The sequence below is a fragment of the Alistipes sp. genome (assembly GCF_020026455.1).
Taxonomy (GTDB): Bacteria; Bacteroidota; Bacteroidia; order Bacteroidales; family Rikenellaceae; genus Alistipes.
Window position 1 is genome coordinate 1 of record NZ_JAHHQJ010000001.1, and the last position, 57671, is coordinate 57671.

The window sequence follows — 57671 nt, forward strand, 5'->3', positions numbered from 1 at the left end:
TCAAACCTGTAACCTTCTGATCCGTAGTCAGATGCTCTATTCAATTAAGCTACGGTGCCGAATTGCGAATGCAAATGTAGGGCAAAAATCCGAAACTCGCAAATAATTGATTAAAAAATTTAGAAAAAAAATAATCCGGACGAGGTGTGTCTTTGCATCGTCCGGATTATCAGTGGATTGTGAAATGCTGTTATTTTATCAATTCTTCCAGTCGGATTTGGAGTTGTTCGCCGGAAAGGTTGCGGGCGACGATCACGCCGTCGGGCGAGATCAGGAAATTCGACGGAATGAAGCGGATGCCATACAGCTCTGCGGCCGGGTTTTGCGTGCCTTCGTTGAGGGACAGCACGTTCGTCCACGGCAGGTCGTTTTCGGCGAGGAACTCTTGCCAGCGTGCCGCCTTGCGGTCGATCGACACCGCGTAGATCGTAAATCCGCGTTTGTTGAATGCGACATAGGCCTCTTTCAGGTGGGGAATTTCCCGGCAGCAGGGGCCGCACCACGTGGCCCAGAAGTCGAGCAGCACCCAGCGGCCGGGGCCTGTGAGCGACGAGAGAGCGACACGCTCTCCGGCGGCGTTGTTCAGCGCGAGGTCCATGTAGGGCCGGCCGACGGACGTGCGTTCGACGGTCTCGATCTGACGCCGCGCACTCTCCAGCACGGGGTGCTTCTGCAGTTGGGCGGGGAACTGTTCGAGCCGCTCGCGGGCCTTCGCCGGGTCGGCGTCGAGGCGGCGGGCGTAGAGGAATGCGCCCAGCAGGTTGTCGCGGTTGGCTTCCAGCACATCGCCCGGAATCTGGCGGTAGAGCCGTCCCAGCGAGTCGAGTTGCCGGTTGCGCTCGGGGGTGTCGGCCTCGTTTTCCAGGGCCTGCAGGACGTTGCCGAGCGCGACTTGCGCGGCATTCATGGCGTTGAACGCATCGTTGAGGGGCGTTCCGGTGACCTGGAAGCCGCGGATGTCTCCCGTGGGTTCCAGCCGGAGGTCGGCCGCTTCGAGCAGGATCGGCGCCCCGATGCGGCGGCCGTTGTGCATCAGGTTGGCGATCGTCGGTACCGAGACGTGGCCGCGGATGCGGAAGGTGCTGTCACGGCGTATGACCGTTGCGGCCAGCACCGAGTCGTTCTCGTAGGGCGAGCAGAGGCGGAGCGTGTCGCCCGGGGCGAGGTTGGTCTTGCCCGAAAGGGTGTAGTTGGGGCCCCCGCAGCTGCACAGCAGGGCGGCGGCAAAAGCGATGGTCAGGCTCTTTTTCATAAGGGTCGGTTGTCGGGTGGTGGTTTTTATTTGATCTCCCGGTCGGGATTTTTTTTCAGGAACTGCTCCCAGCTCTGCGAGCCGCCTTTCGAGGCTGCTTTTTTGCCGCCTCCGAGCCCCTTCACGCGTTCGCTGCCCAGCGCGGCATTGAGCGGGCTGGCCGAGGCGAAGTAGTGGCACAGGGCGACGGCCATGCCGTCCGTGGCGTCGAGCCGCCTGGGCGGCTGGTCGATGGCAAGCGTGCGGCAGACGATCGAGGCCACCTGTTCCTTGGTGGCCGATCCGCGGCCCGTGATGGACTGTTTGATGCGCATCGGGGCGTATTCGAAAACGTCGATGCCGCGGCTCAACGCTGCGGCCATGGCCACGCCCTGTGCCCGTCCCAGCTTGAGCATCGACTGTACGTTCTCGCCGAAGAACGGCGACTCCAGCGCCACTTCGCGCGGGGCGTACTCGTCGACCAGCGCCCCCACGCGTTCGAAAATGTAGCGCAGTTTGGCGTAGGGGTCGGGGAACTTATGCAGGTCGATGTCGCCCAGCACCACCGAGCGCACCGAGCGCACCGAGCGTCCCTCGATCTCCAGCACGCCGTAACCCATGTAGTTCGTGCCGGGGTCGATGCCCATGATTCTGTATTTCTCGACGGATTTCATCTGCATTTAATGGAAAAAGCCCCTCCTTCCGGCGCTGCGGAACGGAGGGGCCGGGATTCATCGGGCGATTACCGGGCCAGCAGCTCCGAGATCTTCTCGTAGAGCGCCTCGCCGCGCAGGTTCGTGGCGACGATCCTGCCCTGGCTGTCGATCAGGAAGTTCGACGGGATGCCCTGGATGGCGTAGTCCCTGGCTGCCTGGTTGTCGAAGCCTTTCAGCTCGCTGACGTGCAGCCAGTTCATGTCGTTCTGCTTGATGGCGTTGAGCCAGTCCTCGCGCACCTTGTCGAACGATACGCCGTAGATTTCAAAGCCTTTCTTGTGGAACTCGGCATAGGTCTTCTTCAGGTGGGGAACTTCGCCCATGCAAGGACCGCACCACGAAGCCCAGAAGTCGAGCAGGACGTATTTGTTCTCTGGATTCTTGACCACCGATCCGAGCGATACCTGCTCGCCGTCGGCATCGGGCTGTGCGACGTCGGTGAACGGCTGGCCGATGTCGGTTTTCATCTTCTGCTCGGCGTTCTTCCTGAGCTGCACCAGCGCGTTGGTCTGCTGTATGGCGGCCGGGAATTTGGCGATCTCGTCGAGCAGCTCCTGGCCCGAAAGTTCGTGGACGAACTGCTGGCTCAGCAGCATTGCGCCGAAGAGGTTGTCGCGGTTCTGCTCCAGGGTCGTGCGGGCCAGTTGATCGTACTCCTGCTCGATGGCCTCGCGGCGCTCGGCGGTGGTTTCCGCATTGCCGAACTCCTGGATCAGGGCGTTTCCGGCCGTGGTGTAGGCGTCGCTGGCATCGTTGGCCGGTGTACCCGTCACCTTCTTGCGGTGGGGGGTCTGTGCATCGTCGGTCACGTTGATCGTGCCCGGTTCGAGGATCAGCATGGTGGCGAACGTCGCTCCGTTGTCGTCGGCGTCGCGCAGAATGGCCACCTGCGGATTCTCGGCCACGCCCTTGAAGCGGAATTCTCCGTTGGTCACGGATGCGGAGTCGAGGATGTTGTTCTTCTCGTCGAAGAGGTAGACCGTGCTGTTGGCTCCTTCGACCTTGCCGTAGACGGTGTACTTGTTTTTATTGGCGCAGCTGCACAGCACGGCTGTCGTGGCTGCGAGGATCAGGATCTTTTTCATCGAATTTATTTTTTGGTGAGTTCTTCAAGCTGTTTTTCCAGCGCGCGGACCTGCTGCGCCAGTTCGGGAAGACGTTTGAACACGGCAGCCGAACGGTGGTACTGCATGCCCGGGAGGGCAGGGTATCCGAAGCGGATCTCGTCGTCGGGGACATTCTTGTCGAGGCCGCTCTTCGAGCCGACCTTCACGCGGTCGCCGATGGTGACGTGGTCGGCGATGCCCACCTGACCCGCAAGGAAGCAGTTGCGCCCGACCTTCGAGGTCCCCGCAATGCCGGTCTGGGCCGATGATACGGTGTTCTCGCCGATCTGCACGTTGTGGCCGATCTGGATCAGGTTGTCGAGTTTCACGCCCCGGCGGATGACGGTCGAGTCGGTTTTGGCGCGGTCGATGCAGGTGTTGGCGCCGATCTCCACGTCGTCCTCGATCACCACGTTGCCCAACTGGGGGATCTTGTCGAATCCGCCCGCGGCGTTGGGCATGAACCCGAATCCGTCGGCTCCGATCACCGCTCCCGCGTGGAGGATGCAGTTGGCACCCACGATGCAGCCCTCGTAAATCCGGACACCGGGGTAGAGCGTGGTGTTGGCGCCGATCCGGACACCGCGGCCCACGTAGACCTGGGGGTAGATCTGGCAACCTTCGCCGATGGAGGCCTCCTCCTCGACGACCGCAAAGTCGCCGATGTAGCACTCCGGGCCGACCTGCACCTGCTCCGAGACCGAGGCGCGGTCGCTGATCCCCTTGCGGCGGGGTTTGGCGGCGTTGTACATTTCGAGCAGTTTGAGGACACAGGCGCCGGCGTCATCCACCTTGACGAGGGTCGCAGTCACCGGTTGCGAAGGCGCAAAGGCGCGGTCGACCAGCACGATCGAGGCGCCCGTGGTGTAGAGAAACGGTTCGTATTTGGGGTTTGTGAGGTAGGCCAGCGATCCGGCCTTGCCTTCTTCGATCGACGAGACGGTGTGTACCTTGGCGTCCTTGTTGCCGACGATGTCGCCACCGAGGAAGCCGGCGATCATTTCAGCTGTAAATTCCATCATAATGTCACAGGTATTTGTTGATATCTATTCCTATGGGCATGAACTCTTCCACGGTGCGCCCGAACGAAAGCACTTCGCGCACGGTCGACGACGAGATGTCGGCCACGGGCGAGGGCGTGAACAGCATCACGGTCGTGATGTCGGGATAGATGCGGTGGTTGGTGGCCTCCATCGTGCGTTCGTACTCGAAGTCGGTGGTGTTCCGCACGCCGCGGATGATGGCGCAGGCTCCGGCTGCTTCGGCGAATTCGCCCGTCAGTCCGGTGTAGATGCGTGCCTCGACGCGCTCATCGCCGCGGTAGATGTCGTCGATGAGCCGCTTGCGGTTTTCGACCGTCAGCAACCCCTGTTTGGAGGTGTTGTTGCCGATGCCGATGATCACGCGGTCGAAGAGGTTCAAAGCCTCGTCGACCAAAGCCGCATGGCCGCGCGTGAAGGGGTCGAACGACCCGGGGAAGATTGCAGTGCGTTCCATTTTGGACAAAGGTAGAAAAAAAACGGAAAAACAGCACGTTTTCCCTTTTTTATTCGTCGCGGCCGCGGCGTTTCACTCCTTGTGCAACAGGTCGCGCAGGCGTCGCAGCGCCTTGCTCATCTGCGCTTCGACGGTCTTGACGGAAATCTTCATTTCGGCAGCTATTTCGGCATTCGAGAGTTGTTCGCAGCGGCTTTTGAGGAAGATGTCGCGGCAGCGGACGGGCAGCTGCGAGACCGCTTCGGCAACGAGTTGTGCAATTTCGTCGGTCTCGATCTGCAGCGATTCGGGACAGGCGAAGACCTCGCCCAACTCTTCGAACGGAATGTAGGAAAAACGATTGTCGCGCAGGCGGTTGAGTGCCCTGTTGCGCACGGCGCGGAACAGATAGGCGCGTACCGAGACGCTGATCCGCAACGTGGAGGCCTGCTGCCAGAGGTGGGTGTAGACGTCGAGTACGACCTCTTCGGCCGCAGAGGGGTCGCGGAGCCAGAACTCGGCGAAGCGGCACAACGGAGCATAGTAGCGGTCGAACAACTCCCGAAAGGCGGTGATTTCCTCCTCCCGTCCGATTTTCGACCACAGGAGAGCGTCGTATTCGTTATCAGACATGTACGGGTCTTTAGTGCATCTATCAGCACATAAAGGTAGTGAATCCTGGCGAGATAAAATGCTTTTTGGCTGGCCTGGCCGTTGCGCGACGGCGGTTTTTTCGGTTTTCGTCCGTTTTCTCGGGGGCCGGAGGCTTTTTTCCGGACCGGAGGTTGCCGTCATTCCGGGGGCTGCCGCCATTTCGGGGCTCTCTGCCATTTCGGGGGCTTTCGTGTCTGCCGCCGTCGTCGTTTCGGCCTCCGTCGGGGTTTGGCTTTGCGGTTCGTTTCGGAGTTCGCCCGGAGCCGGCTGGGGCGGAAATGACAAAAGCCTGCGGGAGCATCCCCGCAGGCTTTTGTCAAGCGATTGATTATTCGAGCAGTTCATTGTTGCCCCATAGGTTCAGTTCGGCGATGCACCAGCCTCGGAAAGTCGGATTGTAGGTCTTGTTCGTGTAGCAGGTATGGATGCGGAAGCGGATATAGCGGGCGTGCTGGTATTCGGCGAGCATCGGGTTGATAACCACGGCCAGCGGATCCAGCGGCGTTTCGGGATCGCTCTTGTAGTCGCGATACTCCTGCCGGTAGGTCCAGTTCTGCTCGTTGTCGGGACTCAGGCCGTCGCCGGTGATCGTTTTGGCGGTCCAGACCTCGAGCTGCGCGATTCCGTAGCGGGCGCCGGCTTCGGGATTGCCCTTGGTCGAGTAGCGTTGTGAGAACTGAAGGCCGCGCACGGTCACCTCGCGTCCCAGGTCGAGAACAAAATCGTAGGGCGGATCGGCGTGTTCTTCATCGGCATTGCAGTAACCGAACGTGTTGATGTCCCCGTCGAACATCTTCTCGATCCCGTAGTTGGGTTTCGTCTTGGGTGAGGCCAGCAGCTTCCAGCCGTCGCGTTCGAGCAGCATGGGAGCCGGCGGTCCGGGCTTGATCCGCTTGTTGAAGAGGATGTAATGGACGCGGGCACTCTCCGAGATCGTGGCTCGCGGATCGCCTTTGATCGAATCGATGGCAATCGGTAGCAGATAGGCCTCCTCGTCGGGCATGGGCAGGCTCTGCAACTCCACCTGGATCGTCGACGAAAGCGTGTTGTAGCGAGGCAGCATCACCTCGTCGGTCGAGAACGTATAGGCCTCGGCCGGGCAGAGCCCGTAGGAGGTGCCGTGGGCCTGGTTGTAGACCTCGACCAGCTCGGGGGCGGTCCTGAGCACTACGGTGACGTAGTTGCCGCTGATCCGCTCGGCGGCGACACGGATGTTGACGGTTTGCTTCCTGGGACTTTCCAGCGAAATCACCTGCGCATCGGTCGAATAGGCGTTTTGGATACCCAGGATGGCTGCCTCCCTGACCACCGGTCCGACGTCGTCCTTGCAGCCGGCCAGTGCGACGAGCAGGGTGGTTGCAAGGCCGAGGAGTTGTGTGTGTCGTGTCATGATCGGTTGGGTTTAACGTTTGTCTTCGTGTAGGAACTTGACGTCGACCATCACGGGAATGTGGTCCGATGCCTGCCTGATGTCGCCCTTGCGGAACGAATTCATGATCTTGGACCCGATTACCTCGCACTTGGCGCCGTTGCCCTTCCACAGCAGGATGTAGTCGATGCAGCTGTTCGGTTTCTGCGACGAGTAGGTGAAGTCGTTCGGCCCGTGGGGTGTCAGCACCGTCCATTTCTCCTTCAGGGCGATCAACGTAGCGGTTTCGGGGCGGGCGTTGAAGTCGCCGCCCAGGAAGACCGGTTTTTTCGAGGCGGCGAACTCCCGCTCGATGGCCTGGTTGATCAGGGCCACCTGTTCCAGTTGCGAGCGCGACGATACGTGGTCGAGGTGGGTCGTGGCGAAGATATATTGCTCAAACTCGGCGACTACCATCACGCGCGGTTCGGCTCCGTTGCCCTTCGGCAGCGCAACGGAGAACGTGCGGATGGGTTTCTCGCGGCAGGCGATGCCGTCGCCGTAGGCCCCGCCCTGGTAGGCCATGGCGCGGAAGAAGCTGTGATGCCACTGCGCTCCCATCAGTTCGGTGAACTTCTGGAGCTGGAAGACGCGCATCGTGCGCACCGTGCAGCTGTCCAGTTCGCTGATGCCGATAAGGTCGGCCCTGGCTTCGGTCATCATGTCGGCGATCATTTGGTAGCTGTCGGTGTATTTGGAGAAGATGCCGACGTTGTAGCTCACAAGGCGTGTCGTACCCTCGTCTTTCGGATAGTAGTCCACGTCCGGGGTTTCGCCGGCTCCGGGTTTCAGGTGGGGCGGGATTTCGGAGTCGTAGAACGGCGTTTCGTTGCTGCATGCCGTTACTTTGCAGCCGAGGCCGAGCAGCAGCAGGATGGTCAGGTATTTTTTGATCGTGTGTTTCATTTTTTCGGGGATTTAAAGTTGTCTGTTTCGAAATCAGAGGTCCAGGCCGTCGTTCCAGCCCGGGTTTTGTGTCAGGGCGCCGCCCGTCAGCGAGCGGTCGTTGGTCGGGATCGGGTAGAGGTAGTCGCGCTCCTCGTTCCATTCGCCCGGATTGTTCTTGTGGGGCATGATATAGCCGTGGTCGCCCTCCGAAAGGAAGATGTCCTGGTCGAGCTCCAGTACCAGCGGAGCCTTGGTCGAGTGGCTCTCGCCTCTGGAGGCGAAATAGACGTCGGGCGTTCCGTCGCCGTCGATGTCGTACTCGCCCTTGGACGGGATGTAGAGACCCAACAGCGGCTGCTCGAAGCTCTTGCCCTCCTTCCAGCGGATGATGTCGTAATAGCGGTGTCCCTCCTGCAGCAGCTCGATGGTGCGTTCGCGGCGGATTTCGAGAATGACGCCCCGGTTGTCGCCGCGGACATTCGGATAGCCGGTCTTCGCATCCGACAGATAGGGGTCGGGATTGGCGTTGGCCTTGGCCATGTCGAGGTTGGGCATGCCTGCCCGGTCGCGCAACTTCTTTACGGATCTGTCGATGTCCTCCTGCGTCAGGGTCCCGGCCTCGGCCTTCGCCTCGGCGTAGTTGAGGTAGATCTCGGCTGTGCGGAAGATCGGCAGGTCGGTGTAGGAGAGGTTGTAGCCGTCGGACTCGAAGTGGATCGGGGCGACGAACTTGATGGGCTGGTATCCCGTCATGCAGGTCGACAGGCTCGGCACCTCCGTTTTCGTGGAACCGATACGCGTGTATCCCGGTGTGCGGATCGACTGCCCGAGGCGCGGATCGCGGTCGGCGCACTGATCCTTGAACTCCATTGTCTGCCAGTCCGGACGGTCGGTGAAGCGCGAACCGTCGCCCATCAGGTAGCTGTCGACGATCTTGCGGGTTATGCCCGGGCGGCCGTAGGAGGTGTTCTGCGAGTAGAACGTACTGTTGTGGAATACGCCGAGGCTTTTGCTGTAATCGCGGGCGAGCACGATCTCGATGCCTTGCGCCTCTTCCGATACGAACAGATCGCGGTAGGCTGTCCTGGTGCCGCCTTCGGTGTAGAGACCGTAGCCGCTGTGGGTGATGAACTCCCCGGCGGCATCGGCGGCCTGCTGCAGATACCATTTCCAGTCGTGCTCGTGGCCGTCGATGCCGTGGTATTTGCGGAACGTGCCCTCGAAGAGGCAGAAGCGCGACTTGAGAGCCAGAGCCGTCCATTTGGTCACACGGTAGAGATCGTGTTCGGTCGGCAGGTGGCGGATGGCGAAGTCGATGTCTTCGATCATGCGCTGCATGACGAACTCACGCGAGTCGCGCGGGCGTTTGAGCTCGGGATCGTCCGACCCGATGGGCTTGGCATACCAGGGTACATCGCCGAAGCGTTTCACCTTCTCGAAGTAGAAGTAGGCGCGGAAGAAGCGGGCCACGGCGTCGTAGTGCGTCCGGACCCCGGTATCCTTGCAGTTGACCGAATATTCGAGCAGCGTGTTGATGTCGCGCAGGTCGGTCCATGTCCAGCCCCCGCCCGATGCCGGGATCGTGCGGCCGCCGCGCATCTCCTGAGGCAGGTCGCTGTGGACGAGGTTGTCCCAATACTCGTTGTAGAGTTCGTCGTCCGGAAAGGCCGTGTAGAATTTGTTGCTGAAGGCCTGCAACTCGTTTTCATTCGAGAAGAAGGTCTCGGGCGACATCTTCGACAGCGGGTATTTGTCGAGCCATTCCTCGCACGAGGAAAGCATCAGGACGCAGCTTAGGGTCAGTATCGATAGAATCTTTTTCATAACACTTCACGTTTAAGCGGTTAGAAGGTGATGTCCACGCCGAACATATAGGTTTTCTGCCAGGGGTAGGTGCGCATCTCGTCGTTCATGGCGGCCATTTCGGGGTCTATGTAGTCCGAGTGGATGGGGGACCAGGTGACGAGGTTCTCGCCCGTGAAATAGATGCGCAGGCTCTCGATCAGCGCCTTGCGGGTCCATTTCCTGGGCAGGGTGTATCCCACCGTGAGGTTTTTCAGACGGCAGTAGCGGATATTCTGCAGGTAGCGGTCATTGGTGGCCGTCAGCTCGCGGTTGCTGCCCGACAGGGCCACATAGCCGCGCGGGCGGGGGAAGTAGGCATCGGGATTCTCCTCGGTCCAGTACTGAGTGTGGAAGTTGCGGGGCATCCAGCTTGCATAGGGGCGGGCATAGGGCCCCCAGAAGGCGATCGTGTTGGCTTTCGGATACCAGTGGCGACGGCCGATGCCCTGGAAGAAGATCGAGAAGTCGATGCCGGCCCACGACATGGAGAGCGTCGATCCGTATTGGAACCGGGGCTGGCTGTTGCCGATGATCTCGCGGTCGCCCGGATCGTCGACGGTGTTTTTGCCGATGGAGATCACGTTGTCGTTGTTCAGATCGAGGAATTTCAGGTCGCCGGCATGCAGTCCGCGCTCCGATCCGGCCGCGGCGTTGATGCGGTTGTTGACGTTCGTCTGGTCGACGGGGTAGTTGGCGGCCTCTTCATCCGAAGCGAACAGACCGCCGATGCGGTAGCCCCAGATTTCGCCCCAGCGCATGCCTTCGTAATACTTTTTGGCGAAGGTGCGGTCGGGGTTGTCGTATCGGGTGATGTTGGTGACATAGTCGTTGAAGGTCACCGTCACGCTGTAGGAGAATGGGCGGCGCAGCAGCTGGAACTCGTCGCGCCAGTTGAGCGTGAGTTCGTATCCCTTGGTGCGCAGATCGGCGCTGTTCATTTTCGGTGAGGCGGCGCCGTAGGTGGCCGGCAGGGCCACGCCTTCGGTGAGCATGTCTTTCGTGTCGCGGATGTAGAAATCGGCGGAGAAGGCCAGACGGTTGTTCAGGAAACTCATGTCCACGCCTAGGTTGTTGTGGATGCTCCGCTCCCACGAGAGGTTCGAGGCCACGGGTGCCGAGATGGTCGCCGTGGCGGGCCTGTTGCCGCCGAACAGGTAGCTCTGGGTGCCGATCGAGATCTGGCGGATGTAGTCGTAGTAGCCGACATTCTGGTTGCCCAGCTGTCCGTAGGAATAGCGCAACTTGAGATTGTTGAACCGGTCGCGGATGCCGTCGAAGAAGGCCTCCTCCGAGATGCGCCATCCCAGCGAGAACGAGGGGAAGAAACCCCAGCGATGCCCGCGCTTGAAGCGTGACGTGCCGTCGTAGCGGCCGCTCACCTCGACGAGGTATTTGCCTTTGTAGTCGTAGTTCAGACGGCCGAAGAAGCCCATCAGGGCGTATTCGTTCTGACCGCCGCCTACCTCCATGCGCATGTCGCCGTCGGCGTCCTGGCCTACGAGGTCGAGGTCTGTCAGAGTCTCGGAGAGCAGGTTGTAGCCCGTTGCGGAGACGTCCTTGAGGAACTTGGTCTCCCAGTTGAAGCCGACCATCGCCTTGAAGTTATGGTCCCGGGCGAAGGTGCGGTCGAACGTGCCGTAGATGTTGGCTTGGTAGTAGTTGTGCATCAGGGTCTTTTCGTAGAGCTTGTCCTCGAAGCGTTTGCCCGACGAAAGGGTTTTCACTTCGCCCGGATACTGCGAATATTCGGTGTTGACCTGGCGGTTGACATTGTGCTGGGTGTTGAACATGTAGGTGAAGTTACCCTTGATCTCCAGCCCCTTGACCGGGGTCCAGGTCAGTTCCGTGGTGGTCGACATGTTGTCGGTCTTGTCCTTGTTGTAGTGTCCGCCCTTGTTCATGATCGTGGGCAGACCGTCCATGATCGCATATTTCGACAGCGAGGTGTAGTAGACGCTTGTGCCGTCGGGGTTTCGGGGCATCATCGACGCCAGACCGTGGACCGTACCCAGCGAGAAGGCTGTGTTGACGCCCGAGGGACCGGGATAGTAGTACTGGTAGTTGTAGTAGCTTGTGTTGTTGCTGATCTTCAGCCATTTGTTGATGTCAAACGAGATTTTCGAGCGGAAGTTGATGCGCTGCAAGCGGTCGGGATCCTGGCGGAAGAGGCCCTCCTCGCTGTAGTAGTTGCCCGAAAGCATGTATTTGACCTTCGAGTTGCCGCCCGAAAGCGAAATGCTGTGGCTTGTGTTCGGATGCTCGTCCTTGAACAGGTAGTGATACCAGTCGAAGTTGGCGTAATAGACATAAGTGTCGCGGCCGTCGCGTTGGTCGATCTTGACCCACGGACGGTCGGGATGTTCCACCCTGTCGTTGCGGCGGGCCCACAATTCCATCATGTCGTCGTCGGTGTAGTTCGTGTAGTTGGTTCCCGCATCCGCATGCCAGAACAGGTCGTTGACGTAGACCGAGTAGTAGCCGCGGGTTTCGTAATCGGTCGAGGTGGTGGGTTCGTTCCAGCCCCAGCGGCCGCTGTACGTAATGCGGGTCTGGCCCGATGTATCGCCGCTCTTGGTCGTAACGAGCACCACGCCGAATGCCGCACGGGCGCCGTAGATGGCCGCTGCCGAAGCGTCCTTGATCACCGAGATCGAACCTACGTCGTTGGGGTTGATTTTCATCAGGTCGCCTTCGGCGCCGTCGATCAGCACCAGCGGCGAACCGCCGTTGATCGAGGTGATGCCGCGGATGTTGAGGCTGGCCGTGTTGCCCGGACGTCCCGACGAAGTCGAGACCGTGAGTCCCGGGACGGCGCCTTGCAGCATGTGGGCCACCGAGGGCGCCGACCGGTTTTGCAGTTGTTTTTCGTCCACCGTGGCGATGGCTCCCGTGAGGTTCACCTTTTTCTGGGTTCCGTAGCCCACGACTACCACGTCCTCCATATTCACGGCGTCCTCCGTGAGGAGGATCTCCACGCTGTTCTGCGTGGCGGGAACGGTGACTTTTTTACTCAGGTAGCCCAGGCAGGTGAAGTTGAGTGCGATGTCGGTGTTGGGAACGGCGAGCGAGAAGCGGCCGTTGGCCTCCGTGACCGTGCCGCGGGTGTTGTCGCCGTCGAGTGTGACGGCCACGCCCGCCAGCGGCGTTTCCGACAGGTCGTTGACGACGCCCTCGATCGTGCGTTCCCGGGTCGGGGACGTGCGGGCCGGGATCAGGGCGATTTGGCGGTCGGTGATGGTGAAGTCCAGGCCTGTCGGGGCGAGCATCTCCTTCAAGGCGGCCGAAATCGGCATTCGCTTCGCCCTGAGGCTCACGCGTTGGGAGAGGTCGGTCTGCTTGGCGTCGTAGAAGAATGTGTAGCGGGAGTTCTTTTCGATGCGGGATATGGCCTCCGAGAGCGGGATGTCCGTGAATTCCATGTCGAGCGCCGGTTCCTGCTGCCTCTGGCCGATGGCCGGCATACTGCCTGCGACCAGCAGCAGGAGGATTGCAAATAGTCTGAAGTGCATCATGGTTTCGTGTTTGAGTTTGTGGAATGTTTGCGGCGGCATCGGCCATGAGCCGTTGCGGGAAACTGGTAGAGGTCGGGTTGTCGCTCCATAGGCAATCTTTTTTTGATGGGCGTAATGTGTTGTTTTTATTCGAGTTCGGAAATCGTAACGGCGTTGTTTTCGGTGAATGTGTAGGCGATGGGGTTGATGCGGCTCATGATGCGCAGGATCTCTTCGAGCGGCTCGTCGGTGATGGTGAACGTGTAGGCGTAGTTGTGCGCGAGGGATGGGGTGATTCTGATTTCGGTGTCGTACCAGCGGGCCATGTAGCGGCAGATTTCGCCCAGAGACTGCTGTTCGAACACGAGTTTTCCCGCAGCCCAGCAGGATTCCATCGCCACGTTGCCGCGCCCGATAACCATCTTGTGCGTGCCGGGGTTGTAGCGGGCGATCTCCCCGGGGCGCAGCAGTCTGCGGCTGCCGTGCCCGGTGTCGAGCGACACGGAACCTTCCGTCAGGGCGACCGATACGCTGCGGTCGGTTGCGGTGCGGACGTTGAATTTCGTGCCGTGGACGCAGATTTTCAATCCCTCGACCTCGACGGTGAAGGGGCGGTCGGTGTCTTTGGCCACGTTGAAGAATCCTTCGCCGCGAAGTTTCACATGGCGTTCGCCGGAGGTGAATCCCGCATCGTAGGAGAGTGTCGATCCGCTGTGGAGCCAGACCGTCGATCCGTCGGCCAGCCGGGCCTGCGACTTGCCTTCGAAGGCGCAGAACTGCTGTTCGGCCACAGTTGCAGCCGAACGAAAGAGGTGGACATGTGTTGCAAAAAGGGTTACGACGACCGCTGCGGCCGCGGTCGCGGCCATTTGAAGCAGATGGCTCCGGCGATGTTTCGGGGTTTGGCGGACATGCGGGATCTCGCGGATCCCGATTCTCTGTTGCAGCTGCTGCCACAGCCGGTCGCGGTCCGGCTCGTAAGCTGCGGCCCGCTGCTGTATTTCGCGCCATACGCGGGTCAGGTTGTTGTAGAAGCGGCGGTTTTCCGCTTCGGCGATCCATCGGTCGAATTCGCGCTGTTCGGACTGGCCGAGCGTGCCTTTGAGAGAGCCGACCAGGAGGTCCCAGGTATGGTTGTCCGGAGTCATGGTTTGCCGTCGTTTTCATTGTGACACGAAAACGACGGCCGACCCCTACGGGACGGCCGGAATTTTTTCGGAAATTTTTTCAGCGCTCGATTTTCACGTACTCCGCATAGACGATGCGTGTGTGGGGATTTGTCGAGACGATCTCCTGCCGGATGGCTTTCGTGCCCCAGCGGATGAAGAGAAAGCGGCGCGGAACGCGGTGGACCACCTGGCGCAGGGTGTCGACGCTACGGATGCGGCAGGCCTCCGAGTCGCGGCCGATGCGCCCTTCGACCGAGACCCATGCGTCGCGCCAGCGGAACACCCGCGAGGTGTCGTACACGGGGCGGGAGTCGTGTATCCGGACGACGACGGTGTCGCGCAGCGGGGTGGTGATTGCGGCGTCGGTGAGGGCGACGGCCTTGGCGGCGGCTTCGAGCCGGCGGATCCGGATGCCCAGGCGCCGGATCTGTTCGGCGTCGGCCGCGCGCAGCGTTTCGAACTCCCCGCACCGCAGGCGGAGTGCCTGTGCCGAGGCGGCCTCGGCGCCCAGGCGCGTGCGGTAATGGGCAAGGTCGGCCGTGAGGGCCGTCTGGTTTTCGGTCAGACGGCGGTTCTCGGTGCGGTAATGCTGGTAGCAGAAGAGCAGCAGTGCGGTTGCAAGCACTGCATGGATAAAAGGTATTTTTTCACGATTTTCGGGTTTTGGTTCCCCGAAAGATAAGGCGCTTGCGGCCGATGCGGTTCCTAATTTTTCGGAAATAGCCCCTCCATCGCTTCGGCGATGTGTTCGGCAAGGAAGGTCATCAGTGGCAGCCCGTCGCAGCGCGAAAGCGAAGTGATGCCCCGGTGGTCGGCGAAGAAGAGTTCGTCGAGCGAGGGCAGGTCGGCACGTCCGAATGCCTCTTCGCGCAGCTCCAGTCCTGCGGCCCGAACGGCCTGCATGGCCAGGCGGCGTTCGATGCTTTGCGGGCCGGGGGCGGTCAGGACGGTGCGCCCGGCGATGGCCAGCAGCGGAGCATCGTCGGCCGAGCGGAGAATCCCCGAGCTGTCGCAGCGCACGGCGACTTCCGCCCCGCGCCGTGCGGCCAGATGGCGGGCCAGTTGTGCGGCGGCCTCACGCGCGGAGGTCGGCGCTTCGGAGAGCGTCAGGTCGTAGCCTATGGTCACGGCTTCGGGCTGGATGCTCCGGAAGGCATAGCCGTCGTAGAGCGACACTCCGGCCGGCAACAGGCGCTCCTCCCCGTCGGGGCCCAGTTCGATGCGGACGAATCCCGACACGCCCGTCGGATAGCGTTCCGCGGCGGCGAGCGCCTCGATCCGCTTTGCGAGCGGCTCCGTGGCGGGGGCATAGGGGCGGCCGAACAGGTCGCGCGAGGCGGCGTCGAGCACGGCGATGTGTCCGGTGACGTTGCGTGCACGACCCCGGGCGAGGTGCACGGTCTGATAGAGGCAGAGGTCGTTCAAAGCAGGAAGATTTTCAACAGCAGTTCGCGCAGCAGTTCGCCGTCCGACGCGCCGCCCGCACCCAGTCCCTTGCTCCGGGCGTCGTATTCGCGCAGCAGTCCCAGGATGTGGAACACCTTGCGGTTGTCCCATCCGGCGGCGTTCTGCTTGATCTCGCCCAGGACGAACGTGTTGTTCTTGCGCAGAATGCGCATCAGCTCCGTGTCGGGCGGAAAGGGGCGGCCCTTGTGGCGCGCGAGCCAGCGCAGGTAGTTGACGACGAACATCTCCTTGAACTGGCCGAACAGCGCCATGACGGTCACGAGCAGCGGGTTGTCCTTGGGATTGCGGGCGAAGTGATCGGCGATCATCAGTGCGCGGGCCATGTCGCGGGTGACGACCGCCTTGCAGAGTTCGAAGTTGTTGAAATCCTTCGAAATGCCGATGTTGGCCTCGATGTCGGCGTCGGTGATGCGCTGCGTGCCCTCGGGCAGCGAGACCGTGAGTTTTTGCAACTCGTTGGAGATCTTGGCGATGTCGGTCCCCAGGTGGTCGGTCAGCATCGAGAGCGCCTTGGGATCGATGGTGAAGCCCTGCTGTCGGATGAACTGCTGCAGCCACGCCGCGATCTCGTAGTCGCGCGGACGCACCGATTCCAGTACCGTGCCGTTCGCCGCGCAGCCCTTGTAGAAGGCCGAGCGCTTGTCGGCGTTCTTCTCCTTGTGGCAGATCACGAGGATGGTCGTGGGGGAGGGTTTTTGCGTGTAGAGGGCGAGTTTGTCCAGTCCCTTGAGCTGCTGGGCCTCCTTGAGGATCACCACCTGGTATTGCCCCATCATCGGCATCTGGCGGCAGAGGTTGATCACCTGCCCCGCCTCGGAGTCGCGCCCGTAGACGGTGATCTGGTTGAAGGCCCGCGCGGCCTCGTCGAGGATCGTCGCGGCCAGCTGCTCCGAGAGAGCGTCGATGAAGTAGCTCTCTTCGCCCATCAGCAGGTAGATGCCGGAAAACCGGCGGGCTGCGATTTCTGCCGCGATCCGCTCGTACTGGGCGACGGAATCCTTGAATTTCAGAGCGCTCTTTGCCATTTTAAACGATTTCTTTGGTGATGCGCAGCACGTTTTCCGTGTCGGACGTGAGGCGGTAGCGGTCGTCGATGCGGCGTCCGACGAGCCAGACGATTTCGTCGCCCGACAGCAGTACGAACTGCCGCTGCTTCTCGGCCACGGAGACCTTGGCGTCGATCAGGAAGTCCGAGACCTTCTTGCTGCCCGTCATGCCGAACGGCACGAACCAGTCGCCGTCGCGCCAGCGGCGCAGCGTGAGCGGGAATTGCAGGCGGTCGGCGTCTATCTGCGCGATGTTTTCGGGGACTCCGAAATTCTTGATCGTGTCGATGTCGCAATATTCGTAGTAGAGGACCGAGTTGCCGCAGTAGCTGCGTGGGGCGCCTTTGCGCACCGTCGTCAGACAGGCGTCGTCGGGGGTTATGGGCGCTACGACGATCTTCCCGCGGTCGATCGAGGCCACCCATTCGCGGGCGTAGAACCGTCGTCCCGTGGCGTCCTGTTCGAGCGAGTGGCACAGGGCGTCGATCACGTCGCCCTTGAATCCGTAGCCCGAACTCAGCAGTTCGTAGATCACGAATCCCTGCGGAAAAGCCGGGTCGAGGCGGTCGAGGTGGATCGTGTCGATCCCGGTGTCCGAGGTGACGGCCTCGGAGCGGATGCGCTCGATGCCGTGGTTGATGAACAGCTGTGCGTCGGTCAGCCGTGCGAGGTTGCGGCCCATCAGGCTCGTGAACTTGGGGTTGATCTCGCGGATGCGGGGAATCAGCCCCAGGCGGATCTTGTTGCGCAGGTATTTGGTCGACCGGTTCGACGAATCCTCCCGGAAGGGGATGTGGTTCTGGACGGCGTATTCGAGAATCTCCTTGCGCGAGGCGAACAGCAGCGGGCGGATCACTTTCCCGACCTGGGTCGAGATTCCCGTCAGCCCCCGCAGTCCGGTGCCGCGCAGCAGGTTGATGAAAAAGGTTTCGATCGAGTCGTCGGCATGGTGGGCGATGGCGATGGCCGTGTAGCCGTGCTCGTGGCTCAGGGCGTCGAACCACGTGTAGCGCAGCCGCCGGGCCGCCATCTCCATCGATTCGCCCGTGCGCTCCATCTCGGCCCTGGTGTCGAAGCGTTTGTTGTAGAACGCGGTGCCGTGCCTTTTCGCCTCGTTCTCCACCAGCACTTCGTCCTCGTCGCTCTCCGTGCCGCGCAGCTGGAAGTTGCAGTGGGCAACGCCCACCCGGTAGCCGCTGCGGGTGAACAGCGAAAGCATGACCATCGAGTCCACACCGCCCGAGACGGTGAGCAGGATGCGGTCGTCGCGCGTGGCGAGGTTGTTCTCGTCGATGTAGCGTTGAAAAGAGTCCAAAAGATTCATAATATGTTCACCTCCGTATCTATTTCGATGCCGAATTTTTCGTGGACCTTCGCCTGCACGGTGCGGGCGAAGGCGATCACCTCGCCGCCCGTGGCGCCGCCGTGGTTCACCAGCACCAGCGCCTGCCGCTCGTGGACCCCCACATTCCCTGAGCGGTAACCTTTCATCCCGGCCCGGTCGATCAGCCATCCGGCGGCCAGCTTGACGCAGCCTGCGGGGGCCGCATAGTGGGGCATGTCGGGATATTCGCCGAGGAGCCGCTCCGCGACGGGGGCTTCGACGACCGGATTCTTGAAGAAACTGCCCGCGTTGCCCAGCACGGCCGGGTCGGGGAGCTTGGCGCGGCGGATCGAGCAGATCGCCTCGCGGATGTTGCGCAGCGTGGCGCCCCCGCGGGCCTCGACTTCGCGCTCCACGTCGCCGTAGCCCAGACGGGGCCGGGGCGTATGCCGGAGCCCGATCTCGATGGCGGTGATGATGACCCGCCCCTTCAGGTCGTGCTTGAAGACGCTTTCGCGGTAGCCGAATCCGCAATGTGCGGCGTCGAGCGTCAGCAGGCTGTCCGTCTCGACGCAGTACATCTCGACCCGGCGGATGACATCTTTGGCCTCGCAGCCGTAGGCTCCGATGTTCTGCACCGGGGCGGCCCCCGCCTTGCCGGGGATCAGCGAGAGGTTTTCGATGCCCCACAGCTCGCGTTCGACGGCCCATTCCACCAGGTCGTCCCACTCGACGCCCGCCTCGACGCGCAGGCGGACATCGTCGCCCTCGTCGCTCAGAAGGGTGATCCGACGGGCTACGGGGGTCAGCAGCACGCCGTCGTAATCTTGGGTGAAAAGGATGTTGTTGCCCCCGGCGAGCACGCTCCACCGTTCGGGGATCCCGGCGGCGAAAAACGAGCGCAGATCCTCGGCGGTTTCGAATTCTACGAGACGCGCGGCCCGCTGCTCGACGCCGAAACTGTTGCGTTCGCGCAGGCTGATTTGGTGAAATTCTCGAATCATGGTATGCAAAGTTAGAAATTATTTTTAACTTTGAGATTCAAACCCGAATAACTCCATGGTATGGCTGATTTGTGCTTGGCTTTCCCGCTGTTCCCTCCGACCCGGTCGGGGGCGGCGATTCCCGGCGCAAAGGGCCGAGGCAGCGCAGGTTTGGCAATCGAGGACCATGTAAACAATAGCAGAATATGTTCGACGAAAAAGATTTGCAGCAAATCCGGGAGCACGGACTCACTCCCGGGCAGGCGGAGACCCAGTTGGAGAACTTCCGCCGTGGATTCCCTTTTCTGAATGTCGTGCGGGCCGCATCGCCGGGCGACGGCGTGCTGGTTGTCGGTGCGGCGGAGGCCGATGCCGCCGTGGACCGCTATGAAAAAGAGGTTGCCGGACTGGGGGTGGTGAAGTTCGTGCCCGCTTCGGGAGCCGCCACGCGCATGTTCAAGGAGCTGTTCGAGTTTGTCAACGAAGGCAAACGCGGCAAGGGCATCGACACGTTGTTGGAAAATATTGGGAAGTTCGCCTTCTGGCCCGAACTTCGCGCCGTGCTGCCCGCCGGGGCCGACGACCGTGCGATCGTGGATGCCATCGTCAACGACGGACTGGACTACGGCCGCAGACCCAAGGGGCTGGTCACCTTCCACGCCTATCCCGAGGGGGCGCGCAAGGCCGTCGAGGAGCACCTGGTCGAAGGAGCGGCCTATGCCGTGTCGCGAGGTGTTGTGCGCATCCATTTCACCGTCTCGCCCGAGCATGTTGCGGGTTTCGAGGAGCTGCTCGCCGCAAAGACGCCCCTCTACGAAGAGCGCTTCGGCGTCCGGTATGAGATTTCGTTCTCGGTGCAGAAACCTTCGACCGACACCCTGGCCGTAAATCCCGACAACACGCCTTTCCGGCAGGACGACGGCACGCTGCTGTTCCGTCCCGCAGGCCACGGGGCGCTGATCGAAAACCTGAACGAGATCGATGCCGATCTGATCTTCATCAAGAACATCGACAACGTGACGACCGATGCCCGCCGCGGGGACACGATCCGTTATAAAAAGGTACTTGCGGGGATTCTGCTCGACCTGCAGGGGCGCGCCTTCGAGTACCTCAAGGCCCTCGAGGTGGGCGGTGCCGAGTTGGCGCCCATCGCCGAGTTCGTCGAGAAGCGGCTCTGCGTGAAACTCCCGGATGCGTACGATTCGGCGCTGCTGCGTGCCGTGTTGGACCGCCCGATCCGCGTCTGCGGCATGGTCCGCAACGAGGGCGAGCCGGGCGGCGGCCCGTTCTGGGTCGGAAATCCCGACGGCACGGAGTCGCTTCAGATCGCCGAGTCGAGCCAGATAGCACCCGCCGACCTGCCGCTGATGCAGTCGGCCACGCACTTCAATCCCGTGGACCTCGTCTGCGGCGTGCGCGATTCGAAGGGTCGCAAGTTCGACCTGCGCCGATACACCGATCCCGCAACGGGCTTCATTTCGTCGAAATCCTCCGGCGGCCGCGATCTGCGCGCGCAGGAACTTCCGGGTCTGTGGAACGGGGCGATGGCGAAGTGGAACACGGTTTTCGTCGATGTTCCCGTCACGACATTCTCCCCGGTGAAAAAGGTGCAGGATCTGCTGCGCCCCCAACACCAATAGCTTCGGGTTTGCGATGACCATCGTTCGTCTTGTCCGGGCCGGTCGGGAGATGCGTTTGCTGCTCCCGGCCGGCCCGGGGCGTATCGTGCCGGAGGCGGAATCTTCCCGCTGCGGCTGCCGGATCGCCCTGCCGGAGGCGGACAGTTCCTTCGTGTATCCGGCTGCCGGGCGGCGGCCTCTGTTGGCGGCGTGTTGCCCCTCCCCGGGGCACTCCGAATTTTCCGGAAGGCTGCGCCGGCCCGGCATGGAGTCCGGCTTGGAGCCCGGTTGGGAGTCTGGTTTGGAGTCTGGTTTGGGGCCTGCGCCAGCCCTTCTCGCGGAGAGGAGGGCCTGCGGCGATGTACCTGCTCCATTTGTGATGTAAATTTGTCAAAATAGGATAAAATCTTGCCCCGGACCCCCGATTGTAGAGAATCTTTTTTATATTTGTAGGTTCAAAAACCGAAAACAATAATCAAAACTAAATAACGCTATGGAAAACAAACTTCAACAGTTGACCCAGAAGCTCTACGACGAAGGGCTGGAGAAAGGGCGTGCCGAGGCCGACAAACTGGTGGCCGATGCCAGGGCCGAGGCCCGGAAGATCGTCGACGAGGCCCGTGCCGAGGCCGCAGAGATCGTCCGGAAGGCAGAGACCAAGGCCGAGGATGTTTCGAAGAACACCATGACCGAGATTTCGCTGGCCGGCAAGCAGGCTGTTGCCCGAATCAAGTCGGAGATCGCCTCGCTGATCATCACCCAGGCTACGGCCCGAGGCGTGAAGGAGGCCGTCGTGGACCCGGCATTCATCAAGGAGATGCTCGTCGCCGTGGCCAAAAACTGGAACGGAGCCGATTCGGGCAAGGTCGAGTTGCAGGCCCTGCTGCCCGAGGAGGGCCGCAAGAAGTTCGACGCGGCATTCGGGGAGTGTGCGAAGGAGCTGCTCGCCGCAGGTGTCGAGGTGGGCTGGTCGAAGGAGGTGAAAACCGGCTTCAAGGTGGGCGCCAAGGAGGGCGGCTACTACATTTCGTTTGCCGATGCCGATATCGAAGCGCTGTTGGCAGAGTATCTGCGTGACAAGGTCTTCCAACTCTTGTTCAAGGCGTAAGGCATGTTTGCGACCCAATATTATTGTCTGGTAGCCTCCCTGAAGGAGTATGCGCTCGACGCCGACACCAAGGGCTTCGACGCCCGGGCCATCGTCTCCGGGATTCTGGAGGAGGTGAACCGCAGCGACGCCCGCGAGGTGCGGCTCCTGTACGGCTACTACGACTGTGAGAATATCGCCGCCCTGCGTGCCGGGCGCTCGGCGCACAATCCGCTGGGCAACTTCACGCGCGAGGAGCTGGAGGAGGAGCTCAAAGCCCCGAAGCGGCTTCCCGAGGCGGTTGCCCGCGTGGTGAGGGCCTATGCCGATCCCGAGGGCGAGGATGCCGAGACGGTCGACACGTCGCGGCGTTTTGAGAAGCAACTGTTCGGGGCCTACTATGCCACTTGTGCGAAGGCGGGGAGCCGCTTTCTGAAGGAGTGGGCCGCTTTCGACCGGAACCTGCGCAACGTTTCGGCGGCCGTCACGGCGCGCGCCGCAGGGCGTGCGGTCGAGGAGGTCGTCGTGGGCGGCGGTGACGTCGCCGAGCAGCTGCAGCGCAGTTCTGCGGCCGATTTCGGCCTCCGGGGCGAACTTCCCTATATCGATGCGGTGATCGCGGCGGTGAACGACGAGGCCAACCTCGTGGAGAAGGAGCACAAGATCGACCTAATCCGCTGGAACGAAGCCGCGGAGCTGGCGACCTTCGACTATTTCGACGTCAACGCCATTCTTTCCTATCTGGTGCGGATTAATATCGTCGCCCGCTGGACGCTGCTCGACGCTGCGCGCGGCCGCGAGATGTTCGCCCGACTGCTTGCCGAACTGGATGGCAAGGAGCTCATTAACAAGGAATAAACAACAAAAACATACAATGAAAACTACAGGACGTGTAAACGGTATCATCTCCAACATCGTGATCGTCAAGGCCGACGGACCCGTGGGCCAGAACGAGATCTGCCATGTCTGGACGGGCGATACCAAAATGATGGCCGAGGTCATCAAGGTCATAGGCGACGCGGCCTATGTCCAGGTTTTTGACAGCACCCGCGGTCTGAAGGTCGGCGATCGGGTCGAATTCGAGGGCCACATGCTTGAAGTCACGCTGGCTCCGGGCCTTTTGTCGCGCAACTACGACGGTCTTCAGAACGACCTCGAAAAGATGGACGGTCTGTTCATCGCCCGCGGTTCGATCACCGATCCGGTCGACTACGATGCCGAGTGGGAATTTTCGCCGCTGGCCAAGGCCGGCGACAAGGTCACGGCTGCGTCGTGGCTGGGCGAGGTGAAGGAGCAGTGGGTGATGCACAAGATCATGGTCCCCTTCACGATGACGGACAGCTATACGGTCAAGAGCGTCGCCGAAGCGGGCAAATACAAGATCACCGACACGATGGCTGTCCTGACCGACGCCGAAGGCCGCGACCACGAGGTGACGATGGTGCAGAAATGGCCCGTGAAGCAGGCCGTGCGCTGCTACACGGAAAAACCCCGCCCGTCGCGCATCATGGAGACCGGCGTGCGTCCGATCGACACCTTCAACCCGATGGCCGAGGGCGGTACGGGCTTTATCCCGGGGCCTTTCGGTGCGGGCAAGACCGTGCTCCAGCACGCCATTTCGAAACAGGCCGATGCCGACGTGATCATCATGGTGGCTTGCGGCGAGCGTGCCAACGAGGTGGTCGAAATCTTCAAGGAGTTCCCCGAGCTGATCGACCCGCATACGGGCCATACGCTCATGGAGCGCACGATCATCATCTGCAACACGTCGAACATGCCCGTTGCCGCGCGTGAGGCTTCGGTCTATACGGGTATGACCATCGGCGAATACTACCGCTCGATGGGCCTCAAGGTGCTCGTGATGGCAGACTCGACGTCGCGCTGGGCACAGGCGCTGCGCGAGATGTCGAACCGTCTGGAGGAGCTTCCCGGTCAGGACGCCTTCCCGATGGACCTTTCGGCGATCATCTCGAACTTCTACTCGCGTGCGGGACTGGTGAAGCTCGTCGGCGGTCAGACCGGCTCGGTGACCTTCCTCGGCACGGTGTCGCCTGCGGGCGGTAACCTCAAGGAGCCGGTGACCGAATCGACCAAGAAGGCTGCGCGCTGTTTCTACGCCCTCTCGCAGGGCCGCGCCGATTCGAAGCGCTATCCGGCCATCGACCCGCTGGAGTCCTACTCGAAATACCTCGAATACCCCGAAATCCGCGAATACCTCGACGAGCACATCGAGAAGGACTGGGTGGACCTGGTCTACGAGGGCAAGACCATCGTGCAGCGCGGCAAGGAGGCCAACGACCAGATCAACATCCTGGGCGACGACGGTGTGCCGGTGGAGTACCACGAGCGGTTCTGGAAATCGGAGCTGATCGACTTCGTCATTCTGCAGCAGGACGCCTTCGACGACATCGACGCCAACTGCCCGATGGAGCGCCAGCAGATGATGTACAAGATGGTGTTGGGCATCTGCAACCGGGAATTTGCATTCGCCGACTTCGAAGCCTGCGCACAGTTCTTCAAGGGGCTGATCAACCTCTTCCGCCAGATGAACTACTCGGAGTGGAAGTCGGAGAAGTTCGAAGGCTACCGGACGCAGATCGAGCAGTATGTGAGTGAACAATCCAAATAAGCGGGAGATATTATGACAACACGAGCTTTTCAGAAGATATATACCAAGATTGACAACATCACCAAGGCTACCGTGACGCTTCGTGCCACGGGCGTCGGCAACGACGAACTGGCCACCGTCGGCGGCAAGCTGGCGCAGGTGGTGAAGATTATGGGCGAGAACGTCACGCTGCAGATTTTCGCCGGAACCGAGGGGCTGTCCACCGACTCCGAGGTCGTCTTCCACGGCGAACCTCCCAAGCTGCGCGTTTCGGACAACCTTGCCGGGCGTTTCTTCAACGCCTACGGCGAACCGCTCGAAGGCGGCGAGATCATCGAGGGCGAGGCCCGCGAGATCGGCGGCCCGACGGTGAACCCCTTCCGGCGTATCCAGCCTTCGGAGCTGATCGCTACGGGTATCGCCGGCATTGACCTGAACAATACGATCGTGACGGGACAGAAGATCCCCTTCTTCGCCGACCCCGACCAGCCCTACAACGCCGTGATGGCCAACGTGGCCCTGCGTGCCAAGGCCGACAAGATCATCCTCGGCGGCATGGGTCTCACCAACGACGACTTCCTCTACTTCAAGTCGGTCTTCGAGAACGCCGGAGCGCTCGACCGCATCGTGTCGTTTGTCAACACGACCGAAAATCCGCCCGTGGAGCGTCTGCTCGTTCCCGACATGGCGCTGACCGCCGCCGAGTACTTCGCCGTCGACAAGGGCGAAAAGGTGCTGGTGCTGCTGACCGACATGACCTTGTATGCCGATGCCCTGGCCATCGTGTCGAACCGTATGGACCAGATTCCGTCGAAGGACTCGATGCCCGGATCGCTCTATTCCGACCTGGCGAAGATCTACGAAAAGGCCGTGCAGCTGCCCAACGGCGGTTCGATCACGATCATTGCCGTGACGACGCTTTCGGGCGGCGACATCACGCACGCCATCCCCGACAATACGGGTTACATCACCGAGGGCCAGCTCTTCCTGCGCAATGATTCCGACACGGGCAAGGTGATCGTTGACCCGTTCCGTTCGCTGTCGCGTCTGAAGCAGCTCGTCATCGGCAAGAAGACCCGCGAGGACCATCCGCAGGTGATGAACGCCTGCGTGCGTCTCTACGCCGACGCGGCCAATGCCAAGACCAAACTGGAGAACGGTTTCGACCTCTCGGACTACGACGAGCGTACGCTGAAGTTCGCCTTCGACTACTCGGAGAAACTGCTGGCCATTGATATCAATATCGAGATCAACCAGATGCTCGACACCGCGTGGGGGCTCTTCGCCAAGTACTTCACCCGCGAGGAGGTCGCCATCAAGGAGGAGCTGATCCAAAAATACTGGAAGGAGGCCTGACGCACGATGGCAATCAAATTCCAATACAACAAGACCTCGCTGGGCGAACTCGGCAAACAGCTGAAAATGCGCCAGAAGGCCCTCCCTACGATCAAGAGTAAGGAGTCGGCCCTGCGCTCCGAAGTGAAGAAGGCGAAGGACTCCGCTCTCGACTACCGCCGTCGTCTCGATGCCCTGAAGGCCGAGTACGACTACATGGTGTCGCTCTGGGGAGAGTTTGATTGTGACCTCCTGCGCATTGCCGACGTCTATTTGTCGGTTCAGAAAATCGCAGGCGTGCGCACGCCCGTCCTGCAGGACGTGAAATTTGAGGAGAAACCCTACGACCTGTTCTCCTCGCCGGTGTGGTTTGCCGACGGAGTCAACATCCTCAAGCGCATGGCGCAGCTGGGGATCGAGTTCGAGGTCTACAACCGGAAGATGGAACTGCTGGACCATGCGCGCCGCAAAACCACTCAAAAGGTGAACTTGTACGAGAAGGTGCAGATACCCGGCTACGAGGACGCCATACGCAAGATCAAACGCTTCATGGAGGATGAGGAGAACCTCTCCAAGTCGGCCCAGAAGATCGTGAAAACCAAACAGCAGGTCGCCGGGGAGGGCGCGATGTTATGATAGCCAGAATGTCAAAATACAACTTTGTGCTCTTTGCGGCGCAGAGTGAGGATTTCGTCGAGAAGCTGCGCGGCCTCGGGCTGGTGGACATCACCACCACGGGCTGGGAACCCTCCGAGGAGGACCGCCAGCTGCTGCTGGACATCGAGAGCCACGCGAAGGCTGCGGAGTTTCTGAAGAACTTCCGCGCCGGGGGCCACTGCGACGCTGCCGCCCAACCGTTCGCTTCGGGCGAGGAGGCCTATGCGCATTATGCCGCCGCGCATCACGAGGCCGCGGCGCTCAATGCCGAGATCGGGCGGCTGGAAAAGGCGGCCGAGGAGCTGCGCCCCTGGGGTGCGTTCGACGTGGAGGCGATGCGCAAACTCGCGGAACGGGGCATTGTCCTGCGCTATTTCTTCACCCAGCGCAACACCTACGACAAGCAGTTGTCCGAGTGGTCGGAGCGCTATACGATCTCGGAGGTCGGCCGCACCGACGCTACGGTGTGGTTCGTCGTCGTGGCCAATTCCGGCGAGGAGGTCACGATCGACGCGCAGGAGATGAAGAGCCCGACGATGGACATTCGCGAAGCGGAGCGCCGCATCGCCCGGGCCGAAGAGAAGCTCCGGGCTCTCGACGGCGAATTTTCGCGCGCGGTAGCTTCGGAGACCCTGCTTGCCCGGCACGCCTGTTCGCTGAAGGAGCGTTTGCAGGCCGTGCGGGTGAAGGCCACGGCGCAGGAGGCGGCCGACGGGATGCTGGTCGTCATGGAGGGCTGGGCCGAGAAGGAGACATCCGATCGGGTCGATGCCCTTTTGGCGGAATACCCCAATGTGGTCTACCTCAAATCGGATCCCACGCCCGAGGACGAGACGCCCGTGAAGCTCAAGAACCGTTGGTTCGCACGTATTTTCGAATTGGTGGGCGACATGTACGCCCGTCCGAAATACGGGACGATGGACCTCACGCCCTTCTTCGCGCCGTTCTACATGCTCTTTTTCGGCATCTGTCTCAACGATGCCGGTTACGGACTGATCCTGACCCTGATGGGGTGGTGGATGCTCGCCCGGAACCGGAAGCCCGGCATGATGCGTCAAGCGGCGTGGTTCGCCACGCTGTGCGGCGTGTCGACCGTTGCGTTCGGACTGCTGTGCGGCTCGTTCTTCGGCATCAACATGAACGCGTTGTTCCCCTCGGTGAAATTCCTCGACTTCCAGGGGCAGTTCTTCTCCATTGCGCTGGTTATCGGCGTGGTGCAGATCCTCTTCGGCATGCTGCTCAACATCTGGATGACCGTGCGCTGTTTCGGCTTCGGCCGTGCGCTGGGACTGCTGGGGTGGTTCATCATCCTCTTCTCGAGCTGCCTGGCCATGGGTCTTCCGATGGCGGGCCTGGCCATCCCGGGCTTCACGGCCGGATCGGTGGCCTTCTATGCGGCGCTGGGCGTCGGCGGTGTGCTGATGCTGCTCCTGAACGATCTGAAGCGCAATCCGCTCATCAACATCGGTGCGGGTCTGTGGGATCTTTACAACAACCTCACGGGGCTGTTGAGCGACGTGCTGTCATACATCCGTCTGTTTGCCATCGGGCTTTCGGGCGGTGTGCTGGCGCTGGTGTTCAACACCCTGGCGGCGGGATTCGTGCCCGAGGGGGCGAACATCCTGGTGCGGCTGCTGATCATGATCCCGATCCTGCTGATCGGTCACGGCATCAACCTTTTCATGTCGACCATCTCGTCGTTCGTGCATCCGCTGCGTCTGACGTTCGTCGAATTTTTCAAGAATGCCGGTTTCGAAATGGCCCCGCGCAATTTCGACCCGATTCGTAAAATGAATGATACTAACGAATAATAACAATTAAAAAAACTCAAAACATTATGGAAACAACAGCATTGGTATTGGCTTACGTCGGCGTAGCGCTGATGGTGGGTCTGGCAGGTGTCGCCTCGTCGATCGGTACCGCCATTACGGGTCAGGCTTCGGTAGGGGCCATGAAGAAGAACGGAGGCGCTTTCGGTAGCTATATGATCCTCTCAGCGCTCCCCGGTTCGCAGGGCCTCTACGGCTTCGTCTGCTTCTTCCTGGTGCAGAAGGGTCTGACGGATCCGACGATGGTGCAGGGTGCAGCTATCTTCGGAGCCGGTCTGCTGGTCGGTCTGGTGAACATCGCCGCTTCGATCTATCAGGCAAAGGTCTGCGCCAACGGTATTGCCGCCATCGGCAACGGTCACGATGTGATGGGTAAGACGCTGATCCTCGCGGCTTTCCCCGAGTTGTACGCCATCCTGACGGTGGCTGCCACCTACCTGATCGCAACGCTCGACGGTGTGAACCTCTTCTAAAGGGGCGAAACCCCGTCACCGAAAAGGGAGACCCTGCGTGGTCTCCCTTTTTCGTTGCTCTTCGGGGGGGCTGATGATCCGTCTCGGTCGCTTTCGGCGGTCGGGCCAACCCGGCGGCGAACTGGCGGCGAACTGGCGGCGAACTGGCGGTGGACTTGCGGCGAACCGGGGCCCTCTCCCGCCAATCCGTAGCCAAGCCGGGAAATCCGGGGCAGGCTCTTTTCGGAAGGTGGGTCTTTCGGCTGTACCGGCGGCTCGCAGTTCGGCTACCGTCCCTTGCGGCGCGACGAGGTGCGCACCTTCGGGCCTTTGCCGCGCGACTCTTCCGTGCGACGCGCGGCGACCCCGGGCAGCAGCACTTCGAAATCCAACTGGCGCTTCTGCAGGTCGGCACGCTTCACGCGGATGCGCACCGGGCTGCCCAGCGTCATGTGGATGCCCGTCGAGCGGCCGATGATTTCGTAGAGCTGCTCGTCGAAGGTGAAGAAGTCGCCCTCGATGTCGCGCAGGAACGACATGCCCTCGATGTGGGTCTCGTCCAGCTCGACGTAGACACCCCACTCGGTGAGCCCCGAGATGTGCCCCTCGAACTCCTCGCCGATGTGCTCCTTCATGAATTCGACCATCTTGTACTTGATCGATGCGCGTTCCGCCTCGGCGGCCACGACCTCGCGGTCCGAGGCGTGTGCGCACAACTCTTCCAGCTCGCTCTTGTCGGCCGATTTGCCGCCTGCGAGGTAGTGGGCCAGTAGACGGTGGACCATCATGTCGGGGTAGCGGCGGATCGGCGAGGTGAAGTGCGTGTAGTAGGGGAATGCCAGGCCGTAGTGGCCGATGTTGTCGGTCGTGTAATAGGCTTTGGCCATCGAGCGCACGGCCATCGTCGTCACGGCGTTTTCCTCCGTGGTGCCCTTTATCTGTTTGAGGAGCTTGTTCATCTCCTTGGTCACGGCGCGGCCCTTCGTCGCCTTGAAGATGTGCCCGAAGCGGAGGATGAACTGCCTGAAGCGGTCGAGTTTCTCCTCGCTCGGGGTGTCGTGCACGCGGTAGACCATCGTGCGTTCGTGCGTTCGGCCGCTCTCGGTCCTGCGTTTGCCGCAGAACTCCGCCACGCGGCGGTTGGCCAGCAGCATGAACTCCTCGATCATCTGGTTCGACTCCTTCTGCTCCTTGAAGAAGACCCCCAGCGGTTTGCCGTTCTCGTCGAGTCGGAATTTCATCTCCTCGCGCTCGAACGAGATCGCGCCGTTCCTGAACCGCACCTTGCGCAGTGCCTGCGCCAGCCGGTTGAGCGTCAGCATCTCCTCGGCATAGTCGCCGTGGCCCGTCTCGATGATCTCCTGTGCCTCGGCGTAGGTGAAGCGGCGGTCGGAGTGGATCACCGTGCGGCCGAACCACTCTTCGAGGATGTCGAGGTTTTCGTTGAGCGTGAACACCGCCGAGAAGCAGAGACTCGTCTCGTGGGGCCGCAGCGAGCACAGCTCGTTCGAAAGCCGTTCGGGAAGCATCGGCACGGTGCGGTCCACCAGATAGACCGATGTGCCGCGCTCCACGGCCTCGTCGTCGATCACCGAGTGGGGATGCACGTAATGGGTCACATCGGCGATGTGCACGCCCACCTCCCAGACTCCGTCCTTTATCTTGCGCACCGACAGTGCGTCGTCGAAGTCCTTGGCATCCGCAGGGTCGACCGTGAAGGTCGTGACACCCCGGAAATCGCGCCGTCGGGCGATCTCCTTGGCCGTGACGCGGGCGTCGATGGCCTGTGCTGCCTCCTCGATTTCGGACTCGAAGCGGTAGGGGAGCTCGTATTCCGCCAGAATCGAGTGCATCTCCGTGTCGTTGTTCCCCGCCATGCCCAGCCGCTCGACCAGCTCGCCCACGGGGCTTTTGCTGCCCGGGAGCCAGTCGGTGATGCGGACCACGACCTTTTCACCGTCGCGCACGTCGGGATAGGTGCGCTTCGAGAGGTAGATGTCCATCGGCATGCGGCGCGAGTCGGCCCGAACGAAAATCTGATGCGCTCCGACTTCGGCCACACCGACATAGGGCTTGCGGTTGCGTTCGATGATCCGCGTGATCTCGCCCTCGAGCTGTCCGTTGCGGTCGCGGTGCATCACCACGACCTCCACACGGTCGCCGTTCAGGGCGTTTGCGGCGTTGCGCTGGTTGACGAAAATGTCGTTCTCCTGTCCTTCGACCTTCACGTAGACCGAACCCGAGGGCGCCATGCTGGCCTCGCCCTCGTAGTGGGGCAGGTGAGTCTGCATCAGCCGGTATTTTTCGCGTGCACACTCCTCGACGACACCCTCTTCGAAGAGGCGTCCGAGGATTTCCAACGTTTCGCGGCGGCCCTCTTTCGTGGCGCCTCCGGAGGCCGAAGCCAGATGCTTCAGCGAGAACTTATTGTTGGGGAATTCCCGGAACATGCTCAATATGATCGAGGTGCGGTCCGTCTTCCGGGCTTTGTTTTCGGTGCGTTGTTTCTGTTTTTTCATCGTTTCTCAATATTTTCAGGGCCGCGGTTCTCCGTCGGATTCCCGCTGTGCCAGTTTGGCCGCTGTTGCGGCCGGCTTGTGTGTGTTGCGGAGTCGGGGGTTATTTTTCCAGAAGGTGCAGGGCCAGTTTCTGCATGTAGGCGATGCCCACGTCGATGGCCGCCTCGTCGGGGGAGAATGTCGCCGTGTGCGGACGCCCGGCCGCGGCACCCACGCCCAGCCGGTAGAACAGCGACGGGTATTGCTTGCAGTAGAACCCGAAATCCTCGGCCGTAGAGCGCAGCGGCAGCATCTCGACCTTCAGGTTCTCGGCCTTGGCCAGGGCCGTGGCCTGCTTCACGAGGATCTCGTCGTTCACGACGCACGGATAGCCTCGGTCGATCATCACCTCGCTCTTCACGCCGTGCCGCGAGTCGATGTCCGCGGCGATGATCTCGATGCGGCGGTGGATGATGCCGCGCTCGCGCTCGTCGAACGTGCGCAGCGTCCCCTCCATGTAGATCTCGTCGGGCACGATGTTCGTGGCACCCCCGGCCTCCACGCGGCCGATCGAGAGCACGCACTCCTCGCCGTTGAGTGCGATGAGGCGCGTCAGCAGTTCGGCACCGGCCGCAACGGGATCCTTGAGCTGCCTGCGCATGGCCCCGTGTCCGCCCGTTCCGCGGACGCGGAAGCGCAGTTCGTCGCTCGCCGCCATGTATTTCCCGGCCCGGAAGCCGAGAGTCCCGACCTCCAGTTGGGGTTCGACGTGCTCGCCGATGACGGCCCGCACGTCGTAGCCCTCGAACGGCTTTTCGTCGAGCACCAGCGAGGCTCCGCCCGGATTGCACTCCTCGCCCGGCTGAAACAGCCCGAAGATCGTGCCCCGGAAATCGGGATTCCCGGCAAGGGCTTTCAACACGCCGAACAGCACCGCGGCGTGCATGTCGTGGCCGCAGGCGTGCATCACGCCCTCGTTCTGCGATCGCCACGCGCAGTCGTTCTGCTCCGTGACAGGCAGGGCGTCGATGTCGGCGCGCAGCACCGCGGCGCGCCGGTCGCCTTCGGGGGTCCTGCGGCCCTTGATGCGGGCCACGACGCCCGTCGATGCGATCCGGCGGTGTTCGATGCCCAGTTCGTCGAGTTGCTCTTCGATGAATGCCGCCGTGTCGTGCTCCTTGAACGACAACTCGGGGTGCGCATGCAGGCGGCGGCGGAATTCGACAGGTTCCATGTATTCTCTGTTTTATCGGTTTGGATCAGAAAACCGCCTTGACGATTTTCTGTATGTTTGTCGTGCGGCTCATCGTATAATAGTGGAGTACGGGCACGCCTGCGGCCATCAGTTCGCGGCTTTGGGCGATGGCCCACTCGGTTCCCACCTCGCGCACGCTGTCGGGATGCGCCTTGACTTCGCGCACGAGTTCTTCGGGCAGCTGCACGCCGAAGGTCTCGGGCAGTATTTCCAGGTGGCGCAGCGTCGAGAGGGGTTTGATGCCGGGGATGATCGGCACGCCGATCCCCGCTTCGCGACAGCGGCGCACGAAGTCGAAGTATTTGGCGTTGTCGAAGAACATCTGCGTGACGACATACTCGGCTCCGGCTTCGATCTTGGTGCGCAGGTGGACGATGTCCGAGCTGATGTCGCGCGCCTCGGCGTGCACCTCGGGATAGCCCGCCACGCCGATCGAGAATTTCGAGTGGTGGCACTCCTCGACCTCGCCGTCGATGAATTTCCCGTTGTTCATGTCGGCGATCTGCCGCACGAGATCCACGGCGTGGGCGTGGCCCTGCGGATGGGGCATGAAGCGCTTTTCGTTCTGCGACTTGTCGCCGCGCAGCGCCAGCACGTTGTGCAGGCCCAGGAAGTCCATGTCGATCAGCGTGTCCTCGATGTCGTATTTCGATAGTCCGCCGCAGATCAGGTGGGGGACCACCTCCACGCCGTAGCGGTTTTGGATGGCCGCCGAGATGCCGACCGTCCCGGGACGGCGGCGCACGACGTGCCATTCGATGCGGCCGTCCTCGCTCTCCGACTCCTTGATTCCCTCGCGGTGGAACGTGATGTTGACATAGGCCGGGTCGAACTCCATCAGCGGCTCCACGGCGGCGAATATCTTCTGCATGCCGTCGCCCTTGAGCGGCGGAAGCAGCTCGAAGGCGAAGCGGGTATGGCCGGAGGCGACCGCCCGATTGATGATCTCTACGACGTTCATACGTTGTTCGGTATAATCTTTTTCACGGTGTCGCTCTCCATGCCGCGGCGGCGGGCGTAGTCGAGCAGCTGCTCGCTGCCGATGGTTCCGACCGAAAAGTAGTCGGCGTCGGAGAACAGCAGTCCGCACAGCGCCTCTCCGGGGTCGATCATCCAGTTTTCGGTCAGCCGCATCCCGGTCGTCACCTCGACGGCGAGCAGGTCGAAGACCTCGCGTTTGAGCGAGTGGTCGGGCGAGGCCGGGTAGCCGAAGGCCATGCGGCGGCCGTGGTACTGGCCGCGGACGACCTGTTCGGGGCTGGGCGGCGTGCCTGTTTCGTAGCCCCACATCTCCCGCCGGATGAAGGCATGCACGGCCTCGGCGAAGGCTTCCGTGAGGCGGTCGGCCAGCAGTTTGGCCATGATGGCCGAATAGTCGTCGCCCTCGGTGCGGAACTTTTCGGCCAGCTCCTTCAGTCCGATGCCGGCCGTCAGGGCGAAGCAGCCGATCCAGTCGCCGCCCGAAGCGATGAAGTCCGCCAGCGAGAGGTTCTTCTCGCCGCGCGTCTGGTTGCGAAGCATCGGGAGCCGTTTTTCACGCCCTTTCGCGTCGGTCACCAGGATGTCGTCGCCCTCGGAGCGCGCCGGGAAGATGCCCGCAACCCCTTGCAGCGTCAGCAGCCGCTCGTCGCGGATGCGGGCCAGCAGGGCCTGCGCATCGGCGAAGACCTTGCGCGCCTCGGCGCCCTTTTCGGGATGGTCGAGGATCTCGGGATAATGCCCCTTGAGCCCCCAGGCCGCAAAGAAGAAATTCCAGTTGATATAGGGTTCGGCGTCGGCCACGTCGAAGTCGGGGAAGACCATGCGTCCCGTGTGGAGGGGCACGGCGGGTTCGTGCTGCGCCGTGCCGCCCCGGGTCCGGCGCGCTTCGGCGATCGGGACGAGGTCGCGCTCCCGCAGCCGGCGGGCATACTCCTCGCGCAGGGCCTGCTGGTCGGCCTTCACCTTGTCGGCGTAGAGGTCGCCGTCGGGGCCGAGCAGTTGTGCCAGAATCTGGCTGCTGCGGCTGGCGTTTGCGGAGTGGACCGTTAAGCCCGAATAGACGGGGGCGATCTTCACCGCCGTGTGGAGCTCCGAGGTCGTCGCGCCGCCGATGATGACGGGGATGCGCAGCCTGCGCCGTTCGAGCTCTTCGCAGACGCGGGCCATTTCGTCGAGCGACGGGGTGATCAGCCCGCTCAGGCAGATGCACTGCGCGCCCCACGCCACCGCCTCCTCGACGATGCGCTCCGATTCGACCATCACGCCCAGGTCCCGGATTTCGTAACCGTTGCAGGCCATCACGACCGCCACGATGTTCTTGCCGATGTCGTGCACGTCGCCTTTCACCGTGGCGATCAGTACTTTGCCCAAATTGTGCGCATGCGCGTCCGATCCCTGTTCGATATAGGGGGTCAGCACCGCCACCGCGCGTTTCATCACTCGGGCGGTCTTCACCACCTGCGGCAGGAACATCTTGCCCTCGCCGAACAGCGTGCCGACCTGTTCCATGGCAGGCATCAGCAGCGTGTCGATGACGGCCATCGGGCTTCCCAGCGTTTCGTAACCCTCCAGTGCATCCTGCTCCACGTAGTCGGCCACGCCCTTGAGCATCGCGTGGTCGATGCGCTCCCGGAGGGTTCCCGCACGCCATGCGTCGGGGGCCTGGGTCTGGGTCTGGGCGGTCTGCTGCACCCCGTGGGCATACTCCGTGAGTCGTTCCGCGGCATCGGCCCGCCGGCAGAGGATCACGTCCTCGACGCGGTCGAGCAGTTCGGGCTCGATCTGGCTGTAGACGCGCAGCATCTGCGGATTGACGATGCCCATGTCCATCCCGGCCCGGATGGCGTGGTAGAGGAACGCCGAGTGCATGGCCTCGCGCACGGCGTTGTTGCCGCGGAAGGCGAACGAGAGGTTCGACACACCGCCCGAGACCTTCGCATGGGGAAGGTGTTCCTTGATCCAACGTGTCGCGTCGATGAACGCCTTGGCATAGCCGTCGTGCTCCGCGATGCCCGTTGCGACGGCCAGTATGTTGGGGTCGAAGATGATGTCTTCGGCGGGGAATCCGTCGGCGGTGAGCAGTCGGTAGGCTCTTTCGGCCACCTCGATCTTGCGCTCGAAGGTGTCGGCCTGGCCCCGCTCGTCGAAGAGCATCACCACGGCGGCCGCGCCGTAGCGGTGGATCTCCGCGGCCCGGCGCAGTAATTCCGCTTCGCCCTCCTTGAGCGAGATGGAGTTGACCACCGACTTACCCTGCGTCACCTCAAGTCCCGCTTGAAGTACCTCCCATTTGGACGAGTCGATCATCACCGGCACGCGGGCGATCTCCGGCTCCGAGGCCATCAGGTTGAGGAACGTGCGCATCGCCGCCGGACCGTCGATCAGTCCGTCGTCCATGCACACGTCGACGATCTGGGCTCCGGCGTCGACCTGGGCGCGGGCCACCGAGAGCGCCTCCTCGTAGTTCGCTTCGCGGATCAGCCGTGCGAAGCGGGCCGAGCCGGCGACGTTCGTGCGTTCGCCGACATTGATGAAGTTGGCTTCGGGGACGATCCGCAGCGGCTCCAGACCGCTCAGTATCATGACGTGTCGCGGTGCGGGCGCGGGGCGCGGGGTGTAGTTCCCGGCGATCTTCGACAGGCAGAAGATGTGTGCGGGCGTCGTACCGCAGCAGCCGCCCACGATGTTCACCAGGCCGCGCCGCAGGTACTCCCCGACGTCTTCGGCGAACATTTCGGGCGTCTCGTCGTAGCCGCCCATCACGTTGGGGAGGCCTGCGTTCGGGTGTGCCGAGATGCGCGTTCCGGCCACTGCCGCCAGCCGCTCGAGGTAGGGCAGCAGCTGCTTGGCTCCGTAGGCGCAGTTCAGGCCGACCGACAGCAGGTTGGCGTGCGACACCGAGGTGGCGAAGGCCTCGACGGTCTGACCCGAGAGGGTGCGGCCGCTGGCGTCGGCGAGTGTTCCGGAGACCATCACGGGGATGGCGCGCCCCAGCTGCTTGCAGAGCGAGTCGATGGCCCAAAGGGCCGCCTTGGCGTTGAGCGTGTCGAAAACGGTCTCGACCAGCAGGATGTCCACACCGCCGTCCACCAGACCCCGCACCTGATCCGTATAGGCTGCGACCAGCTGCGAGAAGGTCACCTCGCGGGCTGCGGGATTCGTCACGTCGGCCGACATCGAGGCCGTGCGGTTGGTGGGGCCCACCGATCCCGCCACGAAGCGCGGCTTCTGCGGGTTGCGGGCCGTGAATTCGTCGGCCACGCTGCGGGCGATTCCGGCTGCGGCCTTCGAAATCTCGTAGGCACACTCTTCGAGCCGGTAGTCGGCCAGCGACACGGCATTGGCGTTGAACGAGTCGGTTTCGATGATGTCGGCGCCTGCCCGCAGGTATTTTTCGTGGATTTCGCATACCACATCCGGGCGGGTCAGCGCGAGCAGGTCGTTGCAGCCCTTGAGCTGCACCGGCCAGTGGGCGAACCGCTCGCCGCGGTAGTCCTCCTCCTGCAGTCCGTAGCCCTGCACCATCGTGCCGAAGCCGCCGTCGAGCAGCAGGATGCGTCGCTCCAGTTGGTCGTATAGCGTTGTTGCCATTTATTTCTCGATAATTTCTATTTCGTAGAGTTTCGGCCAGTTTTTGCCGGTCACGAAGATGCGCTGCCCCGGGGCGTCGTAGGCGATGCCGTTCAGCACGTCGGTCGTCGACGTCATTTCCGTTTCGGGCAGCAGCCCCGTCAGGTCGACGATGCCCTCGACGACGCCCGTTGCAGGGTCGATGATGACGATCTGATCCGTGGTGTAGACGTTGGCCCATATTTTGCCGCCGATCCACTCCAGTTCGTTGAGGTATTCGACCGGGGTACCCTTGAAGGTCACCGTCACGCGCTTTTCGCGGTGGAACGTTGCGGGGTCGACCGTGTGGATCGTGGACGTGCCGTCCGACATGTAGAGCTTCGCGCCGTCGGTCGTGAGGCCCCAGCCCTCGCCCGGATAGCGGAAGTCGCGGACTTTCTGCAATTTGCCGTTTTCCAGCGAATAGACGTGGGCCGTGTTGGATTGCCAGGTCAGCTGGTAGAGCTTTCCGTCGAGCAGGGTGATGCCTTCGCCGAACTCCGAGCGGGGCAGGCGCGCAAGAACTTCGCTGTGCCCCGTGGCCAGGTCGGTCTTCCGCACGACCGATTCACCGTATTGCCCCGTGCCTTCCCACATCGTCCCGTCGACGTATTGCAGCCCCTGGGTGTAGGCGTCGGTCGGGTGGGGATGGGTTGCCGCGATGCGGTAGGTGTAGGTCTTCGGCTCGGTCTGCACCGTTGTCGCGGCCTGCGCCCTTGTTTCGGGACGTTTGGCGCGCGCCGCCGGACCGCCGCATGCGCCCAGCAGCAGGAAAAACAGAAATATCGGGATCGTTTTCATCGTTTCGGAACAAAATAGCTCACAAAGATACGAAAAAGTCGGATGGGATCAAAACGGAATTGCGCCCGTTGCGGTAAAACCTTTCGGCGGGCAAAAGAGGGTGTTGCGGCTCTCGGGATATGCGGCGGCCGGAGGGGCAACGGGGGATGGCGCGCGCTGCGGCAGAACCCTCTCCGGGAAGGGGTGTTGCCGTCCCCGAGGAGCGAAAAGCGGATCGCACGGCATAATTTGACCATATTATACGGGTAATGTCTTGTCGGATATGGAATAATTTCGTATCTTTGCCTCCCGATTCTGAACGGAAAAACAAAGAATAACAAATATAATTCATTCAGTATGAATATTGTAAGAGAACAACGCGGCGAGAATAACTCGCTGATCCGCGTGACTGTCGGTGAGGCGGATTACGGGCAGGAGGTCGAAAAGGCCCTGCGTGCCTACAAGCGCAAGGCCAATATCCCCGGATTCCGTCCGGGCATGGTCCCCATGGGCATCGTCAAGAAGATGTACGGCAAAGGTGTCCTGGCCGAGCAGTCCTACCGTCTGGCGTCGAACGCCGTTTTCGAGTATCTCCAGAAGGAGGGCATCGACTATCTGGGCGACGTGATTCCCGCGGAGGAGCAGGGCGATTTCGATTTCGACAACGCCACCGAGTTCGAATTCATGTTCGAGATCGGCGAGGCTCCCGAAGTCAAGCTGGAACTCTCCGACAAGGACAAGCTGACCTACAATAAGATCAAGGTCGACAAGAAGATGCACGACGACTACCGGGGCAACTACCTGCGTCGTTTCGGCCGTCTGGTGGATGCCGAGACCGTGACTTCGGACGAGGCGCTGTCGGTGACGCTCGACAACGGCGAGATGAACGTGGCGGATGCTTACGTGGGTCTGATCTCGATGGACGAAGCCGGCCGCAAGCCCTTCATCGGCAAGAAGGTCGGCGACAAGATGAAGGTGAATATCAACGAACTCTATAAGAATCCCGCCCAGCGTGCCGCCTGCCTGCAGGTCAAGGAGAACGAGCTGGAGGGTATCAACCCCGAATTCGACCTGGAGATCACCAAAATCCGCAAGTTCGCCGAGCCGGAGCTGAACGAGGAGTTCTTCAAGATGGCTTTCCCGCAGGGCGGCGTCACGGACGAGGCCGGGCTGGACAAGTTCATCGACGGGCAGATCGAGGCCGAACTGCGCCGCGAGAGCGACTACCTCTTCACGCTGCAGGTGCGCGATTACCTCGTGAAGAAGGCCGACCTGAAGATGCCCGTGGCATTCCTCAAGCGCTGGCTCTACACGATCAACGAGGGCAAGTTCTCGATGGAGGACATCGAGAAGGATTTCGACCAGTTCCTGAAGATGTTCACCTGGAACTACCTCCAGAAGCACTTCATCAAGGCGGACGGCATCTCCGTTTCGAAGGAGGAGGCGCTCTCCGAAGCCAAGGCACTGGCTGCCGCGCAGTTTGCCCAGTACGGCATGCCGTCGGCACCGGACGAGATGCTGGAGGACTACGCCGGGAAGATTCTCGCCGACAAGGAGCAGGGCCAGAAGGTTTACGAGAAGCTCTATGAGGTGAAGGTCGTCGAGGATATCAAATCGAAGGTCAAGGTGACCGAAAAAGCCGTATCTGCGGACGAATTCGCCAAATTGGCGCAGGAACTTTAAGATTCGCGGTTTTTTATCTATATTTGGACTTTGCAGGCGTGATGTTTGCAAAGTCCTTTGTGCTTTACCCGCCCGTGGTGCGGGCTTCGGGAGGGGGCGACGGGAGGTCCGGCGTGTTTTCGGCAGTCTTGCGGCTCCGTCCAGAGAGCGGGCAGTGAAGGCGACGGGAGGTCCGGAGGATTCCGGAGGCGTGTCCGTCCCTTGCCGGCCGAAGGCAGAATATGAAGAGTAAATAAATACGACTATGTCAGAATTTGAAAAATATGCACGGAAACACTGTGGGATCAGCTCGCTGAAACTGCATGATTTCCAGTCGATAAGCGCGGCCTACGTGTCGCCTACGATCATCGAGGAGCGTCAGTTGAACGTCGCTACGATGGACGTTTTCTCGCGCCTGATGATGGATCGCATCATCTTCCTCGGTGCGCCGATCTATGACGATGCGGCCAATATCATCCAGGCCCAGCTGCTGTTCCTCGAATCGGTCGATCCCGAGAAGGACATTCAGATCTATATCAACTCGCCCGGCGGGTCGGTTTCGGCCGGACTGGGCATTTACGACACCATGCAGTTGGTGAACTCCGACGTGGCGACCATCTGCACGGGACTTGCCGCCTCGATGGGCGCCGTGCTGCTTACGGCGGGCGCCAAGGGCAAGCGTTCGGCACTCCCCCATTCGCGGGTGATGATCCACCAGCCGCTGGGTGGTGCCCAGGGTCAGGCGTCGGATATAGAGATCACGGCACGCGAGATGATGAAAACCAAGCGCGAACTCTACGAGATCCTTGCCTTCCATTCGGGCGTCACGGTCAAGAAGATCGAGAAGGACGCCGACCGCGACTACTGGCTCTCGGCCAGCGAGGCCAAGGACTACGGGCTGATTGACGAGGTGCTTTCCAAACGAGAGAAGTAAACTGCATGGCACAGAATAAGAACAACAACAAGAACGGCGGCGACTGCTGTTCGTTCTGCGGCGCCAAGCGTACCGACGTGGAGATCATGTTCCAGGGCTCGGACGGCGCGAATATCTGCAACAAATGTATCGAGAACGGCTATAAGATTATCGTCGACAACGACATCCTCTCCGAGAAGGGGCGGCGTCCCGCGGCGGCTCCGCTCAAGATGGAGGAACTGCTCAAGCCGGCGCAGATCAAGGAGTTCCTCGATCAGTATGTCATCGGGCAGGATGCCGCCAAGCGGTATATGTCCGTGGCGGTCTACAACCACTATAAGCGGCTGCTGTATGCTCCGAAGGAGGACGAGGTCGAGATCGACAAGTCGAACATCGTGCTGGTCGGCCCGACGGGCACGGGCAAGACCCTGATGGCCCGCACGATCGCCAAACTGCTGAAAGTACCCTTCACGATCGTCGACGCAACGGTGCTGACCGAGGCGGGGTATGTGGGCGAGGATGTCGAGAGCATCCTCTCGCGGCTGCTGCAGGTCGCCGACTACAACGTCGAGCAGGCCGAGCGCGGCATCGTCTTCATCGACGAGATCGACAAGATCGCGCGCAAGGGCGACAACCCCTCCATCACGCGCGACGTGTCGGGCGAGGGTGTGCAGCAGGCTCTGCTGAAGATCCTCGAAGGAACGGTGGTCAACGTGCCTCCCCAGGGCGGGCGCAAGCACCCCGAGCAGAAGTTCATCCAGGTCGACACGCGCAACATCCTCTTCATCTGCGGGGGAGCGTTCGACGGCATCGAGAAGAAGATCGCCCAGCGGCTGAACACCCGGGCGATGGGCTACGGGCGGCTGAATGCTGACCCCATCGACCGTTCGAACCTGATGCAGTACGTCACGCCGCAGGACCTCAAGTCGTTCGGACTGATTCCCGAGCTGGTGGGGCGTCTCCCGGTGCTGACCTACATGCAGCCGCTGGAGCGTGAGGCCCTGCGGTCGATCCTCACCGAGCCGAAGAATGCCATCGTCAAGCAGTACAAGCGCCTGTTCGAACTCGACGGCGTGAAACTCGCCTTCGACGACGACGCGCTGGACTATATCGTCGACAAGGCCGTCGAGTTCAAACTCGGCGCACGCGGCCTGCGCTCGATCTGCGAGGCGATCATGATGGACACGATGTTCGAAATCCCGTCGACCGATACCCGGAAGTTCACCGTCACGCTGTCTTATGCGAAGAAAAAGATAGGGAAGGCAAATATTTTGGAGCTCAAACGGGTCGGATGATTCCTTTTTGGCTATCTTTGTCCAAAATAAAACTGCTGAAACGCATAACAAAATACTAACTCCATGTCTACAACGAATTCAAAACTTACGCGCGTTGCCGATAATATCCGCATCCTTTCGGCCGCGATGGTCGAGAAGGCCAAGTCGGGACATCCCGGCGGCGCCATGGGCGGCGCGGATTTCATCACGGTGCTTTTCACCGAGTTCCTGCGTTACGACCCCGACAATATGGCGTATCCCTATCGTGACCGCTTCTTCCTCGATCCGGGTCACATGTCGCCGATGCTCTATTCGACGCTCGCACTGGCCGGAAACTATTCGATCGAAGACCTGCAGTCGCTGCGCCAGTGGGGCAGCGTGACCCCGGGGCACCCCGAGGTGGATGTGATGCGCGGCGTGGAGAATACGTCGGGACCGTTGGGACAGGGCCATGCCATGGCGCTGGGTGCCGCCATTGCGGAGCGTTTCATGGTCGCCCGCTTCGGCGAGTGGATGGCACACAAGACCTATGCCTATATTTCGGACGGTGCCGTCGAGGAGGAGATCTCGCAGGGCGTGGGCCGCATCGCCGGCCATCTGGGCCTGTCGAACTTCGTGATGTATTACGATTCGAACAACATCCAGCTCTCGACGACGGTCGACGAGGTGATGACCGAGAATGTGGCCATGAAGTACGAGGCGTGGGGCTGGAACGTGCTGTCGATCGACGGACACAACATCAATGCGATCCGCGAGGCGCTGGTCGCCGCCGAGAGCGAGACCGAGCGTCCGACGCTCATCATCGGCCGTACCGTCATGGGCAAGGGCGCCAAAGGCCCCGCCGGGGAGAGCTTCGAAAACAAGGTCTCGACCCACGGACAGCCGCTGACGGCCGCCGGGGCCGATTTCGCCGCTACGGTGAAGAACCTGGGCGGCGATGCGGAGGCGCCGTTCGCCGTCTTCGAGGAGAGCCGCGAGGCCTTCGCCGAGCGTCGGCAGGTGCTGAAGGAGTGGGCCGCACAGCAGGCCGCCGTCGAAAAGTCGTGGCGCGCCGAGCATAAGGATCTGGCCCGCAAACTCGACGATTTCCTCTCGGGGAAACTCCCCGATATCGACTATAAGTCCATCGAGGTGAAGGCCGACGTGGCTACGCGCGCCGCTTCGGCGACGGTGCTGGGTGTCTTCGGCGAGAAGATCGACAACATGATCGTGGCCTCGGCCGACCTGTCGAATTCGGACAAGACCGACGGCTACCTGAAGAAGACCAAGGCCTTCACGAAGGGCGATTTTAGCGGGAAATTCTTCCAGGCGGGTGTTTCGGAACTGACGATGGCCTGCATTGCCAACGGCATGGCCCTGCACGGAGGTGTGATTCCCGTCTGCGGTACGTTCTTCGTCTTCTCCGATTATATGAAGCCCGCCGTGCGCCTCTCGGCGCTGATGCGTCTGCATGTGGTCTACGTCTGGACGCACGATTCGTTCCGCGTGGGCGAGGACGGTCCGACGCACCAGCCCGTGGAGCACGAGGCGCAGATCCGTTTGATGGAGCACTTGCGCAACCACCACGGCGAGCGTTCGATGCTCGTGCTGCGTCCGGCCGACGGCGATGAGACCGTCCTGGCGTGGAAACTGGCCGTCGAGGAGCACCGCCCCGTGGCGCTCGTGCTTTCGCGCCAGAACATCAAGACCCTGCCGACGCTGGGCGCCATCCGCCGCGAGGAGGCTGCGCAGATCGCTAAGGGCGGTTACGTGGTGATGGATGCGGCCAAACCCGCCGCAGTGCTGGTCGCCACGGGTTCGGAGGTGGCGACGCTGATCGAAGGAGCCGAGCTGCTGGCCGCCGAGGGGATTCCGGTCCGGGTGGTGAGCGTCCCGAGCGAGGGCTTGTTCCGCGACCAGCCCCGTTCGTACCAGGAGAGCGTGCTGCCTGCGGGTGTTGCGCGCTACGGCATGACGTCGGGGCTCCCGGTCAACCTGCGGGGACTGGTGGGCGAGAACGGCGTGATTCACGGTCTCGACCATTTCGGCTGGTCGGCCCCCTACAAGGTGCTCGACGAGAAGTTCGGCTACAACGGTGCTACCGTCGCGGCCGAGGTGAAGAAGATGCTCGGAAAATAGAACCTGTCGCAGAAAATGTGCTGCAGCCACCGCCCGACGCGGTGGCTGCTGTTTTGAGGAAGGCTACTGTTTTGCGGAGGTGGCCGAGTTATGGTGGCGGTTGGTTTTGAGGTGGCGACCGAGTTATGGTGGCGGTTGGTTTTGAGGTGGCGACCGAGTTATGGTGGCAGTTGGTTTTGCAGATTCCGAAATTATCCGTACCTTTGTAGTCCCGTCTGTCAAGCGGGGAAATGTGGAAAGATTTGACTGATTGCAAACCACAATAAAAAATAGCTAAAACAGCACGTTTTTTATTACCAACAGCCAATTTTTCCCATTTTATACGTTTAACCATTAAAATGTATGAAAATGGGCTTTTTATTTACCTCGGAATCGGTGTCCGAAGGACATCCCGACAAGGTTTCGGATCAGATTTCCGACGCAATCCTCGACGAATTCCTGCGCCACGACGCCAACTCGAAAGTCGCCTGCGAAACCCTTTGCACCACGGGGCTCGTGGTCGTGGCGGGTGAAGTACGCTCGGAGGCGTATGTCGACGTGCAGGGCGTGGCGCGCCGCGTCATCAACCGCATCGGCTACACCCGGAGCGACTATCAGTTCGACGGCAACTCGTGCGGCATCCTGTCGGCCATTCACGAACAGTCGTCGGACATCAACCAGGGCGTTGTCCGCGAAGCCGAGGAGGAGCAGGGCGCCGGTGACCAGGGCATCATGTTCGGCTATGCCTGCAACGAGACCCGCGAGATGATGCCCGCGACGCTGATTCTGTCGCATGTAATCCTCAAGGAACTGGCCGTCATCCGCCGCGAAGGCGAGGTGATGACCTATCTGCGTCCCGACTCGAAGTCGCAGGTTACGATCGAGTACGACGAGCAGACGAACAAGCCGCTGCGCGTGCATACGATCGTCGTCTCGACGCAGCACGACGAGTTCATCCTCCCGGGCGAGGGCCGCAGCGTGAAGGAGGCCGAGCAGATGATGCAGGACAAAATCCGCGAGGATGTGCGCACGATTCTCATTCCGCGTGTCAAGGCGCGTCTGGAGCGTGCCGGCGACCAGCTGGCCGCACTGATCGGCGACGACTACATCCTGCACGTGAACCCCACGGGCAAGTTCGTGATCGGAGGTCCCCACGGAGACACGGGGCTTACGGGCCGCAAGATCATCGTCGACACCTACGGCGGCCGCGGCGCACACGGCGGCGGCGCCTTCTCGGGCAAGGATTCGTCCAAGGTGGACCGTTCGGCAGCCTATGCCGCGCGGCACATCGCCAAGAACCTCGTGGCGGCGGGTGTCGCCGACCAGATTCTGGTCGAACTGAGCTACGCCATCGGCATTGCACAGCCGCTGTCGATCTACGTCGATACCTACCATTCGCCCCGTCCGGCGGCGCTGGCCGGCATGACCGACGGCGAGATCGCCCGCCGCATTGGGAAGCTTTTCGACCTGCGTCCCGCGGCCATCGTGAAGCGTTTCGGTCTGAAAAATCCGATCTTCGAGGCGACGGCCTCCTACGGACATTTCGGCAATCGTCCTTACACGAAGCTGGAGAAGGTCTGGGTGAACGGGGTCGAAACCGAGCGCGAAATCGAGTTCTTCGGCTGGGAGAAACTCGATGCCGTGGATCAGATCAGAGCCGAGTTCGGCCTTTAGTGTCCGGATCAGTTGGAAAATCGGGGCTTCCGCGACGGATGCCCCGATTTTTGTTCGGAACAACATACTAACCGGACGTTCCCGTGCGTTTGTCCTTCGAAAAATAAAACCGCGAACACACCGCTTATGAAATGAAGTTGCCTCTGATTGGTAGAACCAAAAACATTCAATTCATTATGAAACAGGCATTTTTTATTTTAGGACTTGTCGCCGTGTCGGCCGCAGCCGGCGGATTTACGGCTTGGAAGGTTTCCGCCGACCGCGGCGGTTCCGTTGCATACATCGAGCGCGAGGTGGAACGCACGCCCGCGTTGGGAACCCAGTTTACCTCCTATCAGGCCGAGCAGTATCCCGACCTGACCTACGCCGCTGAGAATGCGGTGAAGGCCGTCGTGAACATCGAGGCCATCCAGCAGGTCGAGATGCCCCTGAGGCGGGGCTACGATCCGTTCCTGGAGTTCTTCGGAATCCCGCAGGATTACGGCCGCGGCGACGGAGCCCCGCAGTACCGCGAGCAGCGGGCCGGCGGTTCGGGGGTGATCATTTCGGCCGACGGCTATATCGTGACGAACAACCACGTCGTGGACGGGGCTTCGAAACTCAAGGTGAAGCTCAACGACGGCCGTTCGTTCGACGCCAAACTCATCGGCAAGGACTCGGCAACGGATCTTGCGCTGCTGAAAGTCGAGGCCGGGGAGCTGCCTACGCTGGCCTTCGGATCGTCGGATGCCCTGCGTCTGGGCGAGTGGGTGCTGGCGATCGGTTCGCCCTTCGACCTGCAGTCGACCATCACGGCCGGCATCGTGAGCGCCAAGGCGCGTCAGCTGGGGGCCATTCCCAACGATTTCAGAATCGAGTCGTTCATCCAGACCGATGCGGCGGTGAACCCCGGAAACTCGGGCGGTGCGCTGGTCAACACCCACGGTGAACTGGTGGGCATCAACACGCTGATCAAGTCGCAGACGGGGAGCTATGTGGGCTATTCGTTCGCCATTCCCGAGTCGATCGTCCGCAAGGTGGTGGTCGATCTGAAGGAGTTCGGCGTCGTGCAACGGGCCCTGCTGGGCGTGCAGTTCCGTGTCGTGGATCAGGATTTCCTCGATACGGAGGGCAAGGAGTTGGGCATCAAGAAGCTCGGCGGAGCCTATGTGGCTGCTGTCGTCGAGGGGGGGGCCGCTTCGGAGGCCGGAATCCGCAAGGGGGACGTCATTCTGGACATCGATGGCGTGAAAATTGTTGAGCCTTCGACGCTTCAGGAGCAGATCGCCAAACGCCGACCCAACGATACGGTCAAATTATCCGTAAAAAGAGACGGAAAAGTGAAACAATTTGACGTTACTTTGCGTAATAAAGCGGGTAAAACGGAATTGGTTACCAAGGAGGATGTCGACGTGGTCGAGGCTCTCGGAGGTAAGTTCGCCGATGCGGGCGCCAAACTGTGCCGCGAGCTGGAGATCAGAGGCGGCGTGCAGGTGGTCGGCATCAAGGCCGGCGGAATTCTGGCCCGCGCCCGTGTAAAACAGGGGTTTGTGATCACTCACATCAACGACCGTCCGGTCTATGCGCTCGACGACATGCAGCGGATGACGGAGAAGGTCCGCTCGATCGACGGCATTTATCCCAACGGCCGTTCGGCAAGCTACACGCTGGTGGAGTAGGTCGCGGCCCGGGCGGGTTTATGGATTGCAGTATTATACAGGATAGTTAGAAAAAAACATGCGTCAATTAAAGATTACGAAGTCCATCACCAACCGCGAAAGCGCCTCGCTGGACAAGTACCTGCAGGAAATCGGCAAGGAGGAGCTTATCACGGTTGAGGAAGAGGTGGAACTCGCCCAGCGAATCAAGAAGGGGGACCAGGAAGCACTCGAGAAGCTCACCAAAGCCAATCTGCGTTTCGTGGTTTCCGTGGCCAAGCAATACCAGAATCAGGGACTGAGCCTACCGGACCTGATCAACGAGGGCAACCTCGGACTGATCAAGGCCGCCGAGAAGTTCGACGAGACCCGCGGTTTCAAGTTCATCTCCTATGCCGTGTGGTGGATCCGTCAGTCGATTCTCCAGGCCTTGGCCGAGCAGTCGCGCATCGTGCGCCTGCCGCTCAACCAGGTGGGGTCGCTGAACAAGATCAACAAGGCGTTCGCGCGCTTCGAGCAGGAGCACGAGCGCACGCCGTCGCCCGAGGAGCTGGCTACGGAACTGGAGCTCCCGAAGGAGAAGGTCACCGACACGCTGCGTGTCGCCGGCCGCCATGTATCGGTCGACGCTCCGTTTGCCGACGGCGAGGACAACTCGCTGCTCGATGTGCTGGTGAATCCCGATTCGCCCAACGCCGACCGCGGGCTGATCAACGAGTCGCTGTCGACCGAGGTGGACCGTGCGCTGGAGACCCTCACGGAGCGTGAGCGCGACATCATCAAGTACTTCTTCGGTATCGGCACCTCGGAGATGACCCTCGAGGAGATCGGCGAGAAGTTCGACCTGACGCGCGAGCGCGTGCGTCAGATCAAGGAGAAGGCCATTCGCCGCCTCCGCCATTCGTCGCGGTCGAAGCTGCTGAAATCTTATCTGGGATAGGGAAATCTCCCTGTATCGTTCGTAAAAATCCCGGCCTTGCGTCTTGCAGGGCCGGGATTTTACGCTTTTCGGACGGGGCGGGCTACCACACGATCGGCTCCTTGCCCACAGAACGAAGGTATTCGTTGGCGCGCGAGAAGTGGCGGCAGCCGAAGAATCCCCGGTAGACCGACAGCGGCGAAGGGTGCACGGCCTTGAGGATCAGGTTGCGCTGCGGGTCGGCGATAGCGCCTTTCTTCTGGGCGTAGCTGCCCCAGAGCATGTAGACTATGCTCTCCTTGCGCTGGGCGATGGCGCGCACCACGGCATCGGTGAAGGTCTCCCAGCCCCGGCCGGCATGCGATGCGGCTTCGTGGGCGCGGACCGTCAGCACGGCGTTGAGCAGCAGCACTCCCTGCTCGGCCCAGCGGTCGAGGTTGCCGGTGGAGGGTGTGGGTGTGCCGGTGTCCTCGGCGACCTCCTTGAAGATGTTTTGCAGCGAGGGCGGGAAGGGAACCCCGTCCGCGACCGAGAAACAGAGACCGTTGGCCTGTCCGGGACCGTGGTAGGGATCCTGCCCGATGATGACCACTTTCAGTCGGTCGAACGGGCATTTGTCGAAGGCGCGGAAGATGTTGCTGCCGCGCGGGAAGATGCTGTGCGAGGCGTATTCCTGGCGCACGAACTCGGTGAGCTGTGCGAAATAGGGTTTTTCGAATTCCGGGGCGAGGAGCTCCTTCCAGTCGGGGGCTATCTTTACATCCATGGCAGGCGTGTTTAAAGTCGTGTAAATGTAGTAAAAAGTTCCCGGAATGCCGTGACTTTGCGGCGGATTTCGGCAGACAGGGTAAAAAACGGGCGGCATCCGCAGGATTTGGCTGGATGCCGCCCGTTGCCGCTGGTGGGCGACCGGCTATTTTGCCGGGGCAGAAGCCCGCGACGGGGATTTATTCGATGCTGCCTTGGGTGTTTTCAGCCTGTTGGGGGATCGCTGTGCCTGCCGGCTGATTCGGGCGGAAATCGACGGGGATGGTGAGCTTGACGCGGACGTTCTGACCGCGCTGCCGGCCCGGGGTCCACGAGTCTGCCGGCATGCTGCCGATCACGCGGCGGACTTCGTCGGCGAGCAGTTTGTCGGGCGACCTCAGGATTTCGATGTCGCTTATCGACCCCTCCTTTTCGACGGTGAAGTTGAGGATCACGCGGCCCTGGATCTTCCGTTTCACGGCTTCGGCCGGGTATTGGAGGTGTTCCTGCACCCAGATGCGGAACGTGTTGAGGTCGCCGCCGCGGAACGACGGCATGACCTCGGTGATGAGAAACACCTCGTCTTCCGCGGATGCGGATGCGGGCGCGGATGCGGGCGTGGATGCGGGGGCGGGAGTGGATACGGCTGCGGATGCGGGTTTTTCCGTTGTTTTCGTGGGCTCCATTCGGAAATCCAGGGGCAGCGTATATTTCACCCTCACCTTCTCTCCGCGCTGTTCGCCGGGTGTCCATGCTCCGGCGGGCAGGGAGGCGATCACGCGGCAGGCCTCGTCGGCGAGCAGTTTGTCGGGCGACCTCAGAATTTCGATGTCGCTTATCGACCCCTCCTTTTCGACGGTGAAGTTGAGGATCACGCGGCCCTGGATCTTCCGTTTCACGGCTTCGGCCGGGTATTGGAGGTGTTCCTGCACCCAGATGCGGAACGTGTTGAGGTCACCGCCGCGGAACGATGGCATCTTTTCGGCGATCAGAAACGGCTCGTCTTCCGCGGGCGCGGAGGCGATTCCGGCCGCAGCGGCTCCGTTGGTCGCCGGGGCGGTTTTCTGCTCCTGTCCGGCGTCTGCGGCATGCTGGTCCGCAGCCGGTTTGGGGGCGTTGGGGGTTACGCTGACGGGGGTGAGCTGGGTTGTCTCGGTCTCCAGTGCGATTTCGAAATGCTCTGTGTCGGAGGTGTCGGAGACGCGGATTTTCCGGGTCCGGCAGCCGACGTGGGAGACGACCAGTTCGTTGCCGGGAGCCGCTGCGATCTGTGCCGTGCCCTCCTTGTCGGTCACGGCGCCGGCGGTCGATCCGCCGATCAGGACAATGGCTCCCGGGAGGGGTTTGCCGTTGCGGAAGACGGTGACGGAGACGTTTTTCTTCGCTGCATCCCGGAGCGTCGTTTCGGCGGCCGGGCTCTGGGCGGTCTCCGCAATCCGGATCTCGGCGGCGCGTGTGGTGAACGAGAAGGCGCACAGGAGGCCTGTCACGACGGGAAGTGTTCCCGCCAGCCGCAGCAGGGAGTACCTGCCTGAAGTTTTTGTTGTCATCATTTTGAAGCGTTTTTTGGTTAGGGAATCCCGCAGCCCGTTGGCTATTTCCGGACTATAACCGAACAGCTGCCTGAATATGGTTTTCATGTAATGTTCGATGTCATGGCCTTCGGCCAGCACGTCGCTGTCGGCTTCGAACTCCTCGGCCTCGGTCAGCCGCCGTGCGGTGAGCCATACGAAGGGATTCCACCACAGCGCGGCCTTCATGCACTCCATGGCCACGCGTTCGGCGGAGTGGCGGTGGGCGATGTGGCTCGCCTCATGGGCTATGATGACCCGCAACTCCCCGGCCGGGATCTGATCCCAGATGTAGATCGACCGGAAGAAAGAGAACGACACGATCTGCTGCGGGGTGCGCACAAGCGTGAAGCGCTCCGTGCGGGTGATTGCCGCGCCGCGCCACAGTCGGCGGATACTCATGACCTGCCACAGCATGACGCCCGCCACCAGTCCGGCCCCGAGCAGGTATATCGCCAGACAGACCGCCTCGGGGGTGATGCCCGGGGCTGCCTTGGCGACCACTTCGGCGGTCCATTCGGTTGCGGGCAGGGAGATCGTCGGGGTAAGCTCGACCACTTCGCCCGGCCAGACGGGGATGCGCAGCAGCGGGATGATCGCTGCCAGCAGGGGCGATGCGAGCAGATAGGCTCTGCACCAGCCGAACCGCACGCGCCGGTCGAGCAGGATGGCGTAGGCGGCCAGCAGTACGCCGCTGCAGGCCAGCACTTCGAGGGCGTAGATAGCGAGGGTTCTCATGACAGGTTATTTTTTGGCGTTGCGCATGATTTCGAGAATTTCATCCATCTCCCGGGCGGGGATGTTTTCGTGGCGCGAGAAGAAGGACACCAGCTGGGCCAGCGAGCCGTCGAAATAGCTGGAAAGCAGCGACGACATGACGCTCCGGGCGTACTCCTCGCGGCTGATCAGGGGAAAATAGCGGTGGCTCTTGCCCTCGGTCGTATGGCTGACGAAGCCCTTGTTTTCCAGAATTTTGAGAAACGTGGCGACGGTGGTATACTTGGGGTGAGGTTCGTCGGTCCGGGCGATGATGTCGTTGACCACCGCGTCGCCCAGTCGCCAGAGGATCTGCATGATCTCCTCCTCGCCGCGGGTCAGTTCCGTAGGTTTGGTATACATGGGATGGAGTGTTTCGGGTTTTCGATACAATGTTACTACTAAATTTTTAGTAAAACAAATTTTTCATCTAAAAATTTAGTAGATAAGGGCGAAATAATTGATACCTATATTTATAAGTGGGGTGATTCGGACCGGAGCCGGGTGTTTCGGGAGTATCCGGGTGTGCGGGGTTCCGGGACGATTTTTTGGGGGCAGGTGTGGGCGGGAACCGGGTGGCAGGGGGAACTGGGGAAACTGGGTGGCTGGGACGCTGAAGGAGGAGCTGGAGCTGGGTGGCTGTAGCGAGGTGGTTGGTGCGGGGCGTTGGCGGGGTGTTAGCGGGGTATTGGCGGAGGGATCGGTCCGGTATTGGAGGAGCCCCGAGTTGGGGTCGCGGCAGGGTGTCGCGCTGACGGAGAGGTCGAGGTCGGCAGAGGGGAGTCGGAGGTGCCGGGGCGATTTTGGGGGTAGGGTGTGGGCGGGAAAGGGTACCGGCGGTGCTGGGGCGCCGGGTGGAACAAGGGTTATTGGGGAGGTGTGGGCGGGAGCTGGGGCTATTCGGGAGCCTGGGGCGTTGGCGGGATCATTGATACCGAAATCGGGGCAGGAACTGGGAACCGGGACCGGGAGGGGCGCCGCCCAGTTTTGGCCGCCCGGTCTCGTCTTTCCATCCGCTCACTCCCTGAAGGATTACCGCCAACCTTGGGAGGATTGCACCCAGTTTTGACTGTCCAGTTTTGTTCGGTTCGGTTTCGTTCTCGTTGCGCCCGTTCGGCCGCGTTCCTGTTCCATTCCCGTCGCGCCCGTTCGTCCTCTTCGCGTCCCTGTTCCGTTCTCGTCGCGCCCGTCGCATTCCCTCGCGCCCGTTCCCTCGCGTTTCCGTCCCGTCGCGCCCGTCCCGTCGCGTTCCGTCGTGTCCCGCCCGGGGCGGAAGCGGGGTGGGGTTACCGTAGCTGCCGTTCGGCTTCGTTGTCTTTCTCCTCCTTGTCGTCCTCCTCCCAGTCGAACCACGGGAATTCGTGGCGCCCGCCCAATGCGAAGCGCGTGTAGGTGATCGGAAGTCCCATCCCGAGAAAACGGCTTTCGTAGGCCGTCTTGACCGAAAGCACCTCGTCGGCGAATCCCGAACCGTAGATATTGGGTTCGGAGACCTCGCATGTCAGTCCGTAATGGCGGATGACCTCGCCGGTGTAGGCGTAGAGGTGCTTGGAGTCGGTCTTGAGGTTGATCCACCCGTCGGGCCGGAGCAGACGGGAGTAGCAGGCCAGGTAGAGCGGCGAGGTGAGGCGTTTCTTGGCCCGCCGGGTCTTGAGCTGCGGATCGGGGAAGGTGATCCAGATTTCGGACACTTCGTTTTCGGCGAACAGCGCATCGATGAACTCGATGCGTGTGCGCAGGAAGCCTACGTTGTGCATCTTGCAGTCGGTGGCGGTCTTTGCCCCGCGCCACATGCGTGCTCCCTTGATGTCGATGCCGATGTAGTTGCGCTGCGGGTCGCGCTGAGCCAGCGCAACGGTGTATTCGCCCTTGCCGCAGCCCAGTTCCAGAACGATGGGATGGTCGTTGCGGAAGAAATCACGGTTCCAGTTCCCTTTCAGCGGGTGGTCGTGGTGGAACACCTCGTCGAATTCGGGTTGCACGAAACATTCGAAAGTCAGGTTCTCGCGGAACCTGCGGAGCTTGTCTTTGCCCATAGTGATAAATTGTTCCGCCGGACTGCGGGGCCGACAGGACGCTAATGTGTTTTTCGGTTATCTGCTTGCCTGCAGGTCGATGCCGACGGCTTCGACCCCGCAGACGGGGCGGACCGGCGTGACCGAACAGCGGTAGTCGCCGTGCTGCGTGAGCCGGATTTGGCGGCGGTAGGGGATCGCTGCTTCGCGCATCAGGGCCGCGGGACCTTTCGGGTGCGGGATGACGAGCAGGAACCACTCCCCGAAGCGGAGCGAATCGGGGGTCACGGTGGCGATGCGGACCGTCAGCGTGTCCTCCGCGAAGCGCTCGTTGCAGCGCAGGAAGAGCACGGCGTCGCGCAGCGATACGGTGTCTGCATTCGGCAGGAGGATTTCGGCCCTCGAGTCCCACCGGGCGGGGTTGACGTCGGTGACCGCCGACTGGTGGGGCGAGATGCAGCCTCCGGCTAGAAGTGCGGCCGCCATGGCCGCGATATGCCCTGCCGAGCGTTTCACCGCGCGCTATTGGTTTTGGGGCGTTCCGCCGTTGTTGTTGCCGCCATTGCCTCCGTTGCCGGCCGGGGCGTTGCCTCCGTTGCCGCCGCTGTTGCCGGCGGGGGAGTTACCGCCGTTACTGCCGTTGCCTCCGTTTCCGCGTCGGCGGGGACGGTTGTTGCGGTTGCGGTTTGCCCCTTCGCGGCTGCCTCCGTTGTTTTCTCGGGGCTCGCGGTTGTTGTTATCGCTTCGGCCGTTATCGCTTCGGTTATTGTCGCTGCGGCCGTTGCGCGGGCGATCGCCATTATTGGCGCCGTTCTGACGCTCTGCCCCGTTGCCGCCGTTGCGCTGGCGGTCGTTGCGGCGCGGCTGGCGGTCGCGTCCGGACTGTCCTTCGCGCGGCTGGCGGTTCTCCCCGGCAGCCTCCTGCGGCGTCTGTCCGTTCTGCCCTGCAGGGCGTGCCTGTTCGCCGCGTGCCTGTTCGCCGTGGGCCTTGTTGTTGCGGCCGTTGCGCTTGCGGCGTTTGGCCTGGTCGAAGCGGGTGATGCTGTCCTCCTCCGAACGGTAGGTCGGTTCCTCGATCTGCGGACGGATCTCCTCGGCGTCCTGCAGCCGCTCGACCTTCTTGCCCTGGCGGTTCAGCGCCAGAATCTCCCGCACGCGCGACACGGGCAGCGTGGTGACGTTGGCCATCGTGTCCTTCGACGACGAGAAGGTCATCGTTCCGGCCAGCACGTCGCTTTTGACGCAGAACCATTCGCCCTCGACGGCCTGGAGCGGTTCGCGCAGACGCGGGAACTCCTTGCGGGCGTCAACATAGGTGTCGTATTCGTACATCATGCAGCATTTGAGCTTCGAGCACTGCCCGGCGAGTTTCTGGGGGTTGAGCGAGAGATCCTGCACGCGTGCGGCTCCGGTTGTGACGCTCGAAAAACTCGACATCCACGACGCGCAGCACAGCTCGCGGCCGCAGGCGCCCAGTCCGCCGATGCGCCCGGCCTCCTGACGGGCACCGATCTGCTTCATCTCGATGCGGATGTGGAACCGTTCGGCGAAGACCTTGATCAGCTCGCGGAAGTCCACGCGTTCGTCGGCGATGTAGTAGAAGATGGCCTTGATCTTGTCGCCCTGATACTCCACGTCGCCGATTTTCATGTTCAGACCCATGTCTGCGGCGATCTGTCGCGAGGCGATCATCGTCTCGTGCTCCAGGGCGATGGCCTCCTGCCACTTTTCGATGTCGTAGGGTTTGGCCTTGCGGTAGACCTTCTTGTATTCGCCGTTGTAGGGGGTGAATCCCGTGCGGCGCATCTGGCGTGCCACCAGGTCGCCCGTGAGCGAGACGATGCCGATGTCGTGGCCCGGCGAGGCTTCGACGGCAACGATGTCACCCCGCTTGAGGTCGAGGTTGTTGACGTTCTGGTAGAACGAACGCCGGGTGTTCTTGAAACGCACCTCGACGATGTCGCTCGGCATGTTGACCGGATAGTCGTCGAGCCAGGCCGTTTCGTGGAGCTTGAAGCAGCCGTCGCAGAGTTTGGCTTCCGGCTCCGAGCCACAGTTGCAAAAGGCGCACCCGCGGCCCACTTCGGGTTTGCAGGCGCTCGTATGTTGTTTTTCGATATCCATTATCGGGTATAAATTTGTGTAAAGATACGAAAAAATATTTTATTTCGTTGCATAGAGTTTGCGGATGCTGCGGCGGATGCGCACGATCATCATGACGGCCGCGGCCGACAGCCCGAACGAAAAGCCCAGGAAAAGCCCCGAAGGACCCATGCCCATCGTGAATCCGAACAGGTAGCCCACCGGGAGGTTCAGCAGCCAGTAGGAGATGAAGGCGATCGGCATGATGATCTTCACGTCCTGAATGCCGCGCAGGATGCCCACCGAGACGTTCTGAATGCCGTCCGAAAGCTGGTAGAGCGCGGCGAAGACCAGCAGGTTCGAGGCGATGGAGATCACCTCGGCGTTGGTGGTGAAGAAGGTCGGGATCACGTTGCGCATCGTGATGAAGACCAGCGCTCCGAAGACGTTCCACGCCAGGACGAGGTGGTACGAGGCCTTGGCCGCGAGCGACAGCTGTGCGATGTCGCGTCTGCCGTAGCAGTGCGATACGCGGATGGTGGTGGCCGCGCCGATTGACATGATGATCATGAAGGCGCAGTTGCCGATGGTCATGGTGATCTGGTGGGCGCTCATCGTCTCCTTGTTGAACCATCCCATCATGATTCCCGTGCCGACGAAGGCCGAGGCTTCGAGGAACATCTGCATCGAGATCGGAAGACCCATGTGCAGCAGTTGTTTGACCGACGCCCACGAGTAGTTGCGCGGCGAGAAGCCCTCTAGGTAGATGCGGTATTTGCGGCGGCCGTAGAAGTAGCCGATCATCAGGATCGGGGCGATGATGCGCGACATCAGCGTGCCCAGACCCGCGCCCTCGGCGCCCATCTCGGGAAATCCGTAGCGGCCGTAGATGAACACCCAGTTGAAGGCGATGTTCGCGATGTTGGCGGCGATCGTGACGAACATCTCGATCTTCGTGTTGCCCACTCCTTCGAGGAACTGCTTGAAGGTGAAGAACAGCATGATGGAGGGCATGCTCCACACCAGCATCTTGTAATAGGGGATGGCCATGTCGACCACTTCGGCAGGCTGGCCGAGGTGGTACATCAGCGGGATAATGGCATACTGCACGGCGGCCATCGCCACGCCCAGCAGTCCGTAGAAGAGGATGCCGTTCTGCAGCAGTCTCGACGATTTCTCGCGGTCGCCCTGTGCGTAGAGTTCGCCCACGAGGGGTGTCATGCCCAGTGCGATGCCGATGGCGGCGATGAAGAGGATGAAGAAGACGGAGCCGCCGAACGATACGGCAGCCAGCGGTGTGGGGTCGTTGCCTCCGTAGCGGCCGACCATCAGGTTGTCGGCAACCTGCGTGAAGATCTGTCCCAGCTGTGTCAGCACCACGGGCAGCGCCAGCCGCAGGTTGGCTTTGTATTGGTCCTTGTATGTTGAGAAATGGTACATGCGATTTGTATATTGAGGTGCAAAGATAGCCATTTCCGGCGGGATTGCAATTTTCAAACCCCTCCCGGGGCGGAAAATGCGTCAGGAGGGGCTGCGAACGGTGCGTCGACCTGCGGCCGGCCCTGTTCGGGTCCGGCGATTTCGGGCGAAGGTCTGGAGGAGGCTCTCATCGGTGCCGGCGGCAGGAGGAATCAGCTCCGGTGGCAGGAGAAAGCAGTTCCGGCGGCAGGAGAAATCGACACCCTAACGAAGGGGGGGCCTGCCGCGGCGAAGGCGGCCTTCGACTGCCGGGGCTTCCTGCTGCGAGAGGGCGGTGTGTCAGCTGTCGGTGAAGAGGTTGAGCTGGTGCAGCAGCGTGAGGACGAAGAAGCACCCGATGATCAGGCACATCACCGCAAGCAGGGCGTTGAGCACCCGCGGTGAGGGTTTCATGGGCCGCCCGGAGTTGTCGCGGATGTATTCGCGGAAGAAGAGGTAGAGTGCCGGGACGATGCTGCACGCCAGCAGGTAGTCCTCCGGGATGGCGAAGTAGTAGACCTTCGAAAGCCCGATCAGTGCCCAGTGGCCGAGGAACATGGCCAGCACGATGTTGACCCGCTCCGAAAAGGCCAGCATCAGCCCGATTGTGAAGACCGCCACCGAGCAGGGCATCACCGGCGAGGTGATCATCGGGAAGGAGCGGCCCAGCAGGAGCGAGAACAGCGGGTAGATGAGCGGCATGGCGAAGAGCAGTGCCGCGAACTTCGTGTGGTTGCCGGTGCGTTGCAGCGAGGCGTGCCCGATGACCAGGTCATAGACCCAGATGCTTCCCATGATGGCCCAGAAGAGCGCCAGCAGGCCGTTGTGTTCGCGCGGTTGGCAGTAGACGAGGTAATAGACCCCGGCGATCCAGAAGTTCAGGAGCGCCATGAAAACCTTCATCGCGATCCGCACGGCGGGCGAGGGGCGGAAGTAGAGCAGCAGGGTCAAGACGAGGGCCGTCAGCACCAGAGCCAGCTGTGCGGGCCATGTCGCGGCGTTGTAGGTAGCGATGGTATTCCAGAAAATCTCCATGGGCAAAGGTTATTTCTCGTTTTTTCGGCGCCGCGTGAGCGAGAACGCCCGGCGGTTGAAGACGAAGATCGGTAGCGTAGCCCCGGCGGCCAGCAGGGCGATGACGCTCAACGACACGGTGGCGTTGAGGAAGAACTGCTGCATGTACTGCATGCCCTGCCCCGGGTCGTTGAGCGACTGGAGGAACATGATGAGCGAGAAGACCGTCTTGTAGGCGTAGATGCCCGGAACCATCGGCAGCAGTGCTGGGATGTAGAGCGCCGTCATCGGGCAGCGGATGGCCTTGCCCAGCCAGAGGCTGCCGAAGCCGATGGCCA

At 61.6% G+C, this 57671-nt stretch carries 45 protein-coding genes (1 of these 45 running past the window's edge); 15 read left to right on the top strand and 30 right to left on the bottom strand.

Annotated features, from left to right (window positions below):
* Nucleotides 1–190: 190 nt before the first annotated feature.
* From QZ460_RS00005 to murB, 16 genes are all read right to left on the bottom strand, one after another.
* Nucleotides 191–1252 (bottom strand): TlpA disulfide reductase family protein, encoded by a 1062-nt coding sequence (locus QZ460_RS00005; protein ID WP_290539529.1) that lies wholly within the window; start codon nucleotides 1250–1252, stop codon nucleotides 191–193.
* A 26-nt stretch (nucleotides 1253–1278) separates the two neighbouring features.
* A complete protein-coding gene (gene ruvC, locus QZ460_RS00010; protein WP_290539776.1) occupies nucleotides 1279–1878 on the bottom strand; it encodes a crossover junction endodeoxyribonuclease RuvC in 600 nt (199 codons plus the stop codon).
* A 95-nt stretch (nucleotides 1879–1973) separates the two neighbouring features.
* Nucleotides 1974–3032 (bottom strand): TlpA disulfide reductase family protein, encoded by a 1059-nt coding sequence (locus QZ460_RS00015; RefSeq protein WP_290539530.1) that lies wholly within the window; start codon nucleotides 3030–3032, stop codon nucleotides 1974–1976.
* A 5-nt stretch (nucleotides 3033–3037) separates the two neighbouring features.
* Nucleotides 3038–4075, bottom strand: coding sequence for a UDP-3-O-(3-hydroxymyristoyl)glucosamine N-acyltransferase (gene lpxD / locus QZ460_RS00020; protein ID WP_290539531.1), 1038 nt, complete (start codon nucleotides 4073–4075; stop codon nucleotides 3038–3040).
* A gap of 4 nt (nucleotides 4076–4079) precedes the next feature.
* A complete protein-coding gene (gene coaD / locus QZ460_RS00025) occupies nucleotides 4080–4550 on the bottom strand; it encodes a pantetheine-phosphate adenylyltransferase (RefSeq protein ID WP_290539532.1) in 471 nt (156 codons plus the stop codon).
* Nucleotides 4551–4622: 72 nt separating this feature from the next.
* A complete protein-coding gene (locus tag QZ460_RS00030) occupies nucleotides 4623–5162 on the bottom strand; it encodes an RNA polymerase sigma-70 factor (protein WP_290539533.1) in 540 nt (179 codons plus the stop codon).
* A gap of 349 nt (nucleotides 5163–5511) precedes the next feature.
* A complete protein-coding gene (locus QZ460_RS00035) occupies nucleotides 5512–6573 on the bottom strand; it encodes a DUF1735 domain-containing protein (protein ID WP_290539534.1) in 1062 nt (353 codons plus the stop codon).
* A 12-nt stretch (nucleotides 6574–6585) separates the two neighbouring features.
* Nucleotides 6586–7497, bottom strand: coding sequence for an endonuclease/exonuclease/phosphatase family protein (locus QZ460_RS00040; RefSeq protein WP_290539535.1), 912 nt, complete (start codon nucleotides 7495–7497; stop codon nucleotides 6586–6588).
* 33 nt (nucleotides 7498–7530) lie between these two features.
* Entirely contained in the window at nucleotides 7531–9303 is a 1773-nt protein-coding gene (locus QZ460_RS00045; RefSeq protein WP_290539536.1) for a RagB/SusD family nutrient uptake outer membrane protein, read from the bottom strand.
* A gap of 20 nt (nucleotides 9304–9323) precedes the next feature.
* Nucleotides 9324–12836: a TonB-dependent receptor gene (locus tag QZ460_RS00050; protein WP_290539537.1), complete on the bottom strand. Its 3513-nt coding sequence runs from the start codon at nucleotides 12834–12836 to the stop codon at nucleotides 9324–9326.
* Between the two features lie 125 nt (nucleotides 12837–12961).
* Nucleotides 12962–13963: a FecR family protein gene (locus QZ460_RS00055; protein WP_290539538.1), complete on the bottom strand. Its 1002-nt coding sequence runs from the start codon at nucleotides 13961–13963 to the stop codon at nucleotides 12962–12964.
* A gap of 79 nt (nucleotides 13964–14042) precedes the next feature.
* A complete protein-coding gene (locus QZ460_RS00060) occupies nucleotides 14043–14609 on the bottom strand; it encodes a DUF6549 family protein (RefSeq protein ID WP_290539539.1) in 567 nt (188 codons plus the stop codon).
* A gap of 80 nt (nucleotides 14610–14689) precedes the next feature.
* On the bottom strand, nucleotides 14690–15409 hold the full coding sequence (locus QZ460_RS00065; RefSeq protein WP_290539540.1) for an aminotransferase class IV: 720 nt from the start codon (nucleotides 15407–15409) through the stop codon (nucleotides 14690–14692).
* Complete coding sequence (holA, locus tag QZ460_RS00070) at nucleotides 15406–16476, bottom strand: DNA polymerase III subunit delta (RefSeq protein ID WP_290539541.1); 1071 nt, start codon at nucleotides 16474–16476, stop codon at nucleotides 15406–15408. The genes QZ460_RS00065 and holA overlap by 4 nt, the downstream gene beginning before the upstream one ends.
* Before the next feature lies 1 nt (nucleotide 16477).
* On the bottom strand, nucleotides 16478–17821 hold the full coding sequence (gene tilS / locus QZ460_RS00075) for a tRNA lysidine(34) synthetase TilS (RefSeq protein WP_290539542.1): 1344 nt from the start codon (nucleotides 17819–17821) through the stop codon (nucleotides 16478–16480).
* Complete coding sequence (murB, locus tag QZ460_RS00080) at nucleotides 17818–18825, bottom strand: UDP-N-acetylmuramate dehydrogenase (protein ID WP_290539543.1); 1008 nt, start codon at nucleotides 18823–18825, stop codon at nucleotides 17818–17820. The genes tilS and murB overlap by 4 nt, the downstream gene beginning before the upstream one ends.
* 185 nt (nucleotides 18826–19010) lie before the next feature.
* Between murB and QZ460_RS00085 the strand changes: the two genes are divergently transcribed.
* From QZ460_RS00085 to QZ460_RS00120, 8 genes are all read left to right on the top strand, one after another.
* Nucleotides 19011–20444: a DUF4301 family protein gene (locus tag QZ460_RS00085; protein ID WP_290539544.1), complete on the top strand. Its 1434-nt coding sequence runs from the start codon at nucleotides 19011–19013 to the stop codon at nucleotides 20442–20444.
* 472 nt (nucleotides 20445–20916) lie between these two features.
* Nucleotides 20917–21531 (top strand): hypothetical protein, encoded by a 615-nt coding sequence (locus tag QZ460_RS00090; protein WP_290539545.1) that lies wholly within the window; start codon nucleotides 20917–20919, stop codon nucleotides 21529–21531.
* Nucleotides 21532–21534: 3 nt separating this feature from the next.
* On the top strand, nucleotides 21535–22368 hold the full coding sequence (locus QZ460_RS00095) for a DUF2764 family protein (protein WP_290539546.1): 834 nt from the start codon (nucleotides 21535–21537) through the stop codon (nucleotides 22366–22368).
* Between the two features lie 16 nt (nucleotides 22369–22384).
* The gene (locus QZ460_RS00100) at nucleotides 22385–24139 is read left to right on the top strand and encodes a V-type ATP synthase subunit A (protein WP_290539547.1); all 1755 of its coding nucleotides are present in this window, start codon (nucleotides 22385–22387) and stop codon (nucleotides 24137–24139) included.
* A 12-nt stretch (nucleotides 24140–24151) separates the two neighbouring features.
* Nucleotides 24152–25474, top strand: coding sequence for a V-type ATP synthase subunit B (locus tag QZ460_RS00105; RefSeq protein ID WP_022062483.1), 1323 nt, complete (start codon nucleotides 24152–24154; stop codon nucleotides 25472–25474).
* A 6-nt stretch (nucleotides 25475–25480) separates the two neighbouring features.
* A complete protein-coding gene (locus tag QZ460_RS00110) occupies nucleotides 25481–26089 on the top strand; it encodes a V-type ATP synthase subunit D (protein ID WP_290539548.1) in 609 nt (202 codons plus the stop codon).
* A gap of 8 nt (nucleotides 26090–26097) precedes the next feature.
* Complete coding sequence (locus tag QZ460_RS00115; protein WP_290539549.1) at nucleotides 26098–27921, top strand: V-type ATP synthase subunit I; 1824 nt, start codon at nucleotides 26098–26100, stop codon at nucleotides 27919–27921.
* A 26-nt stretch (nucleotides 27922–27947) separates the two neighbouring features.
* On the top strand, nucleotides 27948–28412 hold the full coding sequence (locus tag QZ460_RS00120; RefSeq protein ID WP_290539550.1) for an ATPase: 465 nt from the start codon (nucleotides 27948–27950) through the stop codon (nucleotides 28410–28412).
* Between the two features lie 266 nt (nucleotides 28413–28678).
* Here the strand turns inward: QZ460_RS00120 and rnr are convergent, their stop codons facing one another.
* From rnr to QZ460_RS00145, 5 genes are all read right to left on the bottom strand, one after another.
* On the bottom strand, nucleotides 28679–30910 hold the full coding sequence (gene rnr / locus QZ460_RS00125) for a ribonuclease R (protein WP_290539551.1): 2232 nt from the start codon (nucleotides 30908–30910) through the stop codon (nucleotides 28679–28681).
* Nucleotides 30911–31010: 100 nt separating this feature from the next.
* Nucleotides 31011–32123, bottom strand: coding sequence for a M20 family metallopeptidase (locus tag QZ460_RS00130; protein WP_290539552.1), 1113 nt, complete (start codon nucleotides 32121–32123; stop codon nucleotides 31011–31013).
* Nucleotides 32124–32148: 25 nt separating this feature from the next.
* Complete coding sequence (locus QZ460_RS00135) at nucleotides 32149–33105, bottom strand: methylenetetrahydrofolate reductase (RefSeq protein WP_290539553.1); 957 nt, start codon at nucleotides 33103–33105, stop codon at nucleotides 32149–32151.
* Complete coding sequence (metH, locus tag QZ460_RS00140; RefSeq protein WP_290539554.1) at nucleotides 33102–36716, bottom strand: methionine synthase; 3615 nt, start codon at nucleotides 36714–36716, stop codon at nucleotides 33102–33104. Before metH ends, QZ460_RS00135 begins: the two co-directional genes overlap by 4 nt.
* Nucleotides 36717–37535 carry a glutaminyl-peptide cyclotransferase gene (locus QZ460_RS00145; RefSeq protein ID WP_290539555.1) on the bottom strand — a complete coding sequence of 273 codons (819 nt, stop codon included), beginning with the start codon at nucleotides 37533–37535 and terminating at the stop codon, nucleotides 36717–36719.
* A 336-nt stretch (nucleotides 37536–37871) separates the two neighbouring features.
* Between QZ460_RS00145 and QZ460_RS00150 the strand changes: the two genes are divergently transcribed.
* The 7 genes from QZ460_RS00150 (at nucleotide 37872) to QZ460_RS00180 (ending at nucleotide 47711) form a co-directional block, all read left to right on the top strand.
* Entirely contained in the window at nucleotides 37872–39197 is a 1326-nt protein-coding gene (locus tag QZ460_RS00150) for a trigger factor (protein ID WP_290539556.1), read from the top strand.
* A gap of 244 nt (nucleotides 39198–39441) precedes the next feature.
* The gene (gene clpP, locus QZ460_RS00155) at nucleotides 39442–40110 is read left to right on the top strand and encodes an ATP-dependent Clp endopeptidase proteolytic subunit ClpP (RefSeq protein ID WP_290539557.1); all 669 of its coding nucleotides are present in this window, start codon (nucleotides 39442–39444) and stop codon (nucleotides 40108–40110) included.
* 5 nt (nucleotides 40111–40115) lie between these two features.
* Nucleotides 40116–41384: an ATP-dependent Clp protease ATP-binding subunit ClpX gene (gene clpX, locus QZ460_RS00160; protein ID WP_290539558.1), complete on the top strand. Its 1269-nt coding sequence runs from the start codon at nucleotides 40116–40118 to the stop codon at nucleotides 41382–41384.
* 63 nt (nucleotides 41385–41447) lie between these two features.
* Entirely contained in the window at nucleotides 41448–43481 is a 2034-nt protein-coding gene (locus QZ460_RS00165; protein WP_290539559.1) for a transketolase, read from the top strand.
* Nucleotides 43482–43829: 348 nt separating this feature from the next.
* The gene (gene metK, locus QZ460_RS00170) at nucleotides 43830–45134 is read left to right on the top strand and encodes a methionine adenosyltransferase (protein WP_290539560.1); all 1305 of its coding nucleotides are present in this window, start codon (nucleotides 43830–43832) and stop codon (nucleotides 45132–45134) included.
* 176 nt (nucleotides 45135–45310) lie between these two features.
* On the top strand, nucleotides 45311–46792 hold the full coding sequence (locus QZ460_RS00175) for a trypsin-like peptidase domain-containing protein (protein ID WP_290539561.1): 1482 nt from the start codon (nucleotides 45311–45313) through the stop codon (nucleotides 46790–46792).
* A 58-nt stretch (nucleotides 46793–46850) separates the two neighbouring features.
* On the top strand, nucleotides 46851–47711 hold the full coding sequence (locus tag QZ460_RS00180; protein ID WP_010266169.1) for an RNA polymerase sigma factor RpoD/SigA: 861 nt from the start codon (nucleotides 46851–46853) through the stop codon (nucleotides 47709–47711).
* An 82-nt stretch (nucleotides 47712–47793) separates the two neighbouring features.
* Here the strand turns inward: QZ460_RS00180 and ung are convergent, their stop codons facing one another.
* The 9 genes from ung to QZ460_RS00225 all read right to left on the bottom strand — a co-directional run.
* Entirely contained in the window at nucleotides 47794–48456 is a 663-nt protein-coding gene (ung, locus tag QZ460_RS00185) for a uracil-DNA glycosylase (protein ID WP_290539562.1), read from the bottom strand.
* Between the two features lie 181 nt (nucleotides 48457–48637).
* The gene (locus QZ460_RS00190) at nucleotides 48638–50746 is read right to left on the bottom strand and encodes a TonB family protein (RefSeq protein ID WP_290539563.1); all 2109 of its coding nucleotides are present in this window, start codon (nucleotides 50744–50746) and stop codon (nucleotides 48638–48640) included.
* 6 nt (nucleotides 50747–50752) lie between these two features.
* Nucleotides 50753–51127, bottom strand: a complete 375-nt coding sequence (locus tag QZ460_RS00195; protein WP_290539564.1) for a BlaI/MecI/CopY family transcriptional regulator — start codon at nucleotides 51125–51127, stop codon at nucleotides 50753–50755.
* A gap of 923 nt (nucleotides 51128–52050) precedes the next feature.
* Nucleotides 52051–52800 carry a tRNA (guanosine(46)-N7)-methyltransferase TrmB gene (gene trmB / locus QZ460_RS00200; protein ID WP_290539565.1) on the bottom strand — a complete coding sequence of 250 codons (750 nt, stop codon included), beginning with the start codon at nucleotides 52798–52800 and terminating at the stop codon, nucleotides 52051–52053.
* 57 nt (nucleotides 52801–52857) lie between these two features.
* Nucleotides 52858–53295, bottom strand: a complete 438-nt coding sequence (locus tag QZ460_RS00205; RefSeq protein ID WP_290539566.1) for a hypothetical protein — start codon at nucleotides 53293–53295, stop codon at nucleotides 52858–52860.
* Between the two features lie 6 nt (nucleotides 53296–53301).
* On the bottom strand, nucleotides 53302–54903 hold the full coding sequence (ricT, locus tag QZ460_RS00210) for a regulatory iron-sulfur-containing complex subunit RicT (RefSeq protein WP_290539567.1): 1602 nt from the start codon (nucleotides 54901–54903) through the stop codon (nucleotides 53302–53304).
* 39 nt (nucleotides 54904–54942) lie between these two features.
* The gene (locus tag QZ460_RS00215; protein ID WP_290539568.1) at nucleotides 54943–56301 is read right to left on the bottom strand and encodes an MATE family efflux transporter; all 1359 of its coding nucleotides are present in this window, start codon (nucleotides 56299–56301) and stop codon (nucleotides 54943–54945) included.
* Between the two features lie 318 nt (nucleotides 56302–56619).
* Nucleotides 56620–57354: a DUF6064 family protein gene (locus QZ460_RS00220; protein WP_290539569.1), complete on the bottom strand. Its 735-nt coding sequence runs from the start codon at nucleotides 57352–57354 to the stop codon at nucleotides 56620–56622.
* 9 nt (nucleotides 57355–57363) lie between these two features.
* Nucleotides 57364–57671 carry the 3' portion of a threonine/serine exporter family protein gene (locus QZ460_RS00225; protein ID WP_290539570.1) on the bottom strand. The gene runs 193 nt beyond the window's last position, so the window shows 308 of its 501 coding nt (coding positions 194–501); its start codon lies off the right edge, out of view; the stop codon is at nucleotides 57364–57366.

Coding starts and splice junctions, on each gene's coding strand:
- QZ460_RS00005 (WP_290539529.1), bottom strand. CDS start 1,252: ATGAAAAAGAGCCTGACCATCGCTTTTGCCGCCGCCCTGCTGTGCAGC.
- ruvC (WP_290539776.1), bottom strand. CDS start 1,878: ATGGGCATCGACCCCGGCACGAACTACATGGGTTACGGCGTGCTGGAG.
- QZ460_RS00015 (WP_290539530.1), bottom strand. CDS start 3,032: ATGAAAAAGATCCTGATCCTCGCAGCCACGACAGCCGTGCTGTGCAGC.
- lpxD (WP_290539531.1), bottom strand. CDS start 4,075: ATGATGGAATTTACAGCTGAAATGATCGCCGGCTTCCTCGGTGGCGAC.
- coaD (WP_290539532.1), bottom strand. CDS start 4,550: ATGGAACGCACTGCAATCTTCCCCGGGTCGTTCGACCCCTTCACGCGC.
- QZ460_RS00030 (WP_290539533.1), bottom strand. CDS start 5,162: ATGTCTGATAACGAATACGACGCTCTCCTGTGGTCGAAAATCGGACGG.
- QZ460_RS00035 (WP_290539534.1), bottom strand. CDS start 6,573: ATGACACGACACACACAACTCCTCGGCCTTGCAACCACCCTGCTCGTC.
- QZ460_RS00040 (WP_290539535.1), bottom strand. CDS start 7,497: ATGAAACACACGATCAAAAAATACCTGACCATCCTGCTGCTGCTCGGC.
- QZ460_RS00045 (WP_290539536.1), bottom strand. CDS start 9,303: ATGAAAAAGATTCTATCGATACTGACCCTAAGCTGCGTCCTGATGCTT.
- QZ460_RS00050 (WP_290539537.1), bottom strand. CDS start 12,836: ATGATGCACTTCAGACTATTTGCAATCCTCCTGCTGCTGGTCGCAGGC.
- QZ460_RS00055 (WP_290539538.1), bottom strand. CDS start 13,963: ATGACTCCGGACAACCATACCTGGGACCTCCTGGTCGGCTCTCTCAAA.
- holA (WP_290539541.1), bottom strand. CDS start 16,476: ATGGCAAAGAGCGCTCTGAAATTCAAGGATTCCGTCGCCCAGTACGAG.
- tilS (WP_290539542.1), bottom strand. CDS start 17,821: ATGAATCTTTTGGACTCTTTTCAACGCTACATCGACGAGAACAACCTC.
- murB (WP_290539543.1), bottom strand. CDS start 18,825: ATGATTCGAGAATTTCACCAAATCAGCCTGCGCGAACGCAACAGTTTC.
- QZ460_RS00085 (WP_290539544.1), top strand. CDS start 19,011: ATGTTCGACGAAAAAGATTTGCAGCAAATCCGGGAGCACGGACTCACT.
- QZ460_RS00090 (WP_290539545.1), top strand. CDS start 20,917: ATGGAAAACAAACTTCAACAGTTGACCCAGAAGCTCTACGACGAAGGG.
- QZ460_RS00095 (WP_290539546.1), top strand. CDS start 21,535: ATGTTTGCGACCCAATATTATTGTCTGGTAGCCTCCCTGAAGGAGTAT.
- QZ460_RS00100 (WP_290539547.1), top strand. CDS start 22,385: ATGAAAACTACAGGACGTGTAAACGGTATCATCTCCAACATCGTGATC.
- QZ460_RS00105 (WP_022062483.1), top strand. CDS start 24,152: ATGACAACACGAGCTTTTCAGAAGATATATACCAAGATTGACAACATC.
- QZ460_RS00110 (WP_290539548.1), top strand. CDS start 25,481: ATGGCAATCAAATTCCAATACAACAAGACCTCGCTGGGCGAACTCGGC.
- QZ460_RS00115 (WP_290539549.1), top strand. CDS start 26,098: ATGTCAAAATACAACTTTGTGCTCTTTGCGGCGCAGAGTGAGGATTTC.
- QZ460_RS00120 (WP_290539550.1), top strand. CDS start 27,948: ATGGAAACAACAGCATTGGTATTGGCTTACGTCGGCGTAGCGCTGATG.
- rnr (WP_290539551.1), bottom strand. CDS start 30,910: ATGAAAAAACAGAAACAACGCACCGAAAACAAAGCCCGGAAGACGGAC.
- QZ460_RS00130 (WP_290539552.1), bottom strand. CDS start 32,123: ATGGAACCTGTCGAATTCCGCCGCCGCCTGCATGCGCACCCCGAGTTG.
- QZ460_RS00135 (WP_290539553.1), bottom strand. CDS start 33,105: ATGAACGTCGTAGAGATCATCAATCGGGCGGTCGCCTCCGGCCATACC.
- metH (WP_290539554.1), bottom strand. CDS start 36,716: ATGGCAACAACGCTATACGACCAACTGGAGCGACGCATCCTGCTGCTC.
- QZ460_RS00145 (WP_290539555.1), bottom strand. CDS start 37,535: ATGAAAACGATCCCGATATTTCTGTTTTTCCTGCTGCTGGGCGCATGC.
- QZ460_RS00150 (WP_290539556.1), top strand. CDS start 37,872: ATGAATATTGTAAGAGAACAACGCGGCGAGAATAACTCGCTGATCCGC.
- clpP (WP_290539557.1), top strand. CDS start 39,442: ATGTCAGAATTTGAAAAATATGCACGGAAACACTGTGGGATCAGCTCG.
- clpX (WP_290539558.1), top strand. CDS start 40,116: ATGGCACAGAATAAGAACAACAACAAGAACGGCGGCGACTGCTGTTCG.
- QZ460_RS00165 (WP_290539559.1), top strand. CDS start 41,448: ATGTCTACAACGAATTCAAAACTTACGCGCGTTGCCGATAATATCCGC.
- metK (WP_290539560.1), top strand. CDS start 43,830: ATGGGCTTTTTATTTACCTCGGAATCGGTGTCCGAAGGACATCCCGAC.
- QZ460_RS00175 (WP_290539561.1), top strand. CDS start 45,311: ATGAAACAGGCATTTTTTATTTTAGGACTTGTCGCCGTGTCGGCCGCA.
- QZ460_RS00180 (WP_010266169.1), top strand. CDS start 46,851: ATGCGTCAATTAAAGATTACGAAGTCCATCACCAACCGCGAAAGCGCC.
- ung (WP_290539562.1), bottom strand. CDS start 48,456: ATGGATGTAAAGATAGCCCCCGACTGGAAGGAGCTCCTCGCCCCGGAA.
- QZ460_RS00190 (WP_290539563.1), bottom strand. CDS start 50,746: ATGAGAACCCTCGCTATCTACGCCCTCGAAGTGCTGGCCTGCAGCGGC.
- QZ460_RS00195 (WP_290539564.1), bottom strand. CDS start 51,127: ATGTATACCAAACCTACGGAACTGACCCGCGGCGAGGAGGAGATCATG.
- trmB (WP_290539565.1), bottom strand. CDS start 52,800: ATGGGCAAAGACAAGCTCCGCAGGTTCCGCGAGAACCTGACTTTCGAA.
- ricT (WP_290539567.1), bottom strand. CDS start 54,903: ATGGATATCGAAAAACAACATACGAGCGCCTGCAAACCCGAAGTGGGC.
- QZ460_RS00215 (WP_290539568.1), bottom strand. CDS start 56,301: ATGTACCATTTCTCAACATACAAGGACCAATACAAAGCCAACCTGCGG.
- QZ460_RS00220 (WP_290539569.1), bottom strand. CDS start 57,354: ATGGAGATTTTCTGGAATACCATCGCTACCTACAACGCCGCGACATGG.